The organism is Lentisphaerota bacterium (genome assembly GCA_016873675.1).
Taxonomy (GTDB): Bacteria; Verrucomicrobiota; Kiritimatiellia; order RFP12; family JAAYNR01; genus VGWG01.
Window position 1 is genome coordinate 1 of the sequence record VGWG01000004.1, and the last position, 57,671, is coordinate 57,671.

The following is a 57,671-nucleotide window of genomic DNA, read 5'->3' on the forward strand; positions in this document are numbered from 1 at the left end:
GACGGCATCACGCATGTGATCAATTACGAATTGCCGAACGAGCCGGAAACCTACATCCACCGGATCGGCCGCACGGCCCGTGCGGGCGCCGACGGCGACGCGCTTTCGTTCTGCTGCGCCGAAGAGCGCGACTACCTGCGTGACATCGAGCGCCTCCTCCGCCGTCCGATTCCGGTCGATTCCCGGCACGGCTATCACTGCGAAGCCGCGAAACACGCGACCGGCGACGCGGCGCGTCCGCCGCCCAAGCAACAGCACGGCGGCAGAGGCCGTCCACCCCGGAACACGGGCGCGCGTTCCCCGAGGCCTCAGGGCCGGCCCAACCACGGCCCCTCCAGAGGCCGGTCGTAGCGTGTCCGTCAGTCCACGCGCCCCATCTTGCTTGCGGCGCGTGACCGCGCTGCCGTTCGGTCTTATTTGCTGTTCTCGGTTTCGCGTCGCGCCGTCAGCGCGCGGTACAGGTCTCCGGCGTTCTTCGCCGCAAGCACCGCCGCACGCCCGCGTTCGTCCAGAACCGCGCGCACGCCCGCCATGAACTCCAGATAGGGCGCCGTCGCGCCTTCGGGACAGAGCACCAATGTGAAAATGCGCGACGGCTTGCCGTCGGCAGACTGGAAATCAATGCCATCCGGCTTCACACCCACTGCACACACAAGCCCCTGAACAGCCAGGGTCCGCGCGTGGGGGCATGCGAGCCCGTCCTTGAGGCCGGTCGACATCGCCAGTTCGCGCTTGATCACCGCATCCAGCGCCGTCTGGCGGTCGGTCAAATGACCGGCGGCCACCAAGAGGTCGAGAAGCTCGATGATCACAGCCTCCTTGGTCGCCCCCTTCAAGGTCGTGGTCACCGTCTCCGGCTTCAGATATCTGACCATCTTGTCCGCGGCGCCCTGAATGTCCTGCGGCCCTTTCAGGCTCTCCTGTTTCAGAATGCCGGCCGCGTCGAGCGGATGCCGCAACGCCTTGAGCGTCTCTTCGATCTCGGCCATCACTTCGTGCATGGCGGTCTTCACGAACTCAACCTCGTGCTGGTCAGCCTCAAATTCGATGCGGTCCTTCTGGAAGGTGATCCCGATCACCATCGCATCCTTGCGCACCTGGTAGATGCCGTTGCCGTGGTCCAGCGTGTGCACAAAAAACCCTTCGCGCCGGATGGCGTCGAGCAGATGGGACAACATGAGCTGCGCCACCTGCGGGGTTGGAAAGGCGTAGATCATCAGCGGCAGTCGCGCGACCTCTTTGGAGTTGTCCCGCAACCCCGACTGCGACGAGCGGAACGCGCGCACCAGGAACGGAGGGGGGATCACGGTCGTCAGCAACGTCATGAACACCGCCACGCCGAACACCTCCGTCGTCAGGAAGCCGCTGGCCAAGCCGATCCCCGCCACAATCAGCGCCACCTCGCCGCGAGGGACCATGCCCAACCCGATGCGCAGCGCGCCCCGCAGGTTGAAGCCGCAGAACAGCGTCGGCAGGCCGCAGCCGACCAACTTGGCCAGTACCGCTACGGCCGTGTAGATCACGCCGAAAAGCAAAATCTTCGGATTCATGAACTGGGTGACGTCCACCATCATCCCCATGACCGTGAAAAACAGCGGCACCAGGAAGGCAAAAATTGGATGCATCGCCTCCCGCACCACGTGGCTGATATCGGTCCGCGAAAGCGAAAGCCCCATCACATAGGCGCCAATGATCATCGCCAGATGCGCCTCTTCGAACAGCCCGGCCACGATCATCGCCAGCCCCAGCGACATGATCGCCATCTCATTATGGCCCCCCAGAGCCTTGAGCCCGGTGCCGATGTGCCGTGCGGCGAGCACGCCAAAGACCGTCGCCCCCAGCCAGATGCCGATCGATTTCACGGCAATCATCCCGATCTGACCCCAGTTGATCCCTTCGGCGACGCCCGTCGCACCCGCCGAACCGATGACGCCCATGCCGATCGCCAGCATCACGATGCCCAACACATCGTCCAGCACCGCGCCCGCCAAAATTGTGGAGCCCTCCGGCGTATCGAGCTTCTTGCGCTCCGAAAGGATCCGCGCCGTAATGCTGACCGATGTCGCCGTCGACATCACGCCCAGGAAAATACACCCCGGGTCAAAAAACCCATAAACGCCGGGCTTGAGCATGGGCAACAGCCACATCCCCGTCAGTGCCCCCGTCGCGAATGAAAAGACCACGCCGCCCACGCCGACCAGCGTCCCGGCGACCGCGAAGCGCGCAAAGAGTTTGAGATCGGTCTCCAAACCGACCAGAAAAAGCAAGACCACCGAGGCGACTGAGCAGAACCCGTATAACTCCGGCGAGACGGACGTTCCCTCAACCTGGATCAGGTTATGGACAAAGAACAGACCATTCTCGAAACCAGGCAGCCACGGGATCGCCAGCCCGCCCAATAACGACGGGCCGATCAGGATGCCAATGCACAGCTCGCCCAGCACGCCGGGCATGCGGCACTTCTCAAACGCCATGTTGCCCACGCGAGCCGCGAAGAGAATCACGCCGATCTGGATCACCAGATGCATCATCCGCTCGGTCAGCCCCAGCCCCTGCGTCCCTCCGCCCTCCGAGGCAAAAGCCAAAACAGGAAGACAGGCAAGCAGCGCACACAGGACACCCGAAAAAGAGCGGGAAGGATGACGGTTCATGGCGTTAACCCCAAGATTTGAAAGCGCACAGTGAAGCACGTCGGTTGAGAATAATCAAGTGATAAGAAAATGAACCCGTGACGCAGGCGGTGCGTTTAAGGTTGTGTCACGGACGAAGAGGAAAGATCCATGTCGTAAGCAGGAGCGTTATGAAGTCACTGATCGTGGGGCTGATTGTGGCCGCGTGTCTGGGTGTTGCGATTCTGGTCTGGCGTTCGAAAGGCCGCGCCGAAACCGTGCCGCACGCGGTGGCTGCGGTGGCCGTGGAGGCGTCCGCGCCAGCGGTCGATGGTGAGCCGTGGCGGGCTCAGGCCCGCGAGGCAGCGGCGCGGGGGACCGCTTGGCTGATCGCCCATCAGGGCGAGACCGGTGCGTGGTCAGATCCCCGGTTTCCGGCGCTGAGCGGGCTGGCGCTATGGGCGCTGACCGGCTCGCGCGACGCGGCCGCCGCCGGGGCGATCGACCGGGCGGTGGCGTATCTCCTCACCTGCGTGCAGACGAACGGCGGCATTTATGCCGAGGTTCCGGGGCGCAAGGGAGGGGGACTCAGCAATTACAACACGGCCATCTGCCTGACGGCGCTCCACGCAACCGGCCGACGGGATCTGACGCGGGTGCTCCAGAACGCGCGCACCTTTCTTGCCGCTTCCCAGTATGCGGGGGCGGACGAGTTCCACTTCGGCGGATTTGGCTACGACCACCAGAACCAGCGCGAATACACCGACCTGATGAACACCCATTACGCCGTCGAGGCGATGGGCCGCACGCAGGATGTCGAAGACCTGCGGCCGGCCGGGGAGGCCCGCGCCGATGTCAACTGGGAGCATGTGTTGCGCTACGTGGGCCAGCTCCAGGCAAAAAACGAAGATGGCGCGGACCACGCGGGCGGCTTTATCTACAACCCGATCGACCCCAAGGCTGGCGTTGAGACGAACGCCTCCGGCCGGGTGGTTCTTCGCGCCTATGGCAGCATCACCTACGCGGGTCTGATGGCGATGCTCTATGCCGAGGTGCCGCGCGATGATCCCCGCGTGATCTCGGCGGTGGATTACGCGGCCCGGCACTGGACGCTCGACGAGAACCCGGGCATGGGTTCCCAGGGACTCTACTTCTACTACAACGTGATCGCACGGGCGCTGACCGCCGGGCGGATGGACGCCGTCGTCCGGAAGGATGGCGCAGGCGACCCGATCCGCTGGCGTGAGGATCTCGCTCGCAAGCTGGCCGCGCTGCAAAACCCCGATGGTTCGTGGACCAACGCCAACAACCGGTTCTGGGAGAACGACCCGGTTCTGGCCACCGCCTATTCCCTGCTCGCGCTCCAGCTCGCCGCAAGCGGACAATAGAGGCAGAATTCGGTTTTTTTTGGGGGGCTCTTGCAAAACCCTGGACAGGCTGGCAGTGGTGCAGGCGTCTCGCCTGCAATTCCAAGACTGTTCCACATTTTGCAGGCGGGACGCCTGCACCACAAGGGGTTGTGCAAGCGCCTCTAGCGGTAGATCTCGCCTTTGCGGAAGGCGGCCCAGGCGGTCTCGAACCAGGTGTCGGTTTCGGGAATGGGGCGGCGCGGCACCCAGCGGTGGGTGAAGAATCCGTCGCTCGATGGAAGTGTTTCCAGGACCTGTTCGCGGAAGGCCGGGTTTTCAGGAACGAACGCCCACTCGGCGGGCAGGCTGGGATGGATGCGCGTGCCCGTTGGTTCCTGGACCAGCGCCGAACCGCGGCTCCCGACGCCGCTGGCCAGTTGGAAGGCAATGGCGTCCAAGTAGGCGAGCTGGGCGATGGCGAGCGAGCGGGTGCGAAGCGCCTCGGCGCGGGTGGCGCCGCCGGTGTGGCTGCATCCCGCAGTTTGAATGCGGGACACTTGGGCGCGGGCCTCGTCGCGCGCGGTGCGAACGGCGTCTGCCGATCGAATGTGCGCTCCCGCGCGGCTCATCCGGGCCTGAAGTTCGCGACGTTCGTCGAGCCACGAGGCGGATGCGCCCGAGGCGCCGTTCAACCACGCCTCCAGCGCCGCCATCTGGGCGGTCGCAGCCGCCTGCGCGGCCGTGATATCGAGCGTCGGCTCGCGGCGCGTGGCGGCGATCTGTTCAGCCGCGCGGAGCGCGCCGACCTGTCCGGAGTTGAGCGCCGAGCCGCCGGGGCGGCACACGCCATGCGAGCCGTTCACCTCGCCCACGGGGAAGAGCCCCCGAACGTTGAGCGACTCCCACCAGGCGTCGGCGGCAAGCCCCCCGTTGTTGTGCTGGGCGCAGACGGCGACCTCGAGCGGCTCGGAGGCCAGATCAATGCCATGGTCGAGGTAGAGCTGAATCGCGCCGGGGTTCATCGTGCGCAGCCGGTCCAGCGGTGTGCCGGAGGTGGCGCGGGACTTCTCCAGATAGGAGCGGGCCTCGGCGGAGAGGCGGGCCAGGTCGAATCCGGAGGGGTTGCCGCGGAAGTCAAGAAAGACCCGGCGCCCGCGGCCGACCGTTTCGATATAGACCAGAATGTCGATGAGCGAGGAGCCGCCCGCCACTTTCTGGGTGTCGAACGGCCACTGGTACCCCTTGAGAAAGACGCGGGAATACGCATCGGCGGGGTCGTCAAACCACGGCAGCAGAAATTCGCGCGGGTCTGAGACGCCGTCCGCCGCTGTGCTCACGAACTTCGGCGCCACCTGCATGTAGGTGCCCGAGACGTTCCAGCGGAATTGGATCGAGGCGAGGCCGTACTGCGACTCGGGCAGCGACTGGGCGCGGACGCCGGCCTCGATGGCGAGACCGATGCCGCCGGTGTGGCAGGTGGGATAGACGCTGGTCTGATAGAGGCCGCCGGGACCGCCGACGGCGAACACGGTGTTTTCGGCCAGAATCGCCTCGGCCCGGCCCGCGTCGTCCAGCATGACCGCCCCCGCCGCACGGAGCGGGCGGGCGGGATCGGAGCAGGGGATCGTCAGCAGGGACACAACGTTCCGATGCTCAAGGACGGGTATTCCCATCCGGGCGACTTCGGCGATCAGCGCGCGGCACATGTCGCGCGAGGTGTAGGGGCCAACCGATGTGGCGCGCTGCCGGGGGTCGTGGTCCGTCTTGTACCCGACGAACTGGCCAAAGCGGTCACGGGGGAAGGGGACGCCGAGATTCACCAGATTGATGAAGGCGCGGGCGGAATTGGCCGCCTCGGCGAGGGCGAGGTCGCCGTGCATCGAGCCGCCGGCAAAGAACGTGTCGGCCAACTCGCGCGGCGAATCCGAGGCGCTGGCGCACAGAGCCAGCTTGTAATAGGTCTGCTTGTCCGAACCCGTGTTGATCGATGTTCCTTGGTCGAGACCCTCGGTGACGATCAGAAGGTCTTCGATGCCCAGGCGGTGGAGTTGAACGGCGGCGTTCAGGCCGGCGGCGCCGGAGCCGATGATGAGGGTGTGGCAGGTGCGCATGGGGTCTCCTTGTCGGGGGAATAAACGAAGAACTCCCGGCCGTTGCTGACCGGAAGCTCATGCGTCTGTGAGATGGAGGTGCGAAGCGGAGTTGAACCGCTGTTCGAGGTTTTGCAGACCTCTGCCTAACCGCTCGGCCATCGCACCCAGTTTATTTCTTCATAGCCGAGCGGTGTCGGGCGACGACTCGCTTGTTGTAAGCGTCGCGCCGGGCACGTTTCAGGCGTTTTCTAAGTTGCTGTCCCATAAGTGGGGGCGAACTTTACCACGAAGGGCGGGCCGTGTCAACGCGGTTTTTCGTCCGGTTTTTTCGTGCGTGCAACCCGGAAGGCTGAGAACGACGTCATCCGTTGATGCGGCTTGGCCGGATGCGGCCGGCCAGGCGCACGGCTTGTTCCGGGTCAAACTGCGCGGGCACGCGCGTGAGCGCGTTGGCCATGCCGCAGCCGAGGCCGGTGCGGACCGCGTCGGCGACGCGATCCGCGTTTGCGAGCCAGGCGTGGATAAAACCCGCCGCCGCGCAGTCGCCGCTGCCGATCGGATTGTTGACGGGGATCGCCGGCAGATCGTAACGCATCGCGCCGCAGGCACCGATCAGATAGGCGGGATTGCCTCCCTGAGTGACCCAGACCCAGTTCGCCCCTTCCGCGCGCAATCGTTCTGCCGCGTCGAGGATCGCAGTCTCGTCGGCGCAGGCCGTCCCGCACGTTTTCTCCAACTCGCGCACGTTCAGCTTGACCAGCAGCGGGCCATACGGGAGGATGCGCAGCAGCCCGCCGCTGTGGGAGTCGATCACCACCGGCACGTTGGCGGCCGTTGCCACCTGCACGAAGGGCGTGTAAAAATCCTCATCCATGCCGGGGGGCAGCGTGCCGCTGATCGCCAGCAGCCTCGCCTGCGTTGCCAACCGCCGGTTGCGACTGACAAATGCAGTCCACGCCGCCGCGTCTGGCTCTGGCCCCTCCTCGATCAGCTCGGTGCTCACGCCTGCCCCGGCGTCAATCACCGTCGTGCACGACCGGGTCGGCCCGGCCAACGGGGTGAAGCTGGGGTGGATGCCGCGCGCGCGGACATAAGCCGCAACGAACCGCCCCGTCGCGCCGCCGTTGAATCCCGTCACGCGGGCCGGCGTGCCGAGGGTGGCCAGCGCGACCGCCAGATTCACGGCCTTGCCCCCGGCGGTCTGGTGGCACTCGACTGCGCGGTTGACCTCCCCAAGCTCGACGTGCCGGAACACCAGCGTGCGCTGCAGCGCAGGCATCAGGCCCAGACAGACCACGTCCGGACGCGCTCCGGGATTGCCGATTTTTTTCACAGTCTCGTCCTCTTGAGGCACTTGCAAAACCTCTTTCGTCGGTTCTGCAAGAGGCTCTCTTGTCATGTGCCGACTGCGGGGGCAGGCGGATGCAAGCGGGTCTCGCCCGCATCGAGCGCGTCGAGCGCCGCCTGCGCCGCAGCCGCCTCGGCGGCGCGCTTGCTCGCCCCCTCCGCCTCGGCCGCGAATCCGGTGCTTAGCGAGACCCGCACGCGGTACTGCGGCTGGTGCTCGGGTCCGACGGTCGCGACCAGGGTGTAAAGGGGGACCGAGCCGTCGCAGGCCTGAGTCCGTTCCTGAAGCCGTCCCTTGGGATTCCCCGCATGCAGCACGCCGATCATCCGATCGGCGTCGAATTGGCCAGCCAGAAACCTCAGAAAGAAAGCCCGCGCGGCCTCGCAGCCGCCATCCAGCCAGATGGCACCCAGAAGGGCCTCCAGCGTGTCGGCCAACGCCCCCTCGCGATCGCGTCCCCCCGATCGTTCTTCCGACTTGCCTACGCGCATCAGCCCGCTCAGGCCCATCCGGCGCGCGACGTCGGCCAGGGTTCGGCCATTGGCGACCTGAATGCGCAGCAGGCTCAACCCGCCCTCGTCGGCATCGGGATGGGCGGCATAGAGGTGTTCGGCGGCCAGCAGCCCGAGGACTGCGTCGCCGAGAAACTCCAGTCGCTGGTTGTTGGCACCGGTTGTGGCATCGGTGCGCCAGGAGGGGAGCGTGAGGGCGGTCATCAGCAGCGCGATGTCGATAAAGCGGTAACCGGCGAGGGCCTCGAACGAATCGGCCAGCCACCGGCCATCGGCCGAGGCCGGCAGATTTTCAGGCCTGGGATCGTCAGCGAAGGCGCCACGCTCTTCTTCCACAATTATTTCTCTTCTTCGGCGAGCAGCGCCTGAATACGTTGCACCACGGTGGTGATCTCGTTCTGGTTCCGCAGCACTGTGTGCAACAGGTTACCCATCTCGACACAGCGGTGCAGCGACGACAAACGGGCCCGTTCCAGAGTCGTTCGCCGTTCCATCAGGCTGGACACCACGCGTTCGAGTTCGATGATCCGCTCATCGGCGCGAGAGAGGTCGCGGCGCAAATGGACAATCTGAGCGAACATGTGCTCGGGGGTCTCGTCCAGATCGGCAATCTCCATCCCTTCGGGAATGGGAACCTGAACCAGCTCGCCACATTCGGTGCAGACCACGGTCAACCCCGCGCCGCGAACGTTGATGACCATGGGATGGTCACAGTGCGGACAGGTGAAATCGATGTCGGACCCTTCATCAATGGGATTGCCCTGATCGTCGACGCGTCCCACTGTGGGTGCAGGCATCAAAACACCCGCCGTCCCCTCGCGGTCAACGCCGTTCTCGGCGTGTTCTGTCTGGCTCATATCACCCTCCGTTACGACGCGGCGATTCAAGCTGCAGGCCGGTTCTTCATCCGAAAACGCGGTCAAACGCCATCAAGCCTTGACAATATCGGCGCTTTTGAGGCAGGACGCGCAAATCTTGATCTGACGCGAATTGGGCCCATCCTTGATCCGGATGCTGCGCAGATTCGGCAGAAACCGACGCTGGGTAATGCCGGTCGTGTGCAAACCGATGCCGCCCTTGTATTTGGCAAGGCCGTGACGCACAATCCGATTGCCCGTCATAGGCCCTTTGCCACACATATCACAAACTCTGGACATAAACAGTTCTCCTTGAAAAAGAGAGTCAAGGATAGCATTGCGCAGCGAATTGAGCAAGGGCATTTTACACCAGGACAAAATGCAACCACACCGGCAGGGTCAGCAGACAGACCAGGTGGGTGACAAACACCACGGCGGCGGCAAAGCCGGGATCGCGGTCATGCAGCTCCGCCAGCGACACGCTCACCATGGCGCTGGGCTGAACCGCCACCACCAGCAGCGTGTTCAGGGACAATCCGTTCACCGGCAGCGCGTAAAGGAGCGCGACCGCCAGCGCGGGCACCGCCACCAGGCGGAGCAGCACCGTGCCGGCCATTAACCGGTTCCAGATGTGATGCGGACGGATATCGGCCATCCGGCAGCCGCACACCAGGGCCGACACCGGCACCGTCGCCCCGCCCATCAGGCGGCAGGTTTCGATGCCCACCCGGCAGGTCTCACCCAGCAGTCCGCCCGCCGCCGGCAACAGCCCGCGCGCTGCCAGCACCGCCCGCAGCCCGGTCACCGCGAATGCCGCAGCCAGCGCGATCAGCGGCCCGCTGATCAGATGCTTCAGGGCGACCACAGAGAGTGTGGCGCCCGTGAGGACCCGGATGCCCAGCGTCCACACGAAAAACTCGGCCCCCATCGCCGCAAACGCGACGAGCGCCACCGCCCGCTCCCCCCATAGGCTCGCGACGATCATGATCGGTAAAAAGGAGTAGTTGTTTACGGCCACCACGAAACGGAAGCACGCTCGCGTCCCTTCCGGTCGTCCGCGCAACAGCGGCAAGCACCCCCGTCCCACCAGCCAGCCAATGGCCTGGATTAGAAAGACGGCCGCCGGAAGCATCCAGTTGGCGCACAGCTCGTTCCAGGACAGATTGCGGATAATCGCGCTGAACACCAGCGCCGGGTAAAACAGGGTGACCAGCACACGCGAGAGCTGCCGGTTGAAAGCCGCATCAATGACCTGTCTGTGGCGCAGCCACGCCCCGCAGGTCATCATGAGGAAGATCGCCGTGATGTTCAGAAAGATTGAAAACATTATGCCAACACCTTGCAATACGTGACGCGCGCGTCGCCGACATCGTAGAAATCGGCGAGTACCTCGGCCTGGTCAAACCCGGTCCGCTCATAGAACGCGCGCGTCGCGGCGTATTGCGGGCGTCCCGACGTCTCGGCGTACAACCGCGTGCCGCCGCGCCGCCGCACCTCCGCCTCAGTCTCCTGGAGCAGGATGCGCCCCACGCCGCCGCCCTGCGCCGCCGGGTCGACGGCGATCCAGTAGAGGTCGTGGCTCGATCGCGTGCAGGGGACCGGGCCGAAGCAACTGTAGCCGACGACCGCGCCATCGCGCTCGGCGAACACAAAGAAATACCCCGACGCTTCGCCCTTGGCCAGGCGTTCCTCGATCAGCTCCCGAGCCACGCCCACCTCGTCGGCGTGGAAGAACCCGGTCGACGCGACGATCCGGCGCACCGCCTCGGCGTCTTCTGGCCGTACGTCGCAGCGGAAGCGGAGCGTCGCCGCCGCTGCCCGGGGGCGTCCCCGGACAACCGGGACGGCCGCCGCGTCGCCGCCGCGCGCGACGCGCCGCCGCGCCTCCTCGACCAGCCCGCAGACCGCCGCACCGTAGCCGATTCCGGCCGCGTCCAGCGCGGCGGCGAATCCGGCGTCCGGCGCCAGGCACGGATTGGCGTTCACCTCCAGGATCCACGCCTGCCCGTCCGCATCGACGCGGAAATCGACCCGCGCGTAGCCGGAAAGCCCGAAGACCCGCCAGCACGCTCGCGCGAGTTCCTCCAGCCTGGCGCACAGCCCGTTTTCGGCCGCGCGGTCCACAAAACGCCGTACCGTGTGTGCGCACTCGAACGCCGCCGCGTCCCATTTCGCGGCATAGCCGATGATCCGCGGCTTGCCCGGCGGATAAGCGACGAAGACCAGCTCGGCGGGCGGAAGCGCGCGCACCGCGCCATCCGCGCCCGCGATGAGGCCGACATTGAACTCGCGCCCGTCGACATAGCGTTCGGCGAACCAGCCGTCGCCGCGGCCAGCCGTCACGGCCTGCGCCGCCGCAGCCGTCACGCCGCGCAGGACGCTGGCGTCGTCGAGCCCGACAGACGCATGCTCCCAGACCGACTTGACGATCCAGTCGCCCCGTCCGCCCTCCGGCGCGGCAGGGTCCTGACCCTCGACCCAGTCGGCGGTAGGAAGGGCGGCCGCCCGCAGCAGACCCTTCGCCAACAGCTTGCCGGACGTCGCGAATTGAGCCTCGGACGAATTGCCGGTGAAGACCACGCCGACCGACTCCAGCGCTGCGGGGACCAGATGAATCAGGCGTCCGCTGCCCGCCAGACTCTCGACCAGGTTGAAAACGACGTCGGCGTCCCGGACGGCGGGGTGGCAGACGAGCGCGTGCAGATTCAGCCCGCAGGGGACGACCCGCACCGCATGCCCCGCAGCCTCCAACGCCGCGCGCACCGCCGCCGCTTCGTCCAGCACATCGCGCTCATCGGGCGGCGCGCCGGGCGGCACACATTGATGGAGGATTGTGATCGTCATAGCCCCTTCCCTTCGCCCCGCCTGTGCTTGTCAAAGTGGACCAGGCAGAAGAGCTTTTCCAATTCCATTCGGATGTCGATGTTCTGCACGCAGAACTGCTCGTCACTGCGCAGCGGGGTGGGGGTGAAATTGAGCACGCCGCGGATGACACCGGTGCCGCGGAGTTGCTCCAGCAGGTGCGGCACGGACTGTTCGGGCGTGCACAAGATCGCCACTTCAATGCCATGCTTGCGGATATAGGCGGGCAATTCCCCGATGTCGAGCACCGGCACGTCGGGGACGGGCGAGACGACCTGCGGGTCGCTGTCGAATCCGGCCACGATGGAGACGCCGCCGCGCCGGCCGCCGAACGAGCGCAACAGCGCCTGCCCGATCTTGCCGCAACCGATGACCACGGCGCGGCATTGTGCCGACGTTCCCAAAAGCGCGGCCATCCGCGCCAACAGGCCGGTGATGTCATAACCGCCCCGCTTGACGCCGCGCATGCCGAAGGCCGCAAAATCCTTGCGCACCTGCGAGCCGGACAGGCCCAGCGCGTCGCCAAGATTTCCCGAGAATACCTTGCTGAACCCCATCCCTTGAAGTTTCAACAATACGGATCGATAACGGGACATCCGCTCGACCGTTTCGCGGCCAACCTCAAGCGGCGGATCCGTCACTGTTTGCTTTGTCCGGGACATGAAGCGCCTCCTGCTGTTTATGAAACGGCTTGTCCAGTATCCAGAAAGTCAGACTATAACACAAAACAACAGTATGCCATCTTTTATTGGGCGTGTCTATCCCCTTGTAAGCCGCATCAGTACAGCACTAACGCAATATGGAGCAACAAACATGACACGATACTAGTTATTATGCATACTTAATAGCATATTTCAGCAGGTATAATCTTTTTTAACAATAAATCGTTTTACTCTTGTCAATCCCATCCTGTTCTGGAATAATGCATAAATTGTTTTCGATTCATTCCGCCTTCGGCCGTGGGCCTGGGGGCCGGATTTCAGAGAGGGTGAGCATCGTGAGTAGTGTCAAAACTGAGACGGTGGCAACGTCCCCTGCGTTGACGGCCGAACTGAAGACGTTCATCGCCGAATGGAAGAGCAAGCCGGGCAATCTGATCATGGTGTTGCACCGCGTTCAGGAGTGCTTCGGGTACATTCCCCGCAAGGTGGCCTTCGAAGTCGCCGACCTGCTCAATGTGCCGTTGGCGCGTATTTATGGCGTGATCACGTTTTACAATTTCTTTAAGCTGACCCAGCCGGGCCGCAACCGCATCCAGGTCTGCATGGGGACGGCCTGTTATCTGCGCGGCGGCGAAGATGTCATTCTCGAGATCGAGGAGATGCTGGGTGTGGGTTTGAACACGGTGACGCCGGACGGTGAATTCTCGATCGAGGCGGTTCGCTGCCTCGGCTGCTGCGGGCTCGCGCCGGTTCTGGTGATTAACGGCCAGGTTTACGGCAAGGTGCTGATGAAAGACCTGCCGAGCATTCTCGCCCAATACAAGAAGGCGTCGTAGGACATGCACGCCTCACTCTGTGACACCATTGCCGATGTGGTGCAGAATGCGATTGAGGCGGCTGCAACACGAATTGAGCTTGATGTGTACACGGGATCCAATGCGGTGATGGTGACGGTCAGAGACAATGGCAAAGGGATGGACGCGGCGCACCTGCGGCGCGCCTGCGATCCATTCTATTCCGAGCCGGGCAAACATGCCCGCCGTCGCGTCGGACTCGGGCTGCCCCTCCTCATGCAGATGGCCGAGCAAACGGGAGGCAAGGCCGACATCCAGTCGGCGCCCGGCCGGGGGACCACCGTCTCCTTCCGCCTCGACACCACCCACCTCGACACCCCTCCCTTGGGAAACCTTCCCGTCACGCTCGTCGGCCTGATGACGTTCCCGGGGAATTACGAACTCGCGGTCACCCGCCGCGCCGACGCCGCCGCCTATTCCGTGACGAGAAGCGAACTCGCCCACGCGCTCGGCAACCTGGAAGAGGCGGGGAACCTCTCGCTCGCACGACAGTATTTCGAGTCTCAGGAAGACGGTTTGAATGCGGAGTAAGGTGAGGGCGGCGGTGCCGGCCCCGACTCCACTGAGGAGAACACGATGAGTGAAAAATTGACGTTGGACGCCCTGCGCAAGCTGCGCGACCAGAAACAGAAGGAACTCGCCATGCGCGACCCTTCGAATAAAGAGATGCAGGTGATCGTCGGCATGGGGACGTGCGGCATCGCCGCAGGCGCCAAGGAGACCTTCGCGGCGATCCTGGACGCGCTGGAGCAGCGCGGGATGGCCACCGTCCTCGTCCGCCAGACGGGCTGCATGGGGTTGTGCCACTCGGAGCCCACCGTTGAAGTCATTGTTCCCGGCATGCCCAGCGTGATCTACGGCAACGTGAACGCCAAGATCGGCCGCCAGATTGTGGAAGAGCATGTCGTCGGCCGCAAACTGCTCGATAAACTCATTTGCGACCGCCCCGCGATGGATATCATCGGCTAACCAGGGAACACGTCATGGGATACAAGCATTACATCTTGATTTGCGGCGGCACCGCCTGCGAATCCAATCACGGCATCGAGCTTGTGGAGGCGCTGAAGCGCGAAGTTGAAGCCGCCGGCCTCGTCAACACGGTTCAGGTGGTCCGCACCGGATGCCTCGGGTTCTGCGAAAAAGGACCGATCGTCAAAATCCTTCCCGAAGATACGTTCTATGTCGAGGTCAAGCCGCAGGACGCGGCCGACATCGTCAACGAACACATCATCAAAGGCCGCACCGTCACACGCCTCCTCTACGACACCAACCAGAGCAAGAGCCGTGTCGGCATCGAAGGGATTGACTTTTACCAGAAGCAGTTCCGCATCGTCCTGCGCAACTGCGGTGTAATCGACCCGGACAAGATCGACGAATACATCGCCCGCGAAGGGTATGTCGCGCTGGAAAAGGCGCTCTTCGAAATGACGCCCGACCAGGTGCTCGCCGAGCTCGATAAGTCGGGGCTCCGAGGTCGTGGCGGCGCGGGCTTCCCCACCGGGAAGAAGTGGGCCTTCGCGAAAGTTCAGAAAGCCGACCAGAAATACATGGTCTGCAACGCCGATGAGGGCGACCCCGGAGCCTACATGGACCGCTCGACCCTCGAGGGTGACCCGCACTCGGTTTTGGAAGCCATGACGATCGCCGGCTACACGATTGGCGCATCGAAGGGGTACGTCTACATCCGCGCCGAATACCCGCTCGCCATCACTCGCCTGGAGACCGCCATCGCCCAGGCCCGCGCCTACGGCCTGCTCGGCGAGAACATCCTCGGCTCTTCCTTTAGCTTTGACATCGAACTGCGCCTCGGTGCCGGAGCGTTTGTCTGCGGCGAAGAGACCGCCCTGCTCGCGTCGATCGAAGGCCGCCGCGGCATGCCCACGCCACGGCCTCCCTTCCCGGCTGTCAAGGGGCTCTGGGGCAAGCCGACCGTCATCAATAATGTCGAAACCCTGGCGAATATTCCCGTCATCCTGCTCAAGGGCGGCGACTGGTTCGCCAAGATCGGCACCGCCACCTCCAAAGGGACCAAGGTCTTCGCGCTCACCGGCAAGGTGAAGAACTCGGGCCTCATCGAGGTGCCAATGGGAACGACGCTGCGCGAGATCATCTATGATATCGGCGGCGGCATCCGCGGCGGCCACTCTTTTAAGGCGGCGCAGACCGGCGGCCCCTCAGGCGGCGTGATCCCCGAGCAGTTCCTCGACCTGCCGATCGATTACGAGAGCCTCGCCAAGATCGGTTCGATCATGGGATCGGGCGGATTGATCGTCATGGACGAGACCGACTGCATCGTGGATGTGGCCAAGTTCTATCTCGACTTCACGGTCGATGAGTCGTGCGGCAAATGCGCGCCATGCCGGATCGGCGGCCGTACGCTCTGCAACCTCCTCACCTCCATCACCCGCGGCACCGGAACGCTCGCCGACATCGATCGGATGCGCGAGATCGCCGATGCGATGCGGAGCGCGTCGCTCTGCGGACTGGGCCAGACAGCGTCCAATCCGGTTGTGTCGAGCCTCCGCTATTTCCTCGACGAGTACCAGGCGCACATCGTGGACAAGAAGTGCCCATCCAAGAAGTGCAAGAGTCTGCTCTCGTACCGGATCGACCCGCTCAAATGCGTCGGGTGTACCGCCTGCGCCCGCGTCTGTCCCGTCAACGCCATCCGTGGGGAACGGAAGCAGGCGCATGTGATCGATACGGCCGCCTGCATCAAATGCGGTCAGTGCTTTACGGTCTGCAAATTCGGCGCGGTTTCGCGCGATTAAGCCCATCGCCCGTCTGGAGACGATTATGAACAACTCGGTTACCCTCGAAATCAACGGCATCCCCGTTGCCGTCCCGGCCGGCACGTCTATTCTGAAAGCCGCCCGGAGCGCCAACATCCGCATCCCCACGCTCTGCTATCATCCGGACCTGAAGGCCTGGGCCGCCTGCGGCATTTGCGTGGTGCGCAACGCCAATTCGCCCAAGCTCCTCCGTGCCTGCTGCACCGAGGTCGCCCCGGGAATGAAGATCACCACGCACGATCCCGACATCGTCGCGATCCGCCGCACCGTGCTGGAATTGATCCTCAGCACCCATCCGAATGATTGCCTGCAATGCCCGCGCAACGGGCGCTGCGAGCTGCAGAAAATCGCCGCGGATTTCGGCATTCGCGAGAATCCGTATGGGTCCCGCGTCGAACGCCTGCCCCAAGACACCTCGACGCCGTCGCTCGTCCTGAACCCCGAGAAGTGCATCAAATGCGGCCGCTGCGCCCTTGTCTGCCAGGAGATGCAGGGCGTCTGGGCGCTCGAATTCCTCGGGCGCGGCGAAAAGACCCGCATCGCACCCGCCGCCGACTGCACCCTCGCCGAGTCCCCCTGCATCAAGTGCGGGCAATGCTCGGCCCACTGCCCCGTCGGTGCCATCTATGAAAAAGACGAGACGGCCAAAGTCTGGAATGCCCTCAAAAACCCCGACCTCCACTGCGTGGTGCAAATCGCCCCGGCGGTCCGCGTCGCCATCGGCGAAGCCTTCGACCTCCCCCCGGGCTCCCTGATGACCGGCCAAACCTACACGGCCCTCCGCCGCCTCGGGTTCAAGGCGGTGTTCGACACCAACTTCGCAGCCGATGTGACCATCATGGAGGAGTCCGCCGAATTCGTGCAGCGCTTCGCCCATGGCAAGGGCGCCCTCCCGTTGATCACCTCGTGTTGTCCCTCGTGGACCGACTACATGGAGAAATTCGCTCCCGACTTCCTGGAGAACTTCTCGTCGTGCAAGTCGCCGCAGCAGATGCTGTCCGCCTTGGCCAAGAGCTATTACGCGGAGAAGATGGGAATCGACCCCGCCAAGATCTTTATGGTCTCGATCATGCCCTGCACGGCCAAAAAATTCGAAATCACCCGCTCGGAGACGATGCGCTCCACAGGCCAGCAAGACACCGATGTCGTGCTGACCACCCGCGAACTCGGCTACATGCTCAAGGCTTCCGGAATGGACTTCGTGAATCTCCCGAAGACCGATGCCGATAACATCCTCGGCGATTATAGTGGCGCCGGCACGATTTTCGGCGTCACCGGCGGCGTGATGGAGGCGGCGCTCCGAACCGCTTACCACCTCGTCACCCAAAAGGAATTGGCGGACGTTAAATTCGAGGCCGTCCGCGGCATGCAGGGCGTCAAGGAGGCGGTCGTCGATATTCAGGGGACCCCCGTTCGGATCGCCGTTGCCCACCAGATGGGGAATGTCGAGCAGGTGCTCGAGGCGATCCGTGAGGATCGCAAGGCCGGCCGCAAGCCACGCTATGACTTCATCGAGGTCATGGCCTGCCGCGGCGGCTGTATCTCGGGCGGCGGCCAGCCGCTCGGCGCAACCGATGAGGTGCGCCTTGCCCGCACCAAGGGGCTCTACGCCGATGACGAGCGCTCAACCACGCGCTGCTCGCATCACAATCCACACGTGCAAGAGATCTACCGCGCCTTTCTGGGCAAGCCCCTGAGCAAAAAGGCACACCAGTTCCTCCACAACCCCTACAAACGACGCAAGGTCTACGCGAAATAGGCGGGCCAGAAGTGCAGGCTTCCGCAGCGGCGAACCACACGCTACAATGGTCCCCAATGAATGGGGAGAAGCCAATGACGGAGGGTGGGGGATGTGGCGGGGGCAAACCGCCGTGGATCCGGGTGAGGGCCGGCCAGGGCGGGGCGTCTGCGGCGACGCGCGACCGGCTGCGGCGGCATGGCCTGCATACGGTATGCGAGGCGGCGGCCTGCCCGAATCAGGGGGTCTGCTGGACGGCCGGACGCGCAACCGTCCTGATCCTGGGGGATCGCTGCACGCGCGCGTGCCGCTTCTGCAACGTCGACAAGCGCCCGGTGGGCGCGCCCGATTCCTCCGAGCCGGCGCGCGTGGCCGAGGCGGTGCGTGAGAGCGGGTTGCGCGAGGTGGTGATCACCTCGGTCACGCGCGACGATCTGCCCGATGGAGGCGCGGCGTGCTGGGCCGAGACGGTGCGGCGGATCCGCGCGGCCGCGCCCGGCGTGCTGATCGAGGTCCTGACGCCGGATTTCCGGGGCGATGCGGCCGCCCTCGACGCGGTCATCGCGGCCCGGCCCGATGTGTTCGGCCACAATCTGGAGACGGTGCCGAGGCTCTATCCCGCAGTGCGTCCGCAGGCCGATTACCAGCAGTCGCTCGCCGTGTTGTCCCGCGCCGCCGCAGCCGGGCTGATCATCAAGACCAGCCTCATGCTGGGCATGGGCGAAACGGCAGACGAGTGCGCGCAGACGCTCCGTGACGCGCGGGCGGCAGGGTGCGCGATCTTTTACGCCGGACAATATCTGCAGCCGAGCCCGCGTCATCTCCCGGTGACCCGGTTCGTCACACCGAAGGAGTTTGCGGACCTTCAGATCGAGGCCCGGCGCGTGGGCTTTGCCTTCGCCGCCTGCGCGCCGCTGGTGCGCAGCTCTTACCACGAGGAGGAGCAGTCGGCGACTGTGCGGCGCATGACGCAGATGCGCGAGGGATGGAACCCATGAATCGCGTATTGCTGATTACGGCCTATCCCTTTCATCCGTGGTGCGGCGCGGCCCTCCGGGCGCGCCACACCGCTGCGGCGCTCGCGGGATTGGGCTATGGGGTTGACGTGTTGGCGCCCCCAGGCGGGGAGCCTCCCGAACTGCCCGGCGTGCGGGTGGTTCAGACGCCGCACATTCCGTGTATCGGGCCGATGCGACCGGACGGCGCGTCGGCGCGCGCCATCTATCGCTTCCTGCTGGCGGTGTGGGCGCTGGCGCTGGCGCGCGTCCACCGCTACCGGATCGTCCATGCCGTGGGCGCGGCCTGGCCCGCAGCCCGGCTCGCTGCGCGCTTGTGCGGCAGCGGCCTGGTGTACGAGGCGGATCCTCAGGATCGCCGCGCGGCGCGGCGCACAAGCCGGGCGCTGCGCCGCGCCGATGCGGTGATCGCGGCCGAACCGGAGGGGGTGGACGCGATGCGAGAGCTGGGACGCCAGAGCCGCGCCTGCCTGATTCCCGACATCCCGGGCACCTGGCAACAGGCCGACGAGGCCGGTCGGCTCGACGTGCGCACGCGCCTCGGCGCGGCGCCCGATACCCCCGTGCTGACCTATGTGGGCTCGTTCCGGAAATTCCAAGGGGTTGATCTCGTGTTCAACGCGCTTCCGGCCGTGCTGCGCGACGAGCCGCGTGCCCGACTGGTCATGGTCGGCGGCACGCCTCAGGAGATCGCCGCCGCCCGCGCCATTATCAGCAGGGCCGGACTGGAGCAGACGGTGGCCTTTCTCGGCCGGATTCCCGCCGTCGACCTGGTGCAGGTGCTGGGCGCGTCGGATATCCTGCTCGCCCCCCGCCGCACGGGAACGCAGGTGCCGATGAAGGTGCTCGACTACCTTCGTTCCGGGACGGCCGTCGTTGCGACCGACTGCGCGGCCAATCGGATCGCGCTTTCTTCCGCATGCGCCCTTCTCGTGCGTCCCGATCCAGAGGCGCTGGCCGCCGGCATCCTGGCGCTGACCCGCGACCCGGATCGCCGCGCCGCCCTGGGCGCCGCCGGGCGCGTACGGGTCGAGCGCGAGTTTTCATTCGCCGCTTTCCAGGATGGGCTGAAGCGGTGCTATGCGTATGTGCTGTTGACGGGAACACCATGAACGAAGGTCCACGCATACAGGTGTTGGCCTGCGGCGTCCTGGCCGCGGATCTGCGGGCGCTGGCGCCGAAGATTCCGGCCCGGCTGACCTTTGAGTTCTTGCCGGGCCAGCTGCATGCCACGCCCCATGAGCTGCGCCGCAGGCTGCAGGAGCGGATCGATGCGGTCAGCGCGGCCGGCACAGCCGATGTCATCGCGATCGGCTACGGCGTGTGCGGTCGCGGGACGGTTGGACTGCACGCCCGGGGCGTCCCGCTGCGGGTGCCCAAGACCCACGACTGCATTGCGCTGTTTCTGGGCTCCGACGCCGCTTATCGGGAGCAGTTCGCCCGCTGTCCAGGAACCTACTATGTCTCGGCCGGCTGGGTTCAGGAAGGGATGGGGAGCGCCAGCTCGGTCGCGTCGCCCGCAGAGCGTGGCGCCGGGGTTCCCGGGGGGGGCGGGGTCTGTCCGCTGGACGACGCCGACGGTCTGGGCGAGCACTACGGTTCAGAGAACGTCCAGGCGATCCGGACGTTCATGGACAGTTGGAAGCGCAATTATTCGCGGGCGGCGTTCATCGACACGGGCATCGGTAACACGCACCACGCGCGCATCGCGCAGGCCATGGCCCAGGAGAACGGCTGGGATTACGAGGCGCTGAGCGGTTCGCATGCTGTGCTGGCGGCGGTGCTCACGCCGACGCCCGATCCTCGGGTGTGCGACGTGCCGCCGGGGATGGTGACCGCGTTCGACGCCGTGTCGCGATCACTCATCGCGCGCCAGCCATCTGGCGCGGCCGGAGCGCGTGCGCAACCTGCCTCGCCTCCGTCATCGGCCGGGACAACCCGCATGCGGCGCACCGGCTATGGACTGGGCATCGACGCCGGCGGAACGTACACCGACGCGGCGGTTTTCGACTGGACCGAACGGCGGGTGGTGGCCAAGGCCAAGGCGCCGACGACCCACTGGGATTATGCGATCGGCATCGGCGGGGCGCTGGACCTGTTGCCGCCGGAGGTGTTGCGGCAGGTGCGCGAGGTGGCTGTTTCGACCACCTTGGCGACCAACGCCATCGTCGAGGGGCGCGGCCAGCGGGTCGGGTTGCTGCTGATGCCGCCTGCGGGCGATGACGGCTTGGAGCGGATCAGCCACCGGCCGGTGCGGGTGGTCCCGGGGCGGCTGGCGATCGACGGCACGGAGCTGGCGCCGACCGACCTCGGCGCGGCGGCGCGTGCGGCGCGAGAGCTGGTCGCGACCGACGGCGTTCGGGCCTTTGCGGTGACCGGCTATGCGAGCTCGATCAACCCTGCCCACGAACTGGCGGTCATGCGGGCGGTGAAGGAAGCGACCGGCCTGCCGGTGACGTGCGGCCATGAGGTGTCCGCGCTGCTCGATTACCGGGTTCGCGCCGAGACCGCCGCGCTCAACGCCCGGATTATTCCGTGCCTGGAGGCGTTTCTCGAACGGCTCCAGGAGAGTCTGTGCGTACGGGGGATCACGGCGCCGGCGATGATTGTGCGCAGCGACGGATCGCTGATGAACGTGCGCACGGCCGCCGAGCGGCCCGTGGAGACGCTGCTGTCGGGTCCGGCGGCCAGTATCGCCGGCGCCCGCTTCCTGTGCGACGCGCGCGATGCGCTGGTGATCGACATCGGCGGGACGACGAGCGACACGGCGGTGCTGCACAACGGCGCGGTGCGGATCGACCCCGACGGCGCGCGGGTGGGTCACTGGCGTACACACGTGCGGGCTCTGGCCGTGCGGACCATCGGCATCGGGGGGGACAGCGAGGTGCGGCAGGATGCCCACGGCTGGCATGTCGGGCCGCAGCGCGTGTGGCCCGTGTGCCGGCTCGACGAGGCTGCCGGCGCCGACGCCGCAGCCGCCTGTCTGGACTGGGTGCAGACCCACGCGGGCGAGGAGGCGGGATCACAGGTGATTTGCGCGCGCATGCCCGGCGGCGCGAACCTCGACGGACTGGACGAGCGTCAGCAGGCGATTTTGCGCCTCTTGGACGCTGGCCCCATGACCATCAGCCGGCTGGTTCACGAGACGCGCTGCCTGCGCCAGGGGTTTCTCGGCATCGAGCTTTTGGTCGATCGGCAACGGGTGCGGTTCTTCGGCTTCACGCCGACCGACGCGCTCCATGTGCAGGGTCAGCTGGCGATGTGGAACACCGGCTATGCGCGGCGCTATGCCGAGGCGATCGGCGCGGCCGAGCAGTTGGACGCCGAAGCCGTGTCGCGACGGGTGCTCGATCAGGTCGAAGTCAGGCTCGCGCACGAGCTGTTGATGACGCGGCTGGCCGACTGCTCCGGCGGGCAGCGCGGCCTCGACCACGACCACGGCGTCCTGGCGCGCGCGCTCCTGGACCGCGGTCTCGGCCGGGTTTGCGACGGCCTCGGGGTGGCGTTCGATCTGGGGGTTCCGATGATCGGCATCGGCGCGCCTGCGGCGTTCCTGCTCCCCGCCGCGGCCGGGCGGCTGCGGGCCGAAGTGATCATTCCGCGCGACGGCGACGTGGCCAACGCCGTGGGGGCCATCACCAGTCAGGTGCGGGTGGAGCGTCAGGTCGTGATCGTTCCCGACGAGCTGGGCCGATTGCACGTCCATGGACTTCCCGGCGCGCCGACATTCATCGCGATGGCCGAGGCGCAGGCCTTTGCCGAACAGGAATTGACGCGCTGGGTGCTGCGGCTGGCCCGGGAGTCGGGCGCGCGAGATCCCGAAGCCACGCTTTGCAGCGACGACCGGATCATCGAGGCCGCCGGCGGCATGACGGTCTTCCTCAGCCGGACCCTCAGCGCCGTGGCGGCGGGCGGGATCTAAAGCACGCGATAGGCCCGTTCTACTTCTTGTCGTGAAGCTGATCGCCGACGACGCCACCCGCGACACCGCCGATGACCGCGCCCACGACGGCTCCGGTGCCGCGGTTGCCTTTGCCGGCAACCGCCGAGCCAACCGCAGCCCCGCCAGCCACCCCGACCGCCGTGCCGACAACGGCACCCTCGTGTCCGTCCAGCGTCGCGCAACCCGAGAACACCGCCATTCCGAGGCAGGCGCTTGCGGTAATGAATCGTGTGGTGTGCTGCATAAGACCTCCTGTGTGTAGTGAGAAACGTTTCTCCTGGAAACCCCTATAGACTGGAAAACGATAAGGTTAGCACGGGTCACAGTTTACCAGACCGCCCACTGCTTGGACTAGGAGATTATGAGCAGGATGACCCTCTTGACGTTTATCAACGCTTCTGCAATGCTTCTGTCCATGACATCGCTACGTCAGACCGGTTCCGGCATGCTTTTGGCCCGTGCGGGCCGGGGCCGACCGAGGTCAGCCGGAAAGCGGTTTCTTCTCAATTACTGTTGTTCCGCTCTGGCGTTGGGCCTGGCAGGAACCTGTCGGGCTTACGAGCCGGTTGACCCGGATCACCGGCCTGCCTACATTTTGGACGTCGACGGCGACCGGACGCTGACGCTGGCGTGCGGGCTGACCGTGCCCAAAATCAAAGACGCGCGCGGGTTCCCTCATGGCGGCCTGAGCTTACGGCGGTCGCATCCGTGCGAAGACGACCGCTGCGACGTCCTCGATCTTTGGCGCGCCGACCAGTTCGTCGCCGCATGGCGCGACCCGGGCTCGAACGCGGTTACGCTGCTGAGGCTGTCATACCCGTTTCCCTACGCGCTAAAGCCGGGCCAGACGCTGCACGCGAACACCTATCTGCGCGACGCGCGGGCCCTAGCCGCTGTCGGTTACCCCGCCGTCGGACCGGAGCATGTCCAAGACTGGTTGCATTACTACTACCAGCACGGCTCGACCAGCGCCGTCCCTTTTCAAGCGGTGTCGGTCTTGGCGCACTTGGACGCTATCGACGCATGTGAGCGTTACGACATCGAGGCGGACGGCAAACCGCGCCTGCTCTATGTGTTCAAGCTGAAGGACCATGAAAAAACACCGCACCCCGACGACCTCTGGTTCGCGCTCGAAATCCGCTCGGAACGGTCGCTCGGAGCCGAACAGGAAGCGTTCGCGGAAACGTATTTGAAGGCGATCACCGTCGACCCAGAAGCGCTCGTCGCCGAGCGCGTGTTCTGGGCCGAGGAGCCGTTCGATACCTTTGTGCAGGCCAACGCCGTGCGCGGTGTGCGCAACCTCGGCGGCGAGTGGGAGGTGTTTTACCACGGCCCCTTCTGCTTGATCACGGACAATCCGGCCGCTTTCTTGTGCGCCGCAGAAGGGTTGGAGTCGCAGCAGCGAGCTTATGACCTGTTCGACGAAACGCTGTTCCCGTTCGGACCCGCCGCACTGGGCGACATCTGTGTGATTCGCGTGTACGCTACCGGGTGGGAGTTCGAGGACAGCATGCCGCGGACGCGCAAGTGGGCCGGAGGGGTGTACAATGGAGGATGCGATGAGATCGTCATGCGCGGCTGGTCGCCCGGGGGGACGGTTCACGAGATCACGCACCGGTATCTCAGCATCGCGTGCGGCAAGCGGGGGATCTCGTCGTGGTTTAACGAGGGGTTTGCCTGTTATCTGGGCGGGTGTCAGGTGACGGGGGGCGGTTCGTTCCACAGCCTGTCAACGGCGATTGTATGTTGCTCGCTATGCTTGGACAAGGGGACATGCATGTGATTGCGGAGGTCTTTACGGTTCAAGATTTCTACCTGGACAAGGAGATGGAGCGCAATCCGAAAGATCCGATCGCCGCGCTTAAGCGGGCCAAGAACTACGCTGCGGCTTGGGGCATCATCTACTTTCTACGGGAGGCTCCCGCTCTCTACCCCGGCAAAGGCTACGAGACGATCATCCCGCTCTACTGGGAGACGTTACAGAAGATCGGCGACCCCGCGCAGGCGACCAAGGTTGTCTTGGACAAAATCAACATGTCGAGTTTTCTGGAGGACCTCAAAGCGTATTTTCTGGCCCAAGCGGCGGCACGGGCCACGGGTAACGAGCGGCGGCGCAAGCGGCGGCTCGTGACTGATGATGAGCATGGCGAGTATCTGCCCCGCGAACGCCGGTTCGATTTTGCGGCGCTGATGTTTGGCGAGGATGCGTATGTGGACGACATCTCGTTTGCGGGCCGTGCCACAGTAACGAAGAAGGATCACGCCGGAGGAACCGTCCAAAACGGCCTTGCTCAGGAGCGGGACGGCGACGATGCCGACGACGAAACGGCGCTGCGAGACGGCGACGGATTGAACCGGGCTGTCGTTGTTGTGACGGTCGTGCTGACGCTTGGCCTCGCGTTCGCGTGGGGATGGCGGCGGCTCGGGTGCGGCAGGCTGTCCGTTCTTGTTCTGCTGTTCTCGGCCAGCGGCGCCATCGGGGAGCTCGCCGAGACCAACGGCTACGTGTTCACCTATCGGGTCATCGGCGATGCGGCCGTGCTTGGTGCCGGCGACGGTTGCGCCGTCGACCCGAAGCCGGAGGGCAAATTCACTGTTCCGCAGACTCTGGGGGGCCTCCCCGTCGTCGCGCTTGACGCGTACGCGTTCGCTGAATGCGAGGAGTTGACGATGCTTGAACTTCCCAAAACAGTGACGACCATCGGCGCGTACACGTTCCACAGTTGTCAGAAACTGAAGACGGTGCCGCTGCCAGAGTCGGTGGCGGAGATCGGGGTCGGCGTATTCTTCCTGTGTTCCAGCCTGGAGGCCGTCACGATACCGCCGCTGGTCAAGGTCCTGCCTGACTGGGCGTTCGGCCGCTGTTTCAGGCTCAAAACGCTGACAATGGGTAAAGCGGTCAGAAGCATCGGCAACGATGCTTTTCTCGGCTGCGCCGCTCTGACCGGCGTCACGGTTCCGGAGTCGGTCGTGAGCATCGGTGACCGCGCCTTCAAGTGGTGTTCGGGATTAAAGGCAGTCAATCTCGAAGGGCCGGTCACGGTCATCGGCGACGAGATCTTCGCAGGCTGTGTGGCCCTCAGCGATGTGGCTCTACCCGACACCTTGACGCTGATCGGCGAGGGGGCTTTTCGGTGGTGCTCCTCGCTACGACACAGCACGATACCCGAGCGGGTCACAGGGATCGAAAGCGGCGCTTTCTACGGTTGCCGGAGTCTCTCGGCACTCGAGATTCCCGATGCGGTCACCGAGATTCGGCACGATGCTTTCAGCGGGTGCCTGGGTTTGGAGCGAGCGGAATTCGGCGATGGTTTGACGGCGATCGGCGACCATGCGTTCTATGAGTGTCACGCACTCTCGTCTCTCATTTTTCCATCCTCGTTGACGGTCATTCAAGAAGCGGCGTTTTCGCGTTGCGCGGGACTTTTCTTTCTGACGCTTCCTCCGAGGTTGGAGACCCTTGAGAAAAGAGTCTTTCGCGAGTGCACAGGCCTCGTGAGCGTGACCCTGCCCCCGGCTCTCAAGACCATCGGCGAAGCGGCCTTCGAAAAATGCGCGAACGTGTCGTCGATCACCCTGCCGTCTTCTGTCACCGCAGTCGGCGCTTCGGCATTCGCGGGCTGCGTCAGCTTGAGAACCGTGGATCTCGGTGCCGTGTCCCGAATCGGGAGAGGGGCGTTCAGCGGATGCGAGAGCCTTGGCACAGTGGCACTTCCGGCTTCTTTGACGAGTCTGGGGAGCAAGGCCTTTGAGAAGTGCAGCCGGTTGTCCACCGTCCATTACGCGGGCGATGCGCCCACTGTGGGCGCCGATATTTATGCCTTAACGCCCGACGAATTGACCAGTTACGCTTTGCCCGGGACCCGAGGGTGGAAAGCCGACACGTCAGGCGAGTGGAGGGATCGTCGTTTCCATTATCAGGCATCAGAGAAGTAATGAGGCTCGCCGTTGCGCGTTCGCTCACACGCTGCGGCGGGCTTTGCATCCCCTTGTCATCCACGTCATGACGGCCGCTTGGGCAGGTGTATGCAGGCGCCGTGCACGGCGTGCGCGGCCTCCATCCAGGCCTCAGAAAAGGTCGGGTGGCAATGGATGGTGCGGCCGAGTTCCTCGACGGTGAGCTGGTTGCGGATGGCGGTTGCCGCCTCGGCGATCAGCTCGGTGGCATGGGCGCCGACGGCTTGGGCGCCCAGCAACTGGCCCGTGACGGGGTCGGCGATCCATTTGACGAAGCCATCGGTCTCGCCCACGGCCATCGCCTTGCCGAGCGCGGCGAAAGGGAAGACGCCCGTTCGAATCGCGCGCCCCTGGCTTTGCGCCTGCGTCTCGGAGATCCCGGCCAGACCGACTTCCGGCAGCGTGAAGATGCAGGAGGGGCAGACCGTCTCCACTGCGGAGCGCACGCCAGCGGCGTTTTCCGCAGCGACAATCCCCTGTGCGGTGGCGGCGTGGGCGAGCTGAATGCTGCCCGCCGTGATATCGCCGACGGCGAAGACCGAGGCGACGGCGGTGCGGCAGTTGGCGTCAACCGGGATCTGGCCGCGCGCGTCGATCGGCACGCCCGCGCGCGCCAGTTCCAAACCGGCGAGATCGGGCTTGCGTCCGACGGCCACCAGGAGCAGATCCCCCGAGACGGTTTTTCCTTGGTACGTGCCGCTGACGCCGGAGTCGGTGGCCGAGATGTCGGCGAGCGGAGCGCCTGCGAGGATCGTGATGCCCAGCTTCTCCATGCGGCGGCGCAGCACGCGGCGGACATCGGCGTCGAGCACCATCAGAATGTCCGGGAGCATCTCGATGATCGTGACCGGCACCCCCAGCGCGGCGGCCATGCAGGCGAATTCACAACCGATTACGCCGCCGCCCAGAACGAGCAGGGAACGGGGCAGTTCGGTCCGGTCGAGAAACGCGCGGCTCTCTACGACCCTCGGGTGCTGCGGGAGAAAAACGGGCATGGCCGAGACCGTTCCCGCCGCCACAATGATCGCGGGGGCCGAGAGCCAGGTGACAGAACCATCGGCGGCGACCACCGACACGCGGCGGGAGTCCTCGAAGCGTGCCGTCCCGCGGATGACCGAGACCCCAGCCGCCTTGAGCAGTCCTTCGACGCCAGCGGTCAGACGCCCGACGATCTCATTCTTGCGGGCGATCATCCGGGCATAGTCGAACGCGACGCCCTGGACGGTCACGCCCAGCGCCACGCCCTCCCGGGCGTGGAGGAACCGCTCAGACGAGGCGATCAGCGCCTTGGTGGGGATGCAGCCCCAGTTCAGGCAGGTGCCGCCGAAGCGCTCCTTCTCGATGATGGCGACCCGTTTGCCGAGCTGCGCGGCCCGGATCGCCGCAGGGTATCCGCCGGGACCTGCGCCAATGACAATCACATCAAAATTATTCATCTGTCCTGTTCCTTACGTTGGCGTGACTCCAGGCCGGAAAAATAAAAAACCCGCCAAACCTTGCGGCTTCAGCGGGAACGCGTCGCTCTGGTAGGGGTGCAGGGACTCGAACCCTGGACCCACTGATTAAGAGTCAGTTGCTCTACCAACTGAGCTACACCCCCACAATGAGTCAACGATGAATGGAGCGAGCGAAGGGAGTCGAACCCTCGACAACCACCTTGGCAAGGTGGCACTCTACCAACTGAGTTACGCTCGCATTGAAAACGGTGAAAAGATTACCATATGCCGCAGGAGGGTGCAACAGCTAAATTTTGAGGCTCTTGCAAAACCCTCCGGACGCTGCGCCTGACGGCTTGCGTCCGGAGGGTTTTGCAGGATGTTTTGCTTGCGCGGCGCGTCCGACGTGAAACAAACGGACGCGACAGGGCCATCTGTGCAAAGGGTTACAACAGTAGAATAATGGGCGGGTAGACAAACGCCTTGGAATGTGCGACACTGCCCTCATTTGTTTTGGGCGCGGACTGCTGCCGCGCAGAAAACGATGGGGCGTCGGATTGGAGCGTCAGGCGAGTCCACGCTGGGCGACGCGGCTCTTCAACTTACAAAACGCCCCGCGACGCAAGCCGTCAGGCGCCGCATCGCGGGGCGTTTTGCAAGAGCCTCATATTTCTGAACCGTTATGACTACACACGCCATTTCATCAGCCCTCGCCGAGACCCGCGCCTGGCGCTTGGCGGCCGATCAGTTGCGGCGGATAGACACCGGCTGGGACGACCCCGTGGCGCGGCTGCGCGAGATCCTCGACTGCAAACGGTGGATGGAGCGTCAGGACCATCTCCCCCGGCTTGCTCGGCTGGCCGGACTGCTCGACCCGGCGATGACGCGCAAGCAATTCTGGGCCGTCCTCGTGCCCGCCGAACGCGCAGGCGGGCGAACACGTGTGACCGATCTGGAGATCCTCGCCCGCGACCTGCCCGCTGGCGCAGCGCAGGCCGACCGCATGCCGCTGACCGTCGTGGCCGACAACATCCGCTCGGCATTCAACCTCGGCGGCATCTTCCGCACGGCGGAGTGCCTCGGCGCCGCAGCGGTCTGGCTCTGTGGCTACAGCGCCGACCCGGGCCATCCTCAGGTGGCGGCCGCAGCCCTGGGAACGGTCGGGGCCGTGCCGTGGCGGAGCTTTGAGCGGATTGGCCCCGCGCTGGCCGAGTTGCGTGAGGCCGGCGTGTGGACCGTCGCTCTGGAGACCGTCGCCGGCGCGCCCGAAGTGGGCGCCCTGCCCTGGCGCTTCCCCAGCGCCATTGTAATCGGCAACGAGCGGTTCGGCCTCGACCCTGAGACGGTCGACGCCTGCGACACGGCCGCACGCATCCCCTCATATGGCGTGAAAAACTCGCTCAATGTCGTCACCGCGCTCGCGATTTGCGCGTGGGACGCTCGATTGGCTTTCCAAAATTGAATGGCTGACACCGCGCATTTCTCTGTTGCATTGGACGGACGGTGTCCACTATGCTGATGACCGGTTGTCAGAAAGAAAACGGAGGTGGGCGATGGCTGATTGGCGTGCAGAACTCGGAGGCATCATCAACGGCAAGGGAAGGTCGACACGCGCGGAACAGGAAAACGCGCAGTTCGAGGCGTTTCTGGCCCGCGTGGTCACGCCCGCCCTGCGCCAGTTGGCCACCGAGCTGACAAGCTACGAACGGGACGCCTCGATCCGTGAGGCCCCGGCCAGCGTCGTACTGACGGTCCGAAAAGATGGCTTGGAGGAGATTACCTTCCGCGTGATGAAACGCTATCTTTCCAGCGGCATCGTCCCGTATGCTGAGGTTCGAGTCGCCAAAGGCAACCGGTACGCCAAATATGAGGCGTCGTTTCGCGACACAACCCCGATTGATATCGATGCGCTCACCGAGGCGGACATCATCGGCTGCTTCATCAAATACTATCGGATGCTCCACGACGGTGACGGGGTCTGACGGGCGTCAAATGACCAGTGGCACCTTCTCCCATTTGCGAAGCCATCGGGGGAATATCTGAGGGTCGCCGGGGACGGCAAGCAGTGCGTGCCAGTAGCGGTGGTTGGACGAGACTTCAAAGAAGCGAATCTCGGCTGGAACGCGTTCCCCCGAGAGGCGCGTGGCCAGCCTGCGGCGCAGTTCATCGGCGCTCCCCCCCTGCATGATGCGGCCCTGCAGGAACCAGCGGTCGGCCGTCACGCGCGCCGCGCGCCACGGCCAATCGGTTGAGGCGTCATCCACATGCGCCCCCCGCCAAATGTCGTAGATGCGCTCATCAACCTTGATGGCCGCGCCGACCCGCTGGGCGTCACTGGCGGCGGACAGGACCGGGAGCCTGCGGCCGCCAAAGCGCAGGGCGGTCCGCTCGGCCTCGCGCAGCACCCGCGGCACGGGGATATCGAGCAGGGCGCCGAGACGGGAGAAGAGGTGGCTGCAGGCGTCCGCATCCAGCAGGCAGGCCGAGGGTGTGAGCGACGAAAGCGTCCGTTCGGCGCTGGTGGTCCAGCGATTCGGCCGGAGGACGATGCCGGTGACGTTCATTTTTGAGAAAATCGCACGCGCGCTGTCGGTTGCCTGTGGCGTGAGGGTGTTCTCCTCGGCGGTCTGGCAGTCGAACACATAGAGGTGGCCGTTGCGGCAGACGGCCACATCGAGGCGGAGGGGCTCTTCACGGAGCGACGTCCAGGCGATCTGGACGTTGAGGCGGACGTGGGGGACGCCCATGGCGTGGAGGGTGGTGGCGAGGAAGTCGCGCAGGTCATAATCATAGTCACGGCACGGCGCGCCGGTGCCGGCGGCAACCATTTCGCGCCAGTTCCAGTTGGTCGGGACGCCCGCAGCGACCATGCGCGCCACCTCATCGACGGTGAGGGCGAGGGGTGCCCGGCTCTCGCGCCAGCGAATTTCGGCGACGCCGTTGCAGAACGGCTCCAGCAGGTCGGTGAGCAGGCCGCCATCGAGGACATTTGCGGGGGGAGGCTCGATGCCCATGGCGACGGCTTGGCCCGAGGCGGGATCTCGGACAAGCTGGGCCCACGAGCCATCGCGCTCGCGGGAGATGAGCGTCACGGCGGGTTCGGCGAGCACGGCGAAGGCCATAGCCACACGCACGGGGAGTGTCGCGGCGGTGGCGTCGATGACCCACGCCTTCAGCTCGGGATGAAACGTCTTCCAATCGGCGAACCGACGGGCGAAGGCGTCGGCCGTGTTGGCGGATGACTCACCGGGGACGATCACCTTCAGGCGGGGCCACCGCTTGGACGCGACGCGGCGGAGGGTGTCGGCCGCCTCTTTTGACCCGGCGATGTCGTCTGTGGCGAAGAGACAGGCGACGCCCTCGGGGCGCACGGATGCGTACCATCCGAGGCTGCGCAGATGGCTCCAGGCGTCGGGGCCTGCAAAGATGATGAAGCCCGTGGCGGGGGTCAGGGGTGGCGGCATGTGGCGCTCCTTCCGGTTGGGCTCTGGCAGATGACGGGAGACGGGGATCACAGCCGCGCGTTGACAAAATCACGCAGCGCAGCGACAGACGAAAAATTCGCGAGGTTGAAGTCACCGTCCTCGATCTGGATGCCAAACGCTTCTTCGAGGCCGACGACGAGTTCGAGGAGACTGACCGAATCCACGCCATAGGCATCGGTTAGCGAGGCATCGGAATGGATCGCTTCGGGCTGGACCTGCAGAAACAGCCGTTCAACGATCATCGCTTTGAGTTTGGCTTCAACATCCGTGCTGTCCATCATACGTTGTCGCTCCCCGTGCATGGCAAGTCTGATTTTATCGAATCGGCCTTCATCTTACCTGAAAGCGTCGGTCTTTCCAATCCGAAATCCGCTTGACCCTGAAATCCGCATTCGGTTAAGCTGCGACATGTTGATCTATTCTTGTGTGGGTCGGATCGTCGTGCTGTCGGCGGTAATGTTTGCGCCTCTCACGCCGACCTCCAGCCACGCCAGTCCCCAGTCAGCCGTCTTGCCGGCCGCATTCGCCATTACCGCAGAGCCTGCGTGGGTGGATTCTGTGCCTGCGGATTTCCAGGCCGTTCCGGACGCCCGCGAGGCGATCAGCGATGGTGTCCAGCATCTCATTGTCGATAACCAGGTCTGTCTGGGTCCAACGAATGCGAGCTATTATCACTACGCCTTCCGGTTTCTGACCGAAGCAGGCGTCAGGGAGTGGTCGTCCATCCAGGTCGAATGCGATCCATCCTACCAGGCGGTGCAGTTTCACCGGTTGCGATTGTGGCGGGGTGCCGACGTCATCGACTGTCTGGACCGCAAAGCGTTTCGGGCCCTGCAGCGCGAGTCGAATCTCGAATGGAAGCTCTTGGACGGCCGGCTGACCCTGCTGGCGCTTCTGGAGGATGTGCGCGTGGGCGACGTGCTGGAATACGCTTACACCCTGACGGGTGACAACCCGATCTTTGAGGGGCGCTACGGCGGCTCCTACCTGCTCGGCTGGAGCATGTCGGTGCTCCGCCACCGGTTGCGGGTGCTCGTGCCGGAGGGGCGGACGCTGTTCCGGCGCCTCTCAGGCGCGTCGGTGCCGGAACCGGTTGAGCGCCTGTCTGAGGGGCTTCGCGAATGGCAGTGGGATCAGACCAACACGGCGCCGATCCAAGTGGAGAGCGGTCTTCCCGTCTGGCACAAGCCGATGCCGGAGGTCGTGTTCAGCGAATACGCATCCTGGGCCGACGTGGCCCGGTGGGCCGCCGCCTACTACGCCACGACGGGCAGCCTGGAACACGCCATCGGCCCTCAAATCAGCGACTGGCTTCAACGGCCCGCCGTAGCCGATCGCGCGGTGGCGGCGCTGGATTTTGTGCAGGAGGAAATCCGGTATTTCGGGCTCGAGCTCGGCGCCGGTTCGCATCGGCCGAATCCTCCCGAACTCGTCCTGCAGCGCCGTTTCGGAGACTGCAAGGACAAAGCGATTCTGCTGTGCACGATCCTCCGCGCCCTGGGCGTGGACGCGCAGCCGGCGCTGGTCAACGTGTTTGCATGCGGGCATACGGCGGATGAGCTGCCCTCGCCCTTCGCCTTTAATCATGTGATTGTCGTCGCTCGAATTGACGGCGCCACCGTCTGGATGGACCCGACCCGCGTGAGCCAGCGGGGGCGCCTGCAGGATCGCTATCTCCCGCCGTACGGAGTCGCTCTGGTCATCGCCCCCGACACGACCGGACTGACGCCGGTGGAGCCCGGAAACGCGGGGAAAACACGGACCGAGATTCACGAATGCTTTGATCTGCGCAACGCGGATGCCCCCGCCAGCCTCACCGTGCGCTCGATCTTCCGCGGGCGCGATGCCGAGAACAGCCGCGCGGGTTTCTCAAACAACTCGCGGTCCGATCTGGAACGCCACTACCTCAACTACTACGCGCAGCGGTATTCCGGCGTGCGAAGCGATGGCGCGGTGTGTGTGGAGGATGCCGCCGCATCCAATGTCCTGAGCATCTCCGAGCGCTACACCGTCAGCGCAATCTGGGTGCCCGACCAGACGCAGACCAATCGTCAGGTGGCCACCTTTAATGCGCAGGATCTGCAGCCCTACGTGGAGCAACCGGCCACGGTCTTGCGCACCATGCCACTGGGGCTTCCGTATCCGGTGGATATCCGCCACACCATTGAAATCCTCCTGCCGAAAGACTTCAGTAGCGAACCCGAGCATAACGTGATCCGTGATCCGTATCTGCATTTTGAGTTCACCTCCGCGCACACCAATCGCGTGATCACGCTGACCTATCACCTGCGTACGCTGGCCGACGCCGTGCCGGTGACGGCGCTCGCCGAGCATCTGGCCCTGCGCCGGAAGATCAGCCGTTCGCTGGAGTACGCCCTGACGGACGGCCCGTCGGATTCGCCGACGGATGGCGGGTTTGTCCTCAACTGGCCGATGGTGGGTTTGGAGGCGCTCTGGTGCGCCCTGCTGACGCTGGCGGGGATTTGGGGCTATCGGTACCGCCCCGCGCCAGTCCCCCCGCCCATCACCCAGTGGGAGACGTCGGCCAGGGCTCCGCAGGGCATTGGCGGGTGGTTGATTCTGCCCTGCATCGGGCTGGTTGTCGGCGCGTTCACGATTCTGGCGGGCCTGGCGCAACTCAGCGTGTGTTTTGATGCGACCCTATGGCGGGCTTTGACAACGCCGGGAGAACCGACCTACCACCCGCTGTGGCGGCCGACGCTCCTGTTTGAACTTCTGGGAAACAGCTTCCTCTTCGCTCTGCTCACGCTCGTGGCCATTCTGTTCATCCGTCGCCGCGCCAGTCTTCCCCGTTTCATGATTGCGCTCTACGCGGCTCAACTCGTCCTGATCGTGGTGGACAGCGCCTTGAGCCTGCAGATTCCAGATGTGATCGTGCAGTCTCAAGAGGCCGATACGGGAAAAGAGGTGATGCGCGCCATCATCGCCGCCTGCGTCTGGATTCCCTACTTCCTGAACTCCCGGCGCGTGCGCAACACGTTCCGTAACTGACCCACTGCTGGACGGTCCTGGAGACGGGGACACACCGCCGGGACCCGACGAGCCGATCATGACGATACCTGAACAGCCGGTTCCGCTATCCCGCATTTACCGCAGCTTTGCGTGGGTCGGAGCGGTGTTGTTTGGCGGCGGCTACGCCATGCTGCCGCTGCTGGAACGCGAGGTCGTCGAGCGCAGGCGGTGGTGTACGCTCGCGGAGATGAGCGAGCTCTACGCGTTGGCGCAGGTCATTCCCGGAATCATCGCCGTCAACACGGCCCTGCTGGTGGGGCATCGCTATCGCGGCGCGACGGGCGCGGCGGTGGCGGCGCTGGGGATAATCAGTGCGCCGGTCCTGGTGATTCTAGCCGTGGCGTCGGCGTTTGCGTGGGTGTCTGAATGGCCGCTCCTGGCGCGGCTATTTGCCGGGCTCCGGCCGGCGGTGGCGGGTCTGCTGCTGGCCACGGCGCTGAGGATGATCGGACGCGGTGAACGCTGGGAACGGGGCGTGGCTGCGGGGGCGAGTCTCCTGCTGCTGACGCGGGCGTCGAGCCCGCTCGGAATGATCCTCGGCACGATCGCCGCCGGGCTGCTGTGGCATGCTTGGACCGTGGCGCAGGCGAGGAAAGGGACGGCGCGATGAGTGTCCTTTTCCAACTGATGGCGGTGTTTTTCAAGATCGGGTTCTTCACCATCGGGGGCGGTCTGGCCATGCTGCCGTTGATCCGGAGTGAGATGCTGGCGCACGGGTGGATGTCGGAAACAGAATTCCTCGACATTCTGGCCGTGTCGGAGATCACCCCCGGTCCGATGGCGATCAACACCGCGACGTTTGTCGGATTCCGCGTCGGTGGTGTTGCCGGGGCACTTGTGGCGACGCTGGCCCTCGTGTTGCCGGCACTGCTGATGGTGTGCCTGCTGGGGGCGGTGTGGCGGCGGACCCGTAACGCTCCCGCCAGCGTCCGCGTGCTGGCGCTGCTGCGTCCGGTGGTTGCCGGCCTTGTGCTGGCCGCCGCGCTGGGGCTTGTCGCCGCCTGCGTCCTGCCCGTGAGGATCGGAGCGGGGGGCTTTGACACACGCACGGTGGAGTGGCGCGCACTGGTGGTGTTTGCCGGTGTGGGGGGTGCGACGTGGCACTACCGGATCAATCCGCTTCTCGGCATGGCTGGCGGCGCGCTCGCCGGATTCGTGCTGTATAGCCTCTGACTGCGCTTGACAGAGCCGACTGGAAACGACATCATTCTGCGCATGTCTTGACTGCGTGGGGACCCTGAACAGGCGTGGTATAAGGGAGTGAATGAGCGTAAGCACGCGATGGAAACCGGCGACAGTCGGATGCCGCCTCTGGCTGGCGCTTGTCTCGTGTCTGGCTGTTCTAACGGGAGAATTCACGATGGGCTGTCGCACGGCGGAAGGGGCATCGGACCGCACAAGCGAGCCTGCGTGGCCGGTGTTTGCCGTTCCGCGTATGAATGCCATTCTCCTGAATGGTGACGCGACGGACTGGCGAGAAGACGGTTTCCGCGTGGACGCGCTGATTCCGGTAGCGGGGCCGATGCCCGCGCAACAGGTGTGCGCGGCTAGCATGCGGCTGGGCTGGAACGACGCCGGGCTGCTGGTGTTGCTAGACGTTTCGGGGAGTGACTGGAACGAGGCTGAGGCGATCACGGAACTCTTCAAGCGTGACTCCGTGGAGTTTTATCTCGCGCTGCACCCGGGCTCGACCACGCGCTGTCAGTGGGTGGTCGCTCCCGGCATGGACCCCCTCTTTCCCGATCCCCGCGTGCACCTTCAGATGTCTGCCACATCCCTCACGCGGATACCGCCGGCGGTCTCGCCGGACGTGGCGCGCATGCGGACCGAATCCGGATACCGGATGGAAGTGCTCCTGCCGTGGCAGACGCTGGGCATCACGCCCAGGATCGGCGACGAGGTGGCCTTCCAAGTGATGGTTAACAGCCATGATCGCAAGGGCCGTCCGGCAGACCATCTGCTCTGGTTCCCCATGATCGGTGCAGCGTTTGACAGTCGTAAGCTGCACCGGATCCGGCTGGCCGACACGGCAGCGCCGCCGGTCACGGCGCGTGCCCGCGTCCGAGCCAACCTCCGCGAGGATCAAACGGAAGGGGACGTCTTTGCACCGGCGGCGGCAGCGGGACGCGCGGTCCGCTTGCGGTCGCATGACGGGATTCTGGCGACCGGCGTGTTGGGCGCGGCCACCAACGGGTATGCCAGCACGACCCTGATCGGTCCCGGCACGGACGGGCCGCTGGTGTGGCTGGATGTGGACGGTGAGCTAGCGGATCTCATCCCGTTGGGCTTGCCGCGTGCGGAGATGGCGATTGAGACGCGTGTGCGCCTGGAACCGTCCGCATCGGGTTTGACGGTCGTCCTGTCCCTGCCGGACGCGCCGCCGCCGGGGTATCGCATCGCGCGTCGGCAGCCCGGTGAAGCGTGGCAGGTTGTGGCGGAGAGGGTCTCCGCTGGCGAATTCCGCGACACCGCCGTGAGACAGGAGACGCGTTACGAGTATGCCGTCACCGAGGCCGTCGTCGGGGCCCGTTCGGATTACTTCTGGGTCGGCAGCGCGCTGCCCCTGCGCGACACGCGCGGCTCCCTGCTGCTGCTGGTCGAACGCGCGCAGGCCGACGCGCTGGCACCGGAGATCCGCCGGCTGACGCTCGACCTGGTCGGCGACGGATGGCACGTCATTCGGCATGACGTGTCCGCCACGCAATCGCCGTCAGAGATCCGCCAGTTGATCCGCTCCGAATACGACCGCGCGTCAGCAGACGTGAACACGGTGCTGCTCATGGGTCACGTCCCCGTGCCCTACTCAGGAAACGTCTCTCCCGACGGTCATGGGGACCACGCCGGAGCGTGGCCAGCGGATGTCTACTACGGCGCGCTGGAGGGGACGTGGACCGACGAGACCGTGACGAACACGGGCAAGGGCCGACAGCGCAACGTGCCCGGCGATGGCACGGTCGATCAGAATCAAATTCCCGGACCGGTTCAACTGGCCGTGGGGCGCGTGGATTTTGCCAACATGCCCGCGTTCCGTATCGGCGAGACCAACCTGCTTCGCCGGTATCTGGATCGCGATCATGCGTATCGGCACGCGCAAATCCCCGTTGCAGACCGCGGCCTGATTCATGACGGCTTTTTCGGGCACTTGGAGCGCTTCGCTTACAGCGGGTGGCAGAACTTCACAACCCTGCTTCCGCCGGAGAACGTGCGAACGGTCACTTGGCCCAATGTCCAACCCGGCATGAGTCTGTTCTTTTCGGGTTGCGGCCCGGGCGCGCATAAATCGATGAAAGGGTTTGGCGATACAGCTGCCCTGGTCAAAACACCGGTTGAGGCGGTCTTTTCCCTGATGTTCGGCAGCTACTTTGGGGATTGGAACACGACCGATAATCTCATGCGGGCGGTCCTTGCCCACGAGCGTGGGGCGTTGACGTGCGGGTGGGCCGGCCGACCGCACTGGTACCTGCATGCCATGGGCCTGGGTGAAACCATTGGCGATGCGCTGCGACGGACGCAGAATAATGACGGCCGTGATTACCAGCCGACAGGCGCTTTCGCGCGGGGTATTCACGTGGCCCTACTTGGCGATCCCACGCTGCGCCTGCATCCCGTGCCGCCGCCAGCGGGGCTGCGTGTGCAATCGGCCGGGCGGGGCGTGCGGTTGGACTGGCAGGCTTCGCCGCAGCAGGTGAATGGCTATCACGTCTACCGGGCACACACCGAGTTCGGTCCCTACGAACGCATCACGAAAGAGCTGATCAAAGGGGTGACCGCAGCCGATCCAGACGGGACGACGAAACACTACTACCAGGTTCGAGCCGTTGTGTTGCAGGAATCCACCACCGGAAGCTACTTCAACTCGAGTCAGGGCATTTTCACCGGGCCGTCAGGTGTGGACAGTGGAAAATAGATGAGTCATTAAGGAAGGACATCTGATGAGTACGACATGCATGACGGAGTTGATGGCCGGTACCGTTTACGCCCGTTGTGACAACCGGTTCTGGCTGGTGCGTCTCTGCGGGATGCTGCTGGGTCGGCAGGGTGATGAGAGCGACCAGGGGTTCGCGCAAGGCGTGGCGCTGCTGAAGGTGGACGGGAAGCCTTTTGAGGCCGGGCAACTCGTGCTCGACACGGTTAAGGAGTCGCCCGCCGCCGTGCGCTGCGACTGGAGGGTAGGCCAGACGGGGCTCCGCCTGACGACGGCCTGGCAGGGCGATCCTGCAACCGGGGTGGTCAGCCGGCGGGATACCCTGTGCAACACCGGGGACAGGCCGGTGGTGCTGTCGCGCTGCCTGGCGCGGTTTGCGCTGTCATCGGTCCGCTACGCGTGCTACACCCAGGCCAGTAGTTGGTGCCGCGAGAACCAGGGCGCGTGGCAACCGCTGCATGCCGGCCTGCGCCTGAGCCATATGTCCGGGCGCACCACGGAGGGATTCACCCCCTATCTGGGCCTTCGCAACATGGAGGGGGCGCAGGGGATGGCCTGCCATGTCCTGCCCCGCGGAAATTGGACCATCCGGGTGGTCCCCAACGTGCCCTACACGGTGGTTGAACTGGGGCTCTCCGACGAGAACCTGAACCGGTCGCTGACCCCCGGCGAGTCCTTTGCGTTGCCGGAGATCCTCTTCCAGCCTCTGCCTGAGGGCGAGCCGCATCTGGCCGCGCCGGCGCTGCACCGGTATCTGGTGGCGGGCCGGCTGCGCGATGCGAAACCGGAAGCGCCGGTGGTCTATAACTCGTGGTTCGATCAGCACGAGGTTCTGGAGGTGCCGCGCCTGCGTCGGCAGCTCGCCGCCGCGAAGAAGGCGGAGTGCGAGGTGTTTGTGGTCGATGCCGGTTGGTATGGCGCGGGCGAGGGCGGATGGAGCGAGCAGACGGGTGACTGGCGCGAGAAGCGCAAAGCCGCCTTTCGCGGTCGGATGGGCACGTTCGCCGACGAGGTGCGTGCCGCGGGGCTCGGTTTTGGACTTTGGATGGAACCTGAGAAGTATGGGCCACGGGCGCCGCTTCGCAGCGAGCATCCGGAGTGGTTTATTCCGGTCGGTGCTTCGGCGCGTCTGGATTTGACGTTGCCGGCGGCCCGCGCCTGGTTGCGCGGCGAGATCGGGCGGTTGGTGGAAACGTATCGTCTGGCCTGGATGAAGGTGGACTTCAATTTCAAGCTCGATCCCGACGCCTCGGGCTCGGAACTGGCCGACTACACGGCCGCCTGGCACGGCCTGCTCGACGAGGTGCGTGCGGCCTATCCCGACACCTTCTTCGAGGGGTGTTCCAGCGGCGCCATGCGCGGCGACTTGGAAACCCTGTGTCATTTTGACGGCCACTTCCTGAGCGACACCTCCAACCCGACCGATATGCTGAGGATTCTGCAGGGCGGGTGGCTGAGGCTGCCGCCCGGCCGGATTACGATCTGGTGTGTGCTCCGATCGGCCTCGCACATCGTGCCGGGGTGGGGCACCAATGTGCAGAACGCGCCGCCTGTCACCCTGGTGCCCTGCGGTGCGGGTTGGTGGGATATGGAAAAAGCGGAGCTGGATCTTGCCCTGGTGGATGGGATGGCGAGCATGATGGGGCTCGGCGGCGACCTGGCGGGACTCGCGCCGGGGCAGTTGAAGCGGGTTGCCGAAGCGGTTGCGTTCTACAAGCCGTGGCGGTCTTTCATTGCCCGGTCCGCCGGCCACCTGCTGACGCCGCCAGCGTCGATCCAACAGCGCGATGGCTGGGTTGGGTTCCAACTCCAGAGTCCCGGAGAGGAGGCCAGTCTGGTGTTTGTCTACCGGCTTGGAAATGCCGGTGCGCCCCCGTCGCTATGCCCGGTTGGGCTCGACGCCACGAGGCATTATGCGGTCGAGATCGGATTTGGCGGCGAGAAGAAGACCGTGTCCATCGATGGCGCGAGCCTCCTGCGTGATGGCCTCTCCGCGCCGCCGTTCAGGATCGTGCATCGGCGCGCCTCGGTTTTTGTGATCCGGCCGGAGCGTCTCGCGGCGAAGGGCAGGCGCGCCGGGCGGAGCGGGAGCGGTGTTCCGCGCGCCGGGTAGCCGGCGCGCCGTCTTCATGGATTTCAAAAAAGAACGAATGGAGGAGTAGATGAACCGTAAGCAGATCGAGGTTTTCAAGAATCCCGGCAACGAATATCGCGGGGCGCCGTTCTGGGCGTGGAACGGCAAGCTGGAACCGCAGGAGCTGCGTCGCCAGATCCAGGTCATGCACCGCATGGGGCTGGGCGGCTTCTTCATGCACTCGCGCGTCGGGCTCGATACGCCATACCTGTCGCACGAGTGGTTCGATTGCGTGGAAGCCTGCGTGGACGAGGCCAAGAAGCTGAAGATGGGCGCCTGGCTCTACGACGAGGATCGCTGGCCATCCGGGGCGGCGGGCGGGTTGGTGACGAAGAATCCCAAGTACCGACTGCGTTCGGCCATGGTCAAGATGCTCGACACGGCCAAGGGGTTCACGTGGACGCCCGACACGCTCGCCGCCTTTGTGGCGCGGATTGAGGGCGTCGTGGCTCGCGACGTTCGCCAAGTGCCGCGCAACACCAGGCCGCCCAAGCTGGCCGAGGGCGAGAAGCTGGTGGCCTTCGTGGTAGAACTGCAGCCGTGCAGCAACTGGTATAACGGCTACACCTACCTCGACACCCTCAGTCACGAGGCGGTGAAGGCGTTCATCACGGTCACCCACGAAGCCTATCGCAAACGGTTCGGCAAGGAATTCGGCCAAGCGATTCCGGGCATGTTCACCGACGAGCCCAACTACGGGTACGTACTGGGATTCGACAACAATACCGGGAATCCCGGCGGGCTGCCTTGGACAGGCCGTCTGCCCGCCATCTTCAAGCAACGCTATGGCTACGACATCGTGCCCCACCTGATGGAAGTGGTCTTTGACGTTGAAGGCCATGCCATGACGCCAGCCCGCTACCACTACCACGACTGCATCACGCATCTCTATGTGGATGCCTTCAACCGCCAGATTGGCGAATGGTGCGCGAAGAATAAGATGATCTTTACCGGGCACCAGCTCTGCGAAGACTCGCTCTCCAGTCAGGTTGATAATGTCGGCAGTTGCATGCGCACCTATGAGCATATGCAGGCGCCCGGCATGGACCTGCTTACGGAGCACTGGCGCGTGTTCAACACGGCCAAGCAGGTCACGTCCGCCGCGCATCAGTTCGGCGCCAAGTGGCGCCTGACCGAGACCTACGGCTGCACGGGGTGGGACTTCCCGTTTGCTGGACACAAGGCGCTGGGCGACTGGCAGGCGGCTATGGGGATCAACCTGCGCTGTCAGCACCTCGCGTGGTACACCATGTCCGGGGAGGCCAAGCGCGACTACCCGGCCGGCATCTTCTACCAGTCGCCCTGGTGGGAACTCTATCCGAAGGTGGAAGACTACTTTGCCCGTATCCACGCCGTCATGACGCAGGGCGAGGAAGTCCGTGACCTGCTGGTGATCCATCCGGTCGAAAGCATGTGGATGCTGGTCCGGTCAGGATGGCGGAACCATCCGGAAACGCGAGTGCTCGACAAGGACTGCGAGAAGGCGACCGATTACCTGCTGGCCGCGCATGTCGACTTCGATTTTGGCGATGAGGAGCTCATGTCGCGCCATGCCGCCGTGGCCAAGGTCGGGGGCGCGCCGGTGCTGCGCGTGGCCAAGGCCCGCTACAAGGCTGTGCTGGTGCCGTCCATGAAGACCCTGCGGCGCAGCACGCTTGCGCTGCTCAAGAAGTTCAAGGCGGCGGGCGGTGTGGTGACGTTTGCAGGCGAGATTGCCGGGGCCATCGAAGGGGCGCCCTCGGACGACGTGAAGGCGTTTGCCGCCACGTGTCCGCACACGCCGGAGATCGGACCGGCCATGATTCCGCCCGTGGAGTCGGCGCGGCGTCTCTCCATTGCCGGGCCGGATGGACGCGAGATTGGTGCGGCGCTTTATCTGCTACGCGAGGACAAGGAGTCCTTCTATCTCTTCGTCTGCAATACCGGCGAGGATTTTGCGAACGCCACTGCGGGGCAGATGGGGCAGCCGCTGGCCCGTGATCGCAAGCTGGCGTTTGGAGACGTGCGCATCCGTGGCTTGGAGGGATGCGAGGGGACACCGCTGGAGCTGAATCCGGAGAACGCCGCTATTGTCGCGGCGCAGGCGTCTCGCAGTGGCAAAGGCTGGGAGATTCGAACCTCGCTGTCGGCGTTAGGGAGTCGGCTCTTCGTGATCCCCAAGGCGGCGAAGGGCGCGGCTGTTTCGCGGCCCGCACCAGTGAGCGTCGTGCGCAGCGAAACACTGGCAGACGAGCGTTGGCGCATCACCCTTTCAGAAGCCTCCAATCTGGTGCTCGATCGACCGCGCTACCGGATCGGCGACAAGCCGTGGCAGGTGGAGACGGATATCCTGCGTGTGGATAAAGCGGTGCGCGATGCGCTGGGCATTCCGCACCGCGGCGGCAACATGGTGCAGCCGTGGGCGCGGGAGAAGTCGGCCCAGCCGAAATCCACGACCGTCACGCTGGCTTACACGTTCGATTGCCAGGCGCTGCCGTCGGGCGATCTCTTCCTAGCGTTGGAAGAGCCGCAGACCTTCCGCGTCTCGCTCAATGGCCATGCGGTTACCAACACGGCCGAGTGCGGCTGGTGGGTGGATCGTTCCCTGCGGAAGTTGCCGCTGGATACCGCCTGCCTGAAGCTTGGCGCCAATGAGCTGGTGCTCGAGTGCGACTATGTCGAGACGCATCCGGGGCTGGAGATCGTGTATCTGCTCGGCAACTTTGGCACGGCGGTGCGCGACACGGCCGTTGCCCTGACGGCGCAGCCGACCGCACTCAAGGTTGGCGACTGGGTGGAGCAGGGGCTGGCGTTTTACAGCGGCTCCGTGGCCTATCGGCGCACGCTGGATCTGAAGCTGGCGGCAGACGAGCGGGTCTTTGTCCGTGTTCCGGACTATCGCGGCGTGGCCGTTCGTGTGCTGGTCAATGGGCAGACGGCAGGGATCATCGGCTGGCAACCGAACGAGGTGGACATCACTTCGCAGCTCAGTGACGGTCCGGTCGAGCTGGCGATTGAGGTGATCGGCCATCGGCGCAACTCGCATGGGCCGTTCCATCTCAAGGAAAAGTGGCCGTGGTGGACCGGGCCTGGCGAGTTCACGCGATCGGGCGATTCCTGGTTCGAGGGGTACCAGTTGGTGCCCTGCGGGTTGATGGCGCCACCGGTGGTGGAGGTTCGGAAGTAGCGGCTTTCTTAAGGTGTGAGCCTGAAGCCTCGCCCGCCCGCCCGACCCGTTCAACACTAAAGTTTTGAAAACAGCCACGCGGTGACGTATACGTCCTTCGTGTGACAAAACAACTGGCCCGGGTTGCTGAGCACGTCACACCAGCGGCAGGGGATCGGGGATGGCCTCCAGCGGCGGCAGGGGCGGCAGGCGGAGCCAGCGACAGGCGGCTTCCGGGGGCCCGTCCTCGGCTTCAAACCGATGCCGCCAGCGTTTCTGGAAGGCGAGCCCGTTGCGGGCCACCGTGGCGGCGTTGTTCCGGGCTGACGATCCCTGGGTGGTCGTGCTTTCGAAATGATACATCTCTGCGGCGGGTGTGTAGACCGCTCGCCAGCCCGCCTCGCGAAAGCGGTAGCAGAGATCGAAATCCTCAAACTGGACCGGGTGGAAGACCGGATCGAATCCGCCGTGGAGATTCAGGAGATCGGCTCGGACCATCAGGCAGGCGCTGATCAGGCACTGCACCTCGGCGGCAGCGGCCCAGGCGGGTGCGCCATTGGGCTCGCCGCGACCGCGAAAACAGACGTGGCCGCGGCGGGAGATGCCGACCCCGGCGCACTGAATCGCGACCCCGGGCGTGGGATAGACCAGCTTCGGCCCGACCAGCCCGACATCCGGTGCGATCTCAATCGCCTCGCGCAGGCGGGGCAGCCAGGCGCGGGTGCGCGGCGTGACGTCGTTGTCGTTAAACACCAGAAAGTCCCCCGTCGCCGCCGCAATTCCCTGGTTGCGGGCGGTCGAGCAGCCGACGTTTTCCGCGTTGCTGAGCAGGCGCACAGGGACCCCGCGCGCCGCGCCGAGGGGATATAATTCGTCCGCAACCCAGCGCGGTGTGTCGTCCGATGATCCGTTGTCCACCACCAGCAGTTCCCACGGCGCGTCACTGACGGTGTCGCGCACAAGCGCCGTCAGACACCGTCGCGTGACGGCGATTTGGTTGTAGGTGAGTGTGATGACGGAGTAGCGCATGCTCAAGCCCGTGCTGTGTGTCGCGGCGGAGGGGGCGCTTTCGGCCCCCGTCCGGATGATCAATTCGCCGATTCCGCAAGGTCCCGTGCCGCCGCCGCAATGGCGGCTATATCGGGGATGCAGGCGGACTCCAGGACTTTGGATGCAGGGATGGGGCAGTTGGGGCCGGCGAGACGCCGGATTGGAGCGTCGAGCGAATCGTAGGCCGCCTCGAAAATGCGGGTGGCGATTTCGGCGCCGAAGCCGCCGGTGACCGGGCCCTCCTCGACGATCAGCACGCGGCCGGTCTTCCGTGCCGCCGTCACCAAGGTCTCGGTGTCGAGCGGGGCGAGGGTGCGCAGATCCACCACCTCGGCGGTAATCCCCGCAGCGGCCAACTGGTGTGCGGCTGCCAGGCAGAGGTGGGCCATGTAGGACCAGGCGATGAGGGTGACGCGGTCGCCCGAGTGCGTGATGCGCGCGCGGCCGAACGGGACGGGCGGCGGCAGGTTCCCGCCGATTTTCCATCGGAGCGGGTAGAGCAGCTTGTGCTCCAGAAAGAGGACCGGGTTTGCGCCGCGCAGCGCCGTCTGCAGCAGCCCCGAAGCGTCGGCGGCGTCGGCCGGCGCGGCGATGCGCAGGCCCGGAATTCCGGTGAACAGCCGCTCGAGCGTCTGCGAGTGGGTGGCGCCATAGCCGCGGCCGCCGCCGGTTGGGGCGCGCACGACGAGGGGGCAGGGGATCTGGTAGATATAGTGCAGCTTGGCCGCGAGATTCGCAAGCTGGTCCACCGCCAGCGTGATGAAGTCCATGAACATGATCTCGACCACGGGACGGAGTCCGGCGGCGGCGGCGCCGATGGCGGCGCCGACCAGCGCCTGTTCGGAGATGGGGGTGTCGCGGACGCGGCCGGGGCCGAATTCGGCGAGCAACCCCTGGGTCACGCCGAACGCGCCGCCATAGGCGCCGATGTCCTCTCCCATCAGCATGACGGATGGATCGCGCCGCATCTCGGCGGCCAGGGTTTCACGGATGGCCAGGGTGAAGGTTTTCATAAGAATGACGAGGGAACACGGCGTCAGTCCGACGCGAAGACGCCTTCGGTGACGGTGGCGGGGTCGGGGGCGGGACTCGCCTCGGCGAAGCGAATGGCAACGGCGATGGCCTGTTCGGCGCGGGTGCGGCAGGCGGCGAAGCGCGCCGGGTCGGTGTTGCCGGCTGCGCGCAGGTGCGCCTCTAGGTGGCGGATCGGCTCGCGCTGCCAGGCGTCGGCCTCCTCGGCCGGGGAGCGATAGGCGCGGGGATCCCCCTTGGAATGTCCCGAAAGGCGGTAGGTCTCGCATTCAACCAGCGAGGGCCCCGAGCCGGCCCGGGCGCGCGCCAGGGCGGTTTCAACGGCCGCGCGGACATCGGCCACGACGTTGCCGTCGACGGCGCAACCGGGTATGCCGTAGGCGGCGCCCCGTTCGGCCAGGCGCGTGTTGGCGAGGCCGGCGGCGACGGGTGTGGACATGGCGTAGCGGTTGTTCTCGCAGATCACGACGAGCGGGAGGCGCCAGAGCGCGGCCAGATTGAGCGATTCGTGGAACAGCCCCTCATTGGCGGCGCCATCGCCGATGATGCAGACCACGGCGCGGCCGGTGCGGCGGTGCTGGGCTTCGAGCGCGAGGCCGCAGGCGAAGGCCATGCTGCCGGCGGTGATTCCGTTGGACCCGTAGAAGCCGAGCGCGGTGTCGGCCATCATCTGGCTTCCGCCGCGACCGCGCGAATAGCCAGTCGCCTTACCGAACATTTCGGCCATCATTCGTCCGGGATCACCGCCGACGGCGATGAAATGCCCGTGGCCGCGGTGCGTGCTGGTGAGCGCATCCCCCGGCCTCAGGGCGGCTGCGACACCCACCGCGACCGCCTCCTGGCCGATGCAGACATGGGCCGTGCCCATGATGCGCCCCTCCGAAAACAAACGCTCCACCGCCTCTTCAAAACAGCGGATCAACACCATGCGTTCATAACTTGCCCAATCATCCATGGAAATTCTCCGTCGATGCGGCACAGTGTAGCGACTTTTATGCCAATGCGCCAGTGGTCAGTTTGTATTTCGATAGAGGAAGTGCTTGCAATGAACCGCCAAATCGCTAATACTATCGCCTCACATTAGCTTTACCAGCGGATTTCAAGGAGGATGCAATGGGAACAGGTCGCACACTTAATAAGAAGCCCCGCACGCGCCCCGTAAAGAGCGAAGGCGAGCGTCGGCGTCGTCAGAAGGTTCAGAAAAAGCGCCTGATCGGATTGGGCGTCGCAGGCGCCGACGCTCAGAAACTGGCGCCGGAAACGGTTCGCATCATGCTGAAGCGACCGGCCAAGGTCAAGCTGGCGGTCGCGCGCAAGGCGGCCAAGGCCGTCGCCGCGGTCGTGTGAGGTCGGAACGGATTGCGGGTAGAGCGAAGCCGCCGGAACGCAGGGTGCGTCCGGCGGCGTTTTATTTTTTGATCGAGGTGTTATGATCACGGATCTTGCGTGTAATCGGTGCGAGGCGGTCCTGGCGGACTGGCTGGGACAGGCGTTCGCCGCCGCATTCGGGGCAGAGGCGGCGGGGGTGACGATCCGTGTGCAGCCGACCGTCGACGCCCAGTTCGGCGATTTTCAATGCAACGACGCGATGCCTCTGGCCAAACGGCTCAAGCAGTCGCCGCGCGTGATCGCCGAGGCGGTTATTCGGGCGTTGCCGCTTCCCGAGTGCATCGAAAAGGTCGGGGTGGCGGGCCCGGGATTCATCAACCTCACCGTCCATCCCGCCTGGCTGGCTGGTGAAGTGACGAGGCTTCTGGCCGCGCCGCGCTGCGGCATCCCGTCCGTCGGCACCGGCCAGACGATCATTATCGACTACTCCAGCCCCAATGTCGCCAAGCCGATGCACATCGGCCACATCCGTTCCACGGTGATCGGCAACGCCCTGGACCGGATGTTCCGCGCGCTGGGCTACACCGTCATCGCCGATAACCATCTCGGCGACTGGGGGACGCAATTTGGCATCCTCATCATGGGCTACCGCACGTTCCTCGATCCCGCCCGCCTGGAGCAGTCGCCCATCGAGGAGCTGGAGCGGGTCTATGTCGCCAGCTACAACCGGACGAAAGAGGATCCCGCCTGGATCGACACGTGCCGCGCCGAGCTGGTGAAGTTGCAGCAGGGAGATGCGGCGAACCTCGAGATCTGGAGGCGATTCATCAGCCTCAGCATGAGCGAATTCGAACGGATCTACGCCCGCCTCGGCGTCACCTTCGACCTGTGCAGGGGCGAGAGCTTCTATAACAACCGCCTGGGGGAGACCGTTGCGTTGTTGCACACGCGGGGGCTGTCGTGCGAGAGCGAGGGCGCGGTGGTCGTCCGGCTGGAGGACGAGGGGATGCCTGTCTGCATCGTTCGCAAGAGCGACGGGGGCTTCAACTACGCAACGACCGACATCGCCACCGTGCGCAGCCGCGTGGAGGAGTTTGACCCCAGCCGCATCATCTATGTCACCGACGAGCGGCAACAGTTGCACTTCAAGCAGTTTTTCGCCGTCTGTCGTAAACTCGGCTGCACGACCGATCTGGAGCACGTCTGGTTCGGTCTGATGCGGCTGCCGGAGGGGACGTTCTCGACGCGCCAGGGCAACGTGATCCGGCTCGACGCCCTGCTGGACGAGGCCGAGCGGCGCGCCCGCGCGATCCTCGACGCCTCGGAGTCGGCGATGTCCGAAGCGGAGAAGCGCGAGCTGGCGGCGGTGATTGGCATCGGCGCCGTCAAATACGCCGACCTGAGCCACGATCCCCAGAACATGATCGTCTTCACCTGGGAGAAGGCACTGGCGCTGGAGGGGAACTCCGGGCCGTACCTGCAATACGCCCATGCGCGCATTTGCAGCCTGCTCGACAAATATGCCGACCAGGTTCCCGGCCGCGAGCCGCGCGCCAACGCCCTGATCCTGGGCGACGCCATCGAAAAGGCGCTGGCGCTGCAACTGATGCAGTTTCCGGCCGCTGTCGTTCGCGCCGCCAATGCCTACAAGCCGAGTATTCTGGCCGACTATTTGTTCGCCCTGTCGCAGACCTATAGCAGTTTTTATCAGCGCTCGCCCGTGCTCAAGGCCGCTGCGGAGGTGCGCGACAGCCGCGTCTGCCTCTGCGCGCGCGTGGCCGACGTGTTGCGCGAAGGGCTGGGGTTGCTCGGCATCGGCACGCCGCGAAGGATTTAGATGCAAGATGAATGACGCGTTGCTCGCTGAGTCCGATTCACCCGTAGCGGCCGCCGATGGCCCAGGCGGCGAAAGTCTCGCCAATCATCGCTCTTCCCGTCAGTCTGCTCTCGGGTGGGAAGAGAGGATAAGTCGTCGGTTCCGCAACCTGTCCACACGGGGTGCCGCGCGTTGGCGTACGATGCCGGAGAGGCCCCGCACCCTGATCATGACGGTGCTCTATGCGCTGGTCGGAGCGGGGGGGGCCATTCTCTTTCTCAAGCTGACCCATTTTTTCTACGCCAAGGGCCTGCCAGTGATGGCGGGCAAGGGCATCTGGACGTTTGCCTGGCAGAGCTTTTTGTTGCTGGGAGGGTCGTCGTTGGCGGTTGGGCTGTTGCTTCATTTCGTCTGTCCGGAGGCGGCCGGGAGCGGCGTTCCACAGATCAAGGTGGCGTATTGGAAGCATTTCGGCGTGCTGTCGTGGCGGCCAGCGTGGGTGAAGCTGGTGGCGGGGGTGATTAGCTTGAGCGGCGGATCGAGTCTTGGGCGGGAAGGGCCGTCCGTTTTTGCCGGCAGCGCAGCCGCATCGGCGCTGGCGGGGACATTGGGTGAGACCCGCGCACGTCGGCGCGGAGCGACAGCGTCCGGCGCGGCGGCGGCGTTGGCGGCGGCGTTCAACACGCCGCTGGCGGGAATCACTTTTGTGTTGGAAGAGATCATCGGCGATATGAACAGCCGCTACCTGGGTCCTTGTATCGTGGCGGCCGTGACGGGAGCCTTTGCGGTCTATGCCTGCATCGGTCGGCAGCCGTCATTTGTCCTTCCCGAAGTGGCGGGCGTCGGCTGGTATGTCCTGGCATTGACGCTGCTGGTCGCGGTTGCGGCCGCCGGGGTGGGCGTGGGCTTGCAGCGGGGCACGATGTGGTTGCGTCGGCGGGTGCGTGAGCGCAGCCGGTTGCCCGTGTGGCTACGTCCGGTGGTGGGAGGGCTGACGACTTGGGTCCTGGGCGTCGCGGCGTTCATCGTGGTCGGACGTCTCGGGGTGTTCAGTCTGGGCTATGATGATCTGTCCGATGCCATGCAGCGGGGCATGGTTTGGCAGGTGGCGGCGGTTCTGCTGATCGCCAAACTGGGTGCCACGATCGCCTCATACGCCTGGGGAGGGTGCGGGGGTATATTTGCGCCCACGTTGTTTCTGGGTGCCATGACCGGGTTTCTGTGTGGCGGCGTGATGAATCTCGTTTCAGGCTGGACCGGCTGGGGAGGCGGGGTTCTGGGGCAGCACGAGATGATTGTGCTGGCATCGGTCGGAATGAGCGCCTGTTTTGGTGCCACGGTCCGTGCCCCGATGACGGCTATGCTCATGATCTTCGAAATGACCCATCGGTTTGAGATGATACCGGCGTTGATGATCGGGACGGTGGCGAGTCAGGCGGTAGCGCGTCTGATGACTGGCAAGATGAACTTTTATGAGGAGGTGCTGATTCAGGATGGGTATCACCCGGACGAGGTCGATCCGCCGCGCGATTTGCATTCCTGGCAGCAACAGTCCGTCCAGATCGTAATGAATACTCGCCCAGTCATGGTGGAGGATCGTTCGCCGGAATGTCTGCGAGGGTTTATGGTCGAGCATCGTTACAAAACCTTTCCGGTCGTCGCCGATGGGCGCTATGTCGGGGTAGTGCGGAGATCAGCGATGGTGGAGGCATTACGGACGGCAAGCGAGGTGCCGATCGAGCATGCGACGATCTGCAGCGGAGCGGAGACGATCCAGACGGCGGCGGCACGGATGGTGCGAGAATCCTCCGATGTGAGTGTGTGGGTCGATGTGAAGACGGGGGCGGTCAAGGGAATTGTCACCCTGCACGACCTCTTTCGTGCACAAAACCGTGCCGCCGTTTCGTGACGCTCATAAGGGCTCATAGGCTTATAAGGGACGGGCCTGAATGGCGGCCCCGTACCAGACCCTCGCGCCCGCCGCCGAACTCGGCTTCCCCTTCCTCCCCGCCCACGTCGTCCGCTGCTGCTATCGCCCCTTCGACGTCCGCTGGCTCTACTGGGAACCGGAGACCAAGCTTCTCGACGAGAAACGGAGCGACTATTTTCCGCAGGTGTTTGAGGGGAATATCTGGATTGAGGCACGGCAGAAGCAAACGCAGGAGAAGTTTGACCGCGGGTTCTTCACGCGGTATCTGGCCGACAATTTCGGCAACGGGCTGTCCACTTTCTTCCCCCTCCACCTCCGCTCCGACGGCTCGTCGCTGCTGGAGGCGGCGGGAGCGCGTCCGAACCTGAGCGAGGCGGCGGGCGCCTATCTGGCCCGTCTCGGCGCGGAGCCCGAAGATCTCTTCTACCACGCGCTGGCGGTGCTGCACGCGTCCGCCTACCGGAGCGAAAACGCGGGCGCGCTGCGGCAGGAGTGGCCGCGCGTGCCGCTGCCGGGGTGGGGTGTGGACGCGGCGTCCCGCCGCGTTTCTGACGGTGTGGACGCGACGTCCTCGTCGCGTTCCACGCGGCGGGACGCCGCGTCCACCTTGCGCGCCTCGGCCGCCGCGTGGCGGCGCTGCTCGACAGCGAGACGCCGGTGCCCGGCGTGACCTGCGGCTCGGTCCGCGACGACCTCAAGCCGATCGCGGTCTGCGTCCGCGCCGACGGCCGGCAGGTCAACCCCGACACGGGCGATCTCGACCTCACGGCCGGCTGGGGCCACGTCGGCCAGGGCGGCGTGACCATGCCGGGGCGGGGGAGGGTGGAGGAAACGCTCAACGCCCAACGTTCCTTGAATATCTACCTCAACGACACGATCCTGTGGCGCAACGTCCCCGAGGCGGTGTGGGCGTACACCCTTGGCGGCTATCAGGTCATCAAGAAATGGCTCTCCTACCGCGAAAAGCCGCTCCTCGGCCGCGGCCTCACCCGCGACGAGGTCCGCCACGTCACCGACAGCGCCCGCCGGATTGCGGCGCTGATCGGGATACGGGGGGAGTTGGATGTTGTTTACCGGAAGGTGGAAGAAACTGTAGCATCTATTAGGCTAAGCATATGACAAAGAAGAATATCCTGTTTGCATTATTCACAATACCGTTTGCCATACTGACAGTCATAACCATTCTTGGTGTTCTTGAGGTGATCAAGATTCGAGATGGATATCTTGACAAACTGTTTTATGTGCTCATCCTCGAACTTATAGCGTGCTTTAAGTTTGAATCCTGGAGACATCATTTCTCTTAAGGGGATACTGGATACTTCTCGTACGAGCAATGGGCCAGATATTGAGGCAGAAGATTTCACCTTAGACAAGCTGGTTGATCCTTAGTTCATATTGGCGCCCTAATGTGCAGGCGCGTGTTGACAATATACCAGGAATGGGATATTCTGGCCTCATGAAACCGCTTCATTGGTTGCACGGAGCCGTGAAGACGCCGCCGATGACCGCAAATGCGCGCAAGGAGATGGGCTTCCTATTGCGGTTGCTGCAGGACGGCGAAAGACTGGGGCTGCCACGCTCGCGCCCGATGCCCTCGATCGGCTTGGGGTGCCACGAGTTGCGTGTGACCGATGCGGGCGGCGAATGGCGGTTGGTTTACGCGCTTGCTGGTGGCGCTGTCGTTGTTCTGGACGTGTTTCAAAAGAAGACACGGGCAACGCCCCAGGCGGTTGTTGATCAGTGCACGAAGCGGTTGCGTGACTATGCGAAGAGAGGTGAGTAATGAAAGCCATCGGTAAGGGTTGGGTGGAAGGAAGTGTACAGGAGTTCTTGGATCTTTCCGATGCCGAGGCCGCCTACGTGGAGGCCAAAGCGGTTCTCACACGGGCCGTGAAGGAGCGGCGTTTGGCGATTGGGCTGTCCCAGGTTCAACTTGCGCACGCCTTGGGAACCAGTCAGAGCCGGCTTTCGTTCATCGAGAAGGGCGATCCCTCCGTCAGTCTTGATTTGACAATCCGTGCGCTGTTTGAGACGGGGCTCGATCGGAAAGGTGTCGCAGCCGTCATGGCGGGCAAGAAGTCTGGAAAGGATAAGATCTGAATGTTGAGCGTTCCCTGGACATCTACCTCAACGACACGACCCTCTGGCGCAACGTCCCCGAGGCGGTATGGGCGTACACCCTTGGCGGCTATCAGGTTCTCAAGAAATGGCTCTCCTGCCGCGAAAAACCGCTCCTTGGCCGCGGCCTCACCCGCGACGAGGTCCGCCACGTCACCGACAGCGCCCGCCGGATTGCGGCGCTGATCGGGATGCGGGAGGAGTTGAACGGGAACTATGCGGCAACACGAGCGGGCTGAGTGAGGAGCATGTGATGGAGACAAACAAAGCTGCTATTCCTGCCGAGCGGATCGAGCGGGCGATCTACCTCATACGCGGGCAGAAGGTCATGCTGGATCGTGATCTCGCCGCGCTGTATGGGGTCGAGACAAAACGGTTGAAAGAGGCTGTCCGCAGGAATATCGAACGATTCCCCGCCGACTTCATGTTCGTGCTTTCCGGCGAGGAATTTTCAAATTGGAGGTCGCATTTTGCGACCTCCAATTCCGACCGCATGGGGCTGCGTCATGCACCGATGGCTTTTACTGAGCAGGGCGTGGCGATGCTTTCCTCCGTGGTGAACAGCAGGAGCGCGATCGAGGTCAACATCGCGATCATGCGCACGTTCGTGAAACTGCGCCGGATGCTGGAGAGCCACACCAGGCTGGCCAGGAAACTTGCCGATCTGGAGGCCAGATACGATGAGCAGTTCCGCGTGGTGTTCGAGGTATTGAACGAACTGATGGCGCCACCCGAGCCAAAGCGTGCCCCGATCGGCTTCCGCGTGTGCGAACGTCCGGCTCGGTACGCGGTGCGGCGCGCGTGAACCGCTGCCGCCGGGGCGTGGAACGGGCTTTTAGAAAGGACCTTACCGCTGATGTCGCGATTCTTCAGGGTATCCTGCGATGGGGCGAAGGTGCGGATACGCCCGCGACTTCGCTTTGAGAAGGCTGAACTATGCAGACACTCGTCACACACACAAAGCAGGAAGAGATCAAGGCGCGACTCGTTGAGATTGAACGCATCGAGGGTGTTCGCATCCTGTACGCGTGCGAATCGGGTAGCCGGGCGTGGGGGTTCCCATATGCCCTGCGCCCGCTGCTCGCCTGCCTCTGGCTGGAGCAGGGGCGCGGACCTGTTCCGACTGAGTTCCAGACGCTTGTAAAGACGGTTGTTCGGCCGGGGCCGCTCTTGGATGCGATCAACGGACTGCTTGAAAGCAAGCGGCAGGGGCACGAATTGGGTGAAGGCGCGCGCATCCCGGCCTTCGATGACTTTCTGTAAGAGGATGGCCTTCTTGCAGAGGCCGAAGCGGTGACGCTCAAGCGCGTGTTTGCCTTCCAAGTGAGGCTCCTTGATACGTTTGCCTTGGATTCCGCTGGGTTCAGGATTGAACATTTCACCGGAATGAACTATGCTCTCCCGCATTCGCAACAGGTTGTAGCAATCGGCTGATAAAGGGCTGCGTGTATGCACGTTGAGGAAACCACGGATTGCCTGCTCTCGCTTCCCGCCGCCGGTGTCACCGGCTTCAAGCCATGGAATCCGGCGTCGGCGGGTTTCTTTGTGACCTCCGACCCGCCGGGCAGTCAGCTCGGATCGGGCGGCGGCACGGCCCATGTGCTCCATCAGGCGTGGCAGGCCTCGCCGGCGCGGCAGACCGGGGGGTTTGAGGCTTGGCTGGAGGCCTCGCGCAAGCTGATTGTCCATGGCAGCGGCCAGAGCCGCCGTCTTCCGGCTTATGCCGCCGAAGGAAAGCCGTTGCTGCCCTTGCCGCTGTTGCCAGCGCGCGCGGGACAGGCGCCCGATCAGCGGCTCATCGACTTTCAACTGGACGCCTACAGCCGCATCCTCCGTCATGCGCCCGCCTCCTACCGGGTGATGATCACCTGCGGCGATGTCCTGCTGACGAACCCGGCGTTCACCCCTGCCTTTCCTGACGCCGATGTCTTGATCGTCGGCATCCGCTCGACGCCCGACGAGGGGAGCCGCCATGGCGTCCTGTTCTGCCGCAACGCGGCGACGGGCGCCCTGGATTTCTTCCTGCAAAAGCCGCCGCCCGAAAAGACCCGCGTGCTGTCCGACTCCCACGCCTTTTACCTCGACACCGGCGTGTGGCTGCTGAGTGCACGCGCCGTCTCGGTGCTCGTGCGCACGTGCGGCTGGTCGTCCGAGACCCAGACGTATGCGGGCGGCGCGCCATCGCACTACGAATTGTTTGACCGTTTCGGCCTCGCCCTCGGGGCGTCGCCTGTTGCGCCTGATCCCCAGATCTCCGCGCTTTCCGCAGCGGTCCTTCCCCTGCCCGCCGGGCGCTTCTTCCATTTTGGCACCAGCCGCAGCATCATCTCCTCCGCCGTTGAGTTGGCCCAGGCATCCGAGCGCGCCCATGCCGTGGGACTGGGCTCGGCGGAGGCGCACGAACATTGCCTGAGCATGAACGCCGACCTGCGTGTGCCGCTCACGGGCGCGAACCGGCTGCTCTGGATCGAAAACGCCGTCATCCCCGCCGATTGGACGCTGCGCGACCGCCACGTCCTCACCGGCATCCCCGCTAACACCTGGGCGCTTGATCTCCCCTCCGGCGTCTGCCTGGACTGCATCGGCCTGCGCGCCGAGGCAGGCGTCTGCCTGCGCGTCTACGGCTTTGACGATCCCTTCCGCGGGGCGCTGACCGACCCCGCCACGCGGTGGATGGAACGCTCCTTTGCCGACTGGCTGAAGGCACGCGGCCTCTCCTGCCAACAGGCGGGGCTTGCCCCAGACATCGACATCCAGGACGCGCCGCTCTTTCCGAGGCTCGCTGCGGACGATCCGCGCTGCGGGCCGTTGCTCGCGTGGATGACGGCGCTCAGCCCCACCCCCGATTCCGCATCCCTCCGACTCTGGCTGGACGCGCCGCGAGTCTCGGCGTCGGACCTGCTGTGCCGGGCCGATACGGCGGCGCGCGGCGCCGCGCGCTCGGATGCCGTCGATGCCGTTCTCGCCGGCCAACCGGCTCAGGCCTGGCAGAAGCGCTGCCTGTCGCTCGATCTCGAAGCCGTCGCGCGCCGGGTGGAGGGGGCTCCGGCCGCCGCCCTTCCGCCGCCGTTGGAGGCTCAGGGCAGCAACGTCTCCGAACTGGCCGCCGTGCATGACGTGGCCTTGCGTGACCGGCTCACCTCCGCCGTCGCTCGGCCCAACCGCGCCGCCGGTCGTCTGCGCGACCTGCTGGTGGCCAAACTGGCCGTGGCGCCGGTTTCGCCTCGCCGCGCGGCGGGAGAGGATCAGATCGTGTGGGGGCGTGCGCCCGCCCGCCTCGATTTTGCCGGCGGCTGGACCGATACCCCGCCCTATTGCCTCGAGCACGGCGGCCGCGTGGTCAATCTGGCGGTCAACCTCAACGGTCAGCCGCCGGTGCAGGCGTTCGCGCGCGTCTGCGAAAAGCCGTGCCTCGTGATTCGCAGCATTGATCTCGGCGTCGGAGAGGTGATCGAGACCACCGAAGACCTGCTGGCCGAAGAGCGGCTCGGCAGCGGTTTCGGCATCGCCCGCGCGGCCTTCCGCCTCGCCGGGTTCGACCCCGCCTTCAACGCCTCGGGTCGCGGCGCGCCGCTGGCTCAGTTTCTCCGCGACACGTTTGGCGGCGGCATCGAGCTCACCCTGCTCGCCGCGATTCCCAAGGGTTCGGGGCTGGGCACCAGCAGCATCCTGGCCGCCACCCTGCTCGGCACGCTCGGCGACCTCGCCGGCCTGCACTGGAACGAGCAGGATCTGTTTACCCGCACCCTCGCGCTGGAGCAGATCCTCACCTCCGGCGGCGGCTGGCAGGACCAGGTCGGCGGCATGGTCGGCGGATTGAAGCAGATCGAAAGCGCCCCCGGCCTGCAGCAGAAGCCGGTCATCCGCTGGCTGCCGACCTCGATGCTCGATGCGGCCATCGCCGACAAGCGGTTCCAGCTTTATTACACGGGGCTGACACGCGTGGCGCACAATATTCTGGGCGAAATTGTGAAGGGGCTTTTCCTCAACGACGCCGAGCGTATCCGCACCATCGAGGCGATCGGCTTGAACGCCGACTTCGCCGCAGAGGCGCTGCAGCGGAACGACTGGCCGGTTTTTGTCGAGGCGATCCGCCGGAGCTGGCTCCTGAACCGCATGCTCGACACGGGAACCAATCCGGCCGAGGTGCAGGCGATCATCGATCGCGTGTCGCCCTGGCTCGCTGCCACCAAGCTGACCGGCGCGGGCGGCGGCGGCTACATGCTCCTGCTAACCGACACGCCGGAACAGGGAGCGCGCCTGCGCCGGGAACTGCTGGACAACCCGCCGAATGGGCGCGCCCGCTTTGTCGATGTCTCCATCTCGCACTCCGGCCTTGAAATCACCCGCAGTTAAGGAACTCAACCATGCGCATCTCCGTACCCGGCCGTATCTGCCTGTTTGGCGAGCACAGCGATTGGGCGGGCACCTACCGCCGGATCAATGCCGACATTCCCGCCGGCGAGGCGATCATCACCGGCACCAATCAGGGGGTTCACGCCGAGGTCTCGCCGCACCCAGGCCGGCTGATCCTCCGCACCACCCTCAACGACGGCTCCCGCCTCCCTGAATGGTCGGTCGAGATGTCGGCGCCGGCCCTGCTTGAAGCCGCCCGCGAGGGCGGGTTCTACAGTTATGCGGCGGGC

Annotated in this window: 47 protein-coding genes, 3 tRNA genes and 1 pseudogene (1 of these 51 running past the window's edge); 31 read left to right on the forward strand and 20 right to left on the reverse strand. The window is 64.9% G+C overall.

The genetic code is table 11. The features are described 5' to 3' along the window. Nucleotides 1–351 (forward strand): ATP-dependent helicase (locus FJ222_01020; protein ID MBM4163019.1); only part of this gene is annotated, 351 nt, incomplete at its 5' end. Between the two features lie 62 nt (nucleotides 352–413). Here the strand turns inward: FJ222_01020 and FJ222_01025 are convergent. Beyond that, nucleotides 414–2,651: a sodium:proton exchanger gene (locus FJ222_01025; protein MBM4163020.1), complete on the reverse strand. Its 2,238-nt coding sequence runs from the start codon at nucleotides 2,649–2,651 to the stop codon at nucleotides 414–416. Nucleotides 2,652–2,800: 149 nt separating this feature from the next. On the opposite strand from FJ222_01025, the gene FJ222_01030 reads away from it, so the two are divergent. Further along, nucleotides 2,801–3,997, forward strand: coding sequence for a hypothetical protein (locus FJ222_01030; protein ID MBM4163021.1), 1,197 nt, complete (start codon nucleotides 2,801–2,803; stop codon nucleotides 3,995–3,997). Nucleotides 3,998–4,140: 143 nt separating this feature from the next. Here the strand turns inward: FJ222_01030 and FJ222_01035 are convergent, their stop codons facing one another. From FJ222_01035 to FJ222_01080, 10 genes and pseudogenes are all read right to left on the reverse strand, one after another. Beyond that, nucleotides 4,141–6,069 (reverse strand): FAD-binding protein, encoded by a 1,929-nt coding sequence (locus FJ222_01035; protein ID MBM4163022.1) that lies wholly within the window; start codon nucleotides 6,067–6,069, stop codon nucleotides 4,141–4,143. 73 nt (nucleotides 6,070–6,142) lie between these two features. Next, nucleotides 6,143–6,216, reverse strand: a tRNA-Cys gene (locus FJ222_01040). 196 nt (nucleotides 6,217–6,412) lie between these two features. Continuing rightward, complete coding sequence (locus FJ222_01045; GenBank protein MBM4163023.1) at nucleotides 6,413–7,450, reverse strand: hypothetical protein; 1,038 nt, start codon at nucleotides 7,448–7,450, stop codon at nucleotides 6,413–6,415. Beyond that, nucleotides 7,447–8,247, reverse strand: a complete 801-nt coding sequence (gene rnc, locus FJ222_01050) for a ribonuclease III (GenBank protein MBM4163024.1) — start codon at nucleotides 8,245–8,247, stop codon at nucleotides 7,447–7,449. The genes FJ222_01045 and rnc overlap by 4 nt, the downstream gene beginning before the upstream one ends. A gap of 2 nt (nucleotides 8,248–8,249) precedes the next feature. Beyond that, complete coding sequence (locus FJ222_01055; protein MBM4163025.1) at nucleotides 8,250–8,768, reverse strand: hypothetical protein; 519 nt, start codon at nucleotides 8,766–8,768, stop codon at nucleotides 8,250–8,252. Nucleotides 8,769–8,840: 72 nt separating this feature from the next. Then, complete coding sequence (gene rpmB, locus FJ222_01060; GenBank protein MBM4163026.1) at nucleotides 8,841–9,131, reverse strand: 50S ribosomal protein L28; 291 nt, start codon at nucleotides 9,129–9,131, stop codon at nucleotides 8,841–8,843. A 1-nt stretch (nucleotide 9,132) separates the two neighbouring features. Further along, nucleotides 9,133–10,095, reverse strand: coding sequence for a hypothetical protein (locus FJ222_01065; protein MBM4163027.1), 963 nt, complete (start codon nucleotides 10,093–10,095; stop codon nucleotides 9,133–9,135). Then, nucleotides 10,095–10,664 carry a GNAT family N-acetyltransferase gene (locus FJ222_01070; GenBank protein ID MBM4163028.1) on the reverse strand — a complete coding sequence of 190 codons (570 nt, stop codon included), beginning with the start codon at nucleotides 10,662–10,664 and terminating at the stop codon, nucleotides 10,095–10,097. Before FJ222_01070 ends, FJ222_01065 begins: the two co-directional genes overlap by 1 nt. Nucleotides 10,665–10,670: 6 nt before the next feature. After that, nucleotides 10,671–11,612, reverse strand: a pseudogene (locus FJ222_01075) (D-alanine--D-alanine ligase). Further along, nucleotides 11,609–12,292, reverse strand: coding sequence for a redox-sensing transcriptional repressor Rex (locus FJ222_01080; protein MBM4163029.1), 684 nt, complete (start codon nucleotides 12,290–12,292; stop codon nucleotides 11,609–11,611). Before FJ222_01080 ends, FJ222_01075 begins: the two are co-directional and overlap by 4 nt. Before the next feature lie 260 nt (nucleotides 12,293–12,552). Here FJ222_01080 and FJ222_01085 point away from each other — a divergent pair, with 260 nt between their 5' ends. The 8 genes from FJ222_01085 (at nucleotide 12,553) to FJ222_01120 (ending at nucleotide 22,614) form a co-directional block, all read left to right on the forward strand. Then, on the forward strand, nucleotides 12,553–13,128 hold the full coding sequence (locus FJ222_01085) for an NAD(P)H-dependent oxidoreductase subunit E (protein ID MBM4163030.1): 576 nt from the start codon (nucleotides 12,553–12,555) through the stop codon (nucleotides 13,126–13,128). A 3-nt stretch (nucleotides 13,129–13,131) separates the two neighbouring features. Further along, complete coding sequence (locus tag FJ222_01090) at nucleotides 13,132–13,677, forward strand: sensor histidine kinase (protein ID MBM4163031.1); 546 nt, start codon at nucleotides 13,132–13,134, stop codon at nucleotides 13,675–13,677. A gap of 45 nt (nucleotides 13,678–13,722) precedes the next feature. Further along, nucleotides 13,723–14,115 (forward strand): (2Fe-2S) ferredoxin domain-containing protein, encoded by a 393-nt coding sequence (locus tag FJ222_01095; protein ID MBM4163032.1) that lies wholly within the window; start codon nucleotides 13,723–13,725, stop codon nucleotides 14,113–14,115. A 14-nt stretch (nucleotides 14,116–14,129) separates the two neighbouring features. Further along, complete coding sequence (locus FJ222_01100) at nucleotides 14,130–15,917, forward strand: NADH-quinone oxidoreductase subunit NuoF (protein MBM4163033.1); 1,788 nt, start codon at nucleotides 14,130–14,132, stop codon at nucleotides 15,915–15,917. 25 nt (nucleotides 15,918–15,942) lie between these two features. Continuing rightward, nucleotides 15,943–17,697, forward strand: a complete 1,755-nt coding sequence (locus FJ222_01105) for a ferredoxin (GenBank protein ID MBM4163034.1) — start codon at nucleotides 15,943–15,945, stop codon at nucleotides 17,695–17,697. 74 nt (nucleotides 17,698–17,771) lie between these two features. Continuing rightward, complete coding sequence (gene lipA, locus FJ222_01110; GenBank protein ID MBM4163035.1) at nucleotides 17,772–18,674, forward strand: lipoyl synthase; 903 nt, start codon at nucleotides 17,772–17,774, stop codon at nucleotides 18,672–18,674. Next, nucleotides 18,662–19,804 carry a glycosyltransferase family 4 protein gene (locus FJ222_01115; protein MBM4163036.1) on the forward strand — a complete coding sequence of 381 codons (1,143 nt, stop codon included), beginning with the start codon at nucleotides 18,662–18,664 and terminating at the stop codon, nucleotides 19,802–19,804. Before lipA ends, FJ222_01115 begins: the two co-directional genes overlap by 13 nt. Then, complete coding sequence (locus tag FJ222_01120) at nucleotides 19,801–22,614, forward strand: DUF1638 domain-containing protein (protein ID MBM4163037.1); 2,814 nt, start codon at nucleotides 19,801–19,803, stop codon at nucleotides 22,612–22,614. The genes FJ222_01115 and FJ222_01120 overlap by 4 nt, the downstream gene beginning before the upstream one ends. A gap of 19 nt (nucleotides 22,615–22,633) precedes the next feature. On the opposite strand, the gene FJ222_01125 is transcribed toward FJ222_01120, so the two are convergent. Next, nucleotides 22,634–22,879 (reverse strand): hypothetical protein, encoded by a 246-nt coding sequence (locus FJ222_01125; GenBank protein MBM4163038.1) that lies wholly within the window; start codon nucleotides 22,877–22,879, stop codon nucleotides 22,634–22,636. A 171-nt stretch (nucleotides 22,880–23,050) separates the two neighbouring features. Here FJ222_01125 and FJ222_01130 point away from each other — a divergent pair, with 171 nt between their 5' ends. Then, the gene (locus FJ222_01130) at nucleotides 23,051–24,418 is read left to right on the forward strand and encodes a hypothetical protein (GenBank protein ID MBM4163039.1); all 1,368 of its coding nucleotides are present in this window, start codon (nucleotides 23,051–23,053) and stop codon (nucleotides 24,416–24,418) included. Further along, nucleotides 24,379–26,571, forward strand: a complete 2,193-nt coding sequence (locus FJ222_01135) for a leucine-rich repeat domain-containing protein (protein ID MBM4163040.1) — start codon at nucleotides 24,379–24,381, stop codon at nucleotides 26,569–26,571. The genes FJ222_01130 and FJ222_01135 overlap by 40 nt, the downstream gene beginning before the upstream one ends. 65 nt (nucleotides 26,572–26,636) lie before the next feature. Here FJ222_01135 and lpdA read toward each other — a convergent pair whose 3' ends face one another. The 3 genes from lpdA to FJ222_01150 all read right to left on the reverse strand — a co-directional run bounded on the left by lpdA (nucleotide 26,637) and on the right by FJ222_01150 (nucleotide 28,287). Next, nucleotides 26,637–28,028 (reverse strand): dihydrolipoyl dehydrogenase, encoded by a 1,392-nt coding sequence (gene lpdA / locus FJ222_01140; protein ID MBM4163041.1) that lies wholly within the window; start codon nucleotides 28,026–28,028, stop codon nucleotides 26,637–26,639. An 88-nt stretch (nucleotides 28,029–28,116) separates the two neighbouring features. Then, a tRNA-Lys gene (locus FJ222_01145) sits at nucleotides 28,117–28,192 on the reverse strand. Between the two features lie 19 nt (nucleotides 28,193–28,211). Then, nucleotides 28,212–28,287, reverse strand: a tRNA-Gly gene (locus FJ222_01150). A gap of 423 nt (nucleotides 28,288–28,710) precedes the next feature. On the opposite strand from FJ222_01150, the gene FJ222_01155 reads away from it, so the two are divergent. Beyond that, nucleotides 28,711–29,490 carry an RNA methyltransferase gene (locus tag FJ222_01155; GenBank protein MBM4163042.1) on the forward strand — a complete coding sequence of 260 codons (780 nt, stop codon included), beginning with the start codon at nucleotides 28,711–28,713 and terminating at the stop codon, nucleotides 29,488–29,490. Between the two features lie 91 nt (nucleotides 29,491–29,581). Then, the gene (locus FJ222_01160; GenBank protein ID MBM4163043.1) at nucleotides 29,582–30,010 is read left to right on the forward strand and encodes a hypothetical protein; all 429 of its coding nucleotides are present in this window, start codon (nucleotides 29,582–29,584) and stop codon (nucleotides 30,008–30,010) included. Between the two features lie 6 nt (nucleotides 30,011–30,016). On the opposite strand, the gene FJ222_01165 is transcribed toward FJ222_01160, so the two are convergent. Next, nucleotides 30,017–31,492 (reverse strand): hypothetical protein, encoded by a 1,476-nt coding sequence (locus FJ222_01165; GenBank protein MBM4163044.1) that lies wholly within the window; start codon nucleotides 31,490–31,492, stop codon nucleotides 30,017–30,019. A 47-nt stretch (nucleotides 31,493–31,539) separates the two neighbouring features. After that, the gene (locus tag FJ222_01170; GenBank protein MBM4163045.1) at nucleotides 31,540–31,815 is read right to left on the reverse strand and encodes an acyl carrier protein; all 276 of its coding nucleotides are present in this window, start codon (nucleotides 31,813–31,815) and stop codon (nucleotides 31,540–31,542) included. On the opposite strand from FJ222_01170, the gene FJ222_01175 reads away from it, so the two are divergent. From FJ222_01175 to FJ222_01200, 6 genes are all read left to right on the forward strand, one after another. Continuing rightward, nucleotides 31,814–34,525: a DUF2569 family protein gene (locus FJ222_01175; protein ID MBM4163046.1), complete on the forward strand. Its 2,712-nt coding sequence runs from the start codon at nucleotides 31,814–31,816 to the stop codon at nucleotides 34,523–34,525. The genes FJ222_01170 and FJ222_01175 overlap by 2 nt on opposite strands. A 58-nt stretch (nucleotides 34,526–34,583) precedes the next feature. After that, nucleotides 34,584–35,156 carry a chromate transporter gene (locus FJ222_01180; GenBank protein ID MBM4163047.1) on the forward strand — a complete coding sequence of 191 codons (573 nt, stop codon included), beginning with the start codon at nucleotides 34,584–34,586 and terminating at the stop codon, nucleotides 35,154–35,156. Next, nucleotides 35,153–35,719 carry a chromate transporter gene (locus FJ222_01185; protein ID MBM4163048.1) on the forward strand — a complete coding sequence of 189 codons (567 nt, stop codon included), beginning with the start codon at nucleotides 35,153–35,155 and terminating at the stop codon, nucleotides 35,717–35,719. The genes FJ222_01180 and FJ222_01185 overlap by 4 nt, the downstream gene beginning before the upstream one ends. 91 nt (nucleotides 35,720–35,810) lie before the next feature. Further along, nucleotides 35,811–38,453: a hypothetical protein gene (locus tag FJ222_01190; GenBank protein ID MBM4163049.1), complete on the forward strand. Its 2,643-nt coding sequence runs from the start codon at nucleotides 35,811–35,813 to the stop codon at nucleotides 38,451–38,453. A gap of 25 nt (nucleotides 38,454–38,478) precedes the next feature. Continuing rightward, a complete protein-coding gene (locus FJ222_01195; protein MBM4163050.1) occupies nucleotides 38,479–40,584 on the forward strand; it encodes an alpha-galactosidase in 2,106 nt (701 codons plus the stop codon). Nucleotides 40,585–40,633: 49 nt separating this feature from the next. Beyond that, the gene (locus FJ222_01200) at nucleotides 40,634–43,771 is read left to right on the forward strand and encodes a hypothetical protein (GenBank protein MBM4163051.1); all 3,138 of its coding nucleotides are present in this window, start codon (nucleotides 40,634–40,636) and stop codon (nucleotides 43,769–43,771) included. Between the two features lie 135 nt (nucleotides 43,772–43,906). On the opposite strand, the gene FJ222_01205 is transcribed toward FJ222_01200, so the two are convergent. Genes FJ222_01205 through FJ222_01215 form a run of 3 tightly spaced genes read right to left on the reverse strand, consistent with a single transcriptional unit; the run spans nucleotide 43,907 to nucleotide 46,787 of the window. Further along, a complete protein-coding gene (locus FJ222_01205; protein ID MBM4163052.1) occupies nucleotides 43,907–44,842 on the reverse strand; it encodes a glycosyltransferase family 2 protein in 936 nt (311 codons plus the stop codon). Further along, complete coding sequence (locus FJ222_01210) at nucleotides 44,839–45,819, reverse strand: alpha-ketoacid dehydrogenase subunit beta (protein ID MBM4163053.1); 981 nt, start codon at nucleotides 45,817–45,819, stop codon at nucleotides 44,839–44,841. The genes FJ222_01205 and FJ222_01210 overlap by 4 nt, the downstream gene beginning before the upstream one ends. A gap of 17 nt (nucleotides 45,820–45,836) precedes the next feature. Beyond that, nucleotides 45,837–46,787 carry a thiamine pyrophosphate-dependent dehydrogenase E1 component subunit alpha gene (locus tag FJ222_01215; protein MBM4163054.1) on the reverse strand — a complete coding sequence of 317 codons (951 nt, stop codon included), beginning with the start codon at nucleotides 46,785–46,787 and terminating at the stop codon, nucleotides 45,837–45,839. A gap of 158 nt (nucleotides 46,788–46,945) precedes the next feature. Here FJ222_01215 and FJ222_01220 point away from each other — a divergent pair, with 158 nt between their 5' ends. From FJ222_01220 to FJ222_01270, 11 genes are all read left to right on the forward strand, one after another. Next, nucleotides 46,946–47,179 (forward strand): hypothetical protein, encoded by a 234-nt coding sequence (locus FJ222_01220; GenBank protein ID MBM4163055.1) that lies wholly within the window; start codon nucleotides 46,946–46,948, stop codon nucleotides 47,177–47,179. Nucleotides 47,180–47,261: 82 nt separating this feature from the next. Continuing rightward, nucleotides 47,262–48,998: an arginine--tRNA ligase gene (argS, locus tag FJ222_01225; GenBank protein ID MBM4163056.1), complete on the forward strand. Its 1,737-nt coding sequence runs from the start codon at nucleotides 47,262–47,264 to the stop codon at nucleotides 48,996–48,998. A gap of 7 nt (nucleotides 48,999–49,005) precedes the next feature. Beyond that, on the forward strand, nucleotides 49,006–50,886 hold the full coding sequence (locus FJ222_01230) for a CBS domain-containing protein (protein ID MBM4163057.1): 1,881 nt from the start codon (nucleotides 49,006–49,008) through the stop codon (nucleotides 50,884–50,886). Between the two features lie 40 nt (nucleotides 50,887–50,926). After that, on the forward strand, nucleotides 50,927–51,577 hold the full coding sequence (locus tag FJ222_01235) for a hypothetical protein (GenBank protein MBM4163058.1): 651 nt from the start codon (nucleotides 50,927–50,929) through the stop codon (nucleotides 51,575–51,577). Continuing rightward, entirely contained in the window at nucleotides 51,565–52,026 is a 462-nt protein-coding gene (locus FJ222_01240) for a hypothetical protein (protein ID MBM4163059.1), read from the forward strand. The genes FJ222_01235 and FJ222_01240 overlap by 13 nt, the downstream gene beginning before the upstream one ends. 319 nt (nucleotides 52,027–52,345) lie before the next feature. Continuing rightward, on the forward strand, nucleotides 52,346–52,690 hold the full coding sequence (locus tag FJ222_01245) for a type II toxin-antitoxin system RelE/ParE family toxin (protein ID MBM4163060.1): 345 nt from the start codon (nucleotides 52,346–52,348) through the stop codon (nucleotides 52,688–52,690). Next, entirely contained in the window at nucleotides 52,690–53,007 is a 318-nt protein-coding gene (locus FJ222_01250) for a helix-turn-helix domain-containing protein (GenBank protein ID MBM4163061.1), read from the forward strand. The genes FJ222_01245 and FJ222_01250 overlap by 1 nt, the downstream gene beginning before the upstream one ends. A 271-nt stretch (nucleotides 53,008–53,278) precedes the next feature. After that, nucleotides 53,279–53,830 carry an ORF6N domain-containing protein gene (locus FJ222_01255; protein MBM4163062.1) on the forward strand — a complete coding sequence of 184 codons (552 nt, stop codon included), beginning with the start codon at nucleotides 53,279–53,281 and terminating at the stop codon, nucleotides 53,828–53,830. Nucleotides 53,831–53,961: 131 nt separating this feature from the next. After that, nucleotides 53,962–54,288, forward strand: coding sequence for a hypothetical protein (locus FJ222_01260; protein ID MBM4163063.1), 327 nt, complete (start codon nucleotides 53,962–53,964; stop codon nucleotides 54,286–54,288). Between the two features lie 186 nt (nucleotides 54,289–54,474). Next, nucleotides 54,475–57,381: a bifunctional fucokinase/L-fucose-1-P-guanylyltransferase gene (fkp, locus tag FJ222_01265; protein MBM4163064.1), complete on the forward strand. Its 2,907-nt coding sequence runs from the start codon at nucleotides 54,475–54,477 to the stop codon at nucleotides 57,379–57,381. 11 nt (nucleotides 57,382–57,392) lie between these two features. Beyond that, on the forward strand, nucleotides 57,393–57,671 hold the 5' portion of the coding sequence (locus FJ222_01270) for a GHMP kinase (protein MBM4163065.1). Its footprint extends 1,686 nt past the window's final position; the window shows 279 of its 1,965 coding nt (coding positions 1–279); its start codon is at nucleotides 57,393–57,395; its stop codon lies beyond the right edge, outside the window.

Excerpts from the sequence above, each read along its gene's own strand:
- FJ222_01120 (MBM4163037.1), top strand. The coding sequence starts at position 19,801 with ATGAACGAAGGTCCACGCATACAGGTGTTGGCCTGCGGCGTCCTGGCC.
- FJ222_01065 (MBM4163027.1), bottom strand. The coding sequence starts at position 10,095 with ATGTTTTCAATCTTTCTGAACATCACGGCGATCTTCCTCATGATGACC.
- FJ222_01165 (MBM4163044.1), bottom strand. The coding sequence starts at position 31,492 with ATGCCGCCACCCCTGACCCCCGCCACGGGCTTCATCATCTTTGCAGGC.
- FJ222_01220 (MBM4163055.1), top strand. The coding sequence starts at position 46,946 with ATGGGAACAGGTCGCACACTTAATAAGAAGCCCCGCACGCGCCCCGTA.
- FJ222_01160 (MBM4163043.1), top strand. The coding sequence starts at position 29,582 with ATGGCTGATTGGCGTGCAGAACTCGGAGGCATCATCAACGGCAAGGGA.
- FJ222_01180 (MBM4163047.1), top strand. The coding sequence starts at position 34,584 with ATGACGATACCTGAACAGCCGGTTCCGCTATCCCGCATTTACCGCAGC.
- FJ222_01135 (MBM4163040.1), top strand. The coding sequence starts at position 24,379 with ATGTTGCTCGCTATGCTTGGACAAGGGGACATGCATGTGATTGCGGAG.
- FJ222_01235 (MBM4163058.1), top strand. The coding sequence starts at position 50,927 with ATGGCGGCCCCGTACCAGACCCTCGCGCCCGCCGCCGAACTCGGCTTC.
- FJ222_01215 (MBM4163054.1), bottom strand. The coding sequence starts at position 46,787 with ATGGATGATTGGGCAAGTTATGAACGCATGGTGTTGATCCGCTGTTTT.
- fkp (MBM4163064.1), top strand. The coding sequence starts at position 54,475 with ATGCACGTTGAGGAAACCACGGATTGCCTGCTCTCGCTTCCCGCCGCC.
- FJ222_01175 (MBM4163046.1), top strand. The coding sequence starts at position 31,814 with ATGGCAAGTCTGATTTTATCGAATCGGCCTTCATCTTACCTGAAAGCG.
- FJ222_01115 (MBM4163036.1), top strand. The coding sequence starts at position 18,662 with ATGGAACCCATGAATCGCGTATTGCTGATTACGGCCTATCCCTTTCAT.
- FJ222_01185 (MBM4163048.1), top strand. The coding sequence starts at position 35,153 with ATGAGTGTCCTTTTCCAACTGATGGCGGTGTTTTTCAAGATCGGGTTC.
- FJ222_01045 (MBM4163023.1), bottom strand. The coding sequence starts at position 7,450 with ATGACAAGAGAGCCTCTTGCAGAACCGACGAAAGAGGTTTTGCAAGTG.
- FJ222_01055 (MBM4163025.1), bottom strand. The coding sequence starts at position 8,768 with ATGAGCCAGACAGAACACGCCGAGAACGGCGTTGACCGCGAGGGGACG.
- FJ222_01250 (MBM4163061.1), top strand. The coding sequence starts at position 52,690 with ATGAAAGCCATCGGTAAGGGTTGGGTGGAAGGAAGTGTACAGGAGTTC.
- FJ222_01105 (MBM4163034.1), top strand. The coding sequence starts at position 15,943 with ATGAACAACTCGGTTACCCTCGAAATCAACGGCATCCCCGTTGCCGTC.
- FJ222_01080 (MBM4163029.1), bottom strand. The coding sequence starts at position 12,292 with ATGTCCCGGACAAAGCAAACAGTGACGGATCCGCCGCTTGAGGTTGGC.
- FJ222_01170 (MBM4163045.1), bottom strand. The coding sequence starts at position 31,815 with ATGCACGGGGAGCGACAACGTATGATGGACAGCACGGATGTTGAAGCC.
- FJ222_01100 (MBM4163033.1), top strand. The coding sequence starts at position 14,130 with ATGGGATACAAGCATTACATCTTGATTTGCGGCGGCACCGCCTGCGAA.
- FJ222_01035 (MBM4163022.1), bottom strand. The coding sequence starts at position 6,069 with ATGCGCACCTGCCACACCCTCATCATCGGCTCCGGCGCCGCCGGCCTG.
- FJ222_01190 (MBM4163049.1), top strand. The coding sequence starts at position 35,811 with ATGAGCGTAAGCACGCGATGGAAACCGGCGACAGTCGGATGCCGCCTC.
- FJ222_01245 (MBM4163060.1), top strand. The coding sequence starts at position 52,346 with ATGGGATATTCTGGCCTCATGAAACCGCTTCATTGGTTGCACGGAGCC.
- FJ222_01200 (MBM4163051.1), top strand. The coding sequence starts at position 40,634 with ATGAACCGTAAGCAGATCGAGGTTTTCAAGAATCCCGGCAACGAATAT.
- FJ222_01260 (MBM4163063.1), top strand. The coding sequence starts at position 53,962 with ATGCAGACACTCGTCACACACACAAAGCAGGAAGAGATCAAGGCGCGA.
- FJ222_01255 (MBM4163062.1), top strand. The coding sequence starts at position 53,279 with ATGGAGACAAACAAAGCTGCTATTCCTGCCGAGCGGATCGAGCGGGCG.
- FJ222_01155 (MBM4163042.1), top strand. The coding sequence starts at position 28,711 with ATGACTACACACGCCATTTCATCAGCCCTCGCCGAGACCCGCGCCTGG.
- FJ222_01130 (MBM4163039.1), top strand. The coding sequence starts at position 23,051 with ATGACATCGCTACGTCAGACCGGTTCCGGCATGCTTTTGGCCCGTGCG.
- FJ222_01125 (MBM4163038.1), bottom strand. The coding sequence starts at position 22,879 with ATGCAGCACACCACACGATTCATTACCGCAAGCGCCTGCCTCGGAATG.
- FJ222_01090 (MBM4163031.1), top strand. The coding sequence starts at position 13,132 with ATGCACGCCTCACTCTGTGACACCATTGCCGATGTGGTGCAGAATGCG.
- FJ222_01230 (MBM4163057.1), top strand. The coding sequence starts at position 49,006 with ATGAATGACGCGTTGCTCGCTGAGTCCGATTCACCCGTAGCGGCCGCC.
- argS (MBM4163056.1), top strand. The coding sequence starts at position 47,262 with ATGATCACGGATCTTGCGTGTAATCGGTGCGAGGCGGTCCTGGCGGAC.
- FJ222_01025 (MBM4163020.1), bottom strand. The coding sequence starts at position 2,651 with ATGAACCGTCATCCTTCCCGCTCTTTTTCGGGTGTCCTGTGTGCGCTG.
- lipA (MBM4163035.1), top strand. The coding sequence starts at position 17,772 with ATGACGGAGGGTGGGGGATGTGGCGGGGGCAAACCGCCGTGGATCCGG.
- FJ222_01030 (MBM4163021.1), top strand. The coding sequence starts at position 2,801 with ATGAAGTCACTGATCGTGGGGCTGATTGTGGCCGCGTGTCTGGGTGTT.
- lpdA (MBM4163041.1), bottom strand. The coding sequence starts at position 28,028 with ATGAATAATTTTGATGTGATTGTCATTGGCGCAGGTCCCGGCGGATAC.
- FJ222_01195 (MBM4163050.1), top strand. The coding sequence starts at position 38,479 with ATGAGTACGACATGCATGACGGAGTTGATGGCCGGTACCGTTTACGCC.
- FJ222_01085 (MBM4163030.1), top strand. The coding sequence starts at position 12,553 with ATGCATAAATTGTTTTCGATTCATTCCGCCTTCGGCCGTGGGCCTGGG.
- rpmB (MBM4163026.1), bottom strand. The coding sequence starts at position 9,131 with ATGCCCTTGCTCAATTCGCTGCGCAATGCTATCCTTGACTCTCTTTTT.
- FJ222_01095 (MBM4163032.1), top strand. The coding sequence starts at position 13,723 with ATGAGTGAAAAATTGACGTTGGACGCCCTGCGCAAGCTGCGCGACCAG.